This is a genomic window from Streptosporangium sp. LJ11 (genome assembly GCF_051918945.1).
Lineage (GTDB): Bacteria > Actinomycetota > Actinomycetes > Streptosporangiales > Streptosporangiaceae > Streptosporangium.
The window spans coordinates 115,344-172,005 of record NZ_JBPXMB010000023.1; the positions used below are offsets into that span (position 1 = coordinate 115,344).

The window sequence follows — 56,662 nt, forward strand, 5'->3', positions numbered from 1 at the left end:
CGGCCGCATGGTGTTTCAGCCATGTTTCGGATGCGGTGCGCCATAACCTGGGGTTGACCGTAAAAGGGCCCAGATGACCTCCGCCTAGGGGTTCGCAGAGACTTCGACACCCCCGTTCATGATCGGCGTCACGCCCACTCGATCCGGGCGGAAGCCGAGCCGCAGCCCCCGGCCACGGCCTCACCCGGGCAACGGATCGGCCCCGCCGCCGTTCACGCCGCGGTGGGCGGGCACTCCGGACGGCCGTCTCGGTCGATGTCCCGTGGTTCAGGCCTCCGGCCTGCTCGGGCGCGGTGGTTACGGGCTCCTTTCGAGCCGCGGCGACTTTCACGAGGCGGATCTCGTCGCGCGTGGCGGGGTCAGGTCAGGAGGCCCGTGGCGTACATGAGGGCCATTCCGGCGAGGATGCCGGCGATGCCGAGAGGGTGCAGCAGCCGTCCGGTCTCGTCACGTACCGATGGCGCGATCTGGAGGATCACCTGCACGATCGCGCCGACCCCCAGACCCAGCAGCAGCGCGGCGATCGCGGGTTGCACCGTGGCGGCGCCGAGCCAGGCGCCGAGGATGGCCGGGCCGCCGGCGACGAGGCCCAGCAGTGCCAGCCTCGGCGGTGAGACGCGTTCCTCGCTGACCGGGGCGACGATGGCGAGGCCCTCGGTGGTGTTGTGGATCGTGAAGCCGACGACGAGCGTCGCGCCGAGGGCGAGCGCGCCGACGGCGTAGGCCGAGCCGATCGCGAGTCCTTCGCCGAGGTTGTGCAGGCCGATGCCGACGGACACGAGCAGCGCCAGGCGGTGGCCGCCCGCCTGTCCCGGTCGTGCGGCCATCCAGGCGTGCACGCCGGACAGCAGCAGGTACGCGGCGACGGCGCCCATCGCCACGAGTCCGGCGCCGCCGAGCCCGCTCGCACCGGCGTTGGCGACCTCCATGCCTTCGAGTGCCGCGTCGATCGCCAGCCAGGCGAGCAGGCCGATGGTCAGTGCCATCAGGGCGCGGATCCAGGAGGGAGGTACGCGCCGCAGCCACGGCAGCCAGAGCATCCCGATGGCCACGGGGATCACCCCGACGTATGTCCCCAGGAGCGTCATCAGGCCGATGAATCCAGACGGGTCGGGGGTCGTGACGGCGACGGGGATGTCGTGGGTGACGACGCCTCCGGTGGAGGTGAGGAGCGTCACCTCGTAGGCCTCCGCGTCGACCCATGGGTAGGTGATCCGAACGTTGGCGGAGCCGAGGCGGCCGATCTCCGGCTCGCTCGTCCGAAAGTCGGTGAAGGCGTCGTTGACCGCGACCTGGACGAGAGCGACCGGATCGGCGCCCTGGTTACGCACGACCAGTTCGATGGAGCCCGCGCCGAGTATCGTCCGCTCCACCGTGAGCTCCTCGGCCGGAGGGCCGTTGCGCGAGGTCAGGCCGGGGCCGTCCAGAACGGCGAGCCCCGCGACGGCGACGGCGATGACGCACAACGGCAGGAGACCGAGCAGCCATGTGTTCAGGCGGGTGCCACTCGGATGACGTGCCCGGCGTTCCTCCACGTCACCGGTTCCTTTCGCAGCCGGTGGCAGCGGTGCCACCGCAACCGGCCTCGAAGAGGCCCATCCAGCCGAGCTCGGCGAACTCCGACTGGTGCGCGTGGAACATGAAGCGCCCTTGGCGCGGAAACGTCATCTCGAGAATTCCCCGCTGGCCCTGGCACAGCATCACGGTGTCGGTGTGCTCAGCCGGGCGCGGTGACGTGCCGGTCGGATACCAGTCGAAGAAGTTTCCATGGACGTGGAAGGAGTTGACGAGGTCGTACTCGAGGATGTTGACGAGATAGATCCTCACCAGCTCGCCGACGGTCACCTTCACCGGCTCTCCCATGTACGCGAAGGGGATGGTGTTGACCGCGTACAGCTCGTTCGAGCGATCGAAATTGGTGTCGAACCCGTTCATGACCATCACCAGTTCGTCGGCCTCGCTGCGCGAGCCCTTCGGGTCGATGACGAAGGCGCCGTACAGGCCTTTGGCGATGTGGGCGGCGAGCGGCGTCACGTGGCAGTGGTACAGATGCACGCCGAACGGCTCCGCGTCGAACTCGTACACCGTCCGCTCGCCCGGCTGGACCAGGCCGAGGCCTATTCCCGCGACCCCGTCGACCTCCGCCGCGTGCAGCCCGTGAAAGTGAAGCGTGTGCGCGTGTGCCGAGTAATTGACGAGGGTGATTCTCAGACGGTCGCCCTCATTCGCGCGAAGCGTGGGTCCGGGAATCCTGTCGTTATAGGTCCAGGCGGGGAACACGACTCCGGGAGCCACCTCGATCGGCTTCTCTCGCGCCACCAATGTCCATTCTCGAAGCGTCCTCCCACCGGACAGCGCAGACGTTCTCCCCCTGTCGAAATCACGGAGGAGCGTCGTCGGATGAAATCCGTTCTTTCCATTGTCCACCCGGGTTCCCGACCTGAAGCCGGCGTGCGCGGACCCCGCGGTTTGTGCCGGAACATGCTGGTGGTCGCCCGGATCGGGGGCCGGGATCGCCGGCCTCCCGGTCAGTTGCGCGGCGACAGCGGCCCCGACCGCGGGAGCCAATGCGGCAATTGCGCTACGTCGAGAGATGTCTGACATACGAAACACGGTAAATGGTCAAAGCTCGCGTTACAATACGCAAATTAAGTCCACGTTTGACCTAATATGCCAGAATAAGAGATTCATTGTTGACGATGATGGCGAATGTCAAGGCTCTCCGTAGTGGCCGACCCGCCACACAACCGGCCCCATGAAGACACCCTGGCCAATCTACATACCATAAATATCCGATTTAACGTGATTGTCCTACCTCGAAAGCGGCGAGGAATCCCAGCGGTGATGCCGGGCGTTTTCGAGAACGGAAAAATCGCGTGAAAGTAGCCGAAATCCCCTCAAAGCAGCTAACAAGACGTGGGACGCGGCACCACGGACCATGAGCTTTTTTCAACCTGACGGCCCTGGCTCACCTGCGCAAATCTTCGAAGAGGGCCGACTGATGATCTGAGTCGCGGTCAAGGGTGCTTCCATGAGCCTTCGGTGCCTCTATGCGCCGCAAGTGGTGAACGACAACCTTCACGCATCGCGTGAATACCCAAGCAACTCCATGGCCGTGACGTTATCGGGGCGGGACCAGAAGAGCTGGTGCAGTTCCTCTGGCAGCTCGTCCGAGTGTGTGCCTGTGTGTCCTCTCCGGAAGAAGCCGCCATCGACCCGGTGAAGCTCTGCGAAGGTGGGAACGCGGGCATCAGGCAGTGGCCGCAGGGTCGGCGCCAGCGTGGCCAGCACCTTCTCGACGGTCCGTCGCGGCTCGCGAATCAGCTCCTCGTAGCGGAGCATCACGCGATGGGGCGCGGGCGGACGTAGCCAGCTCAGTACGTTCCGGCCCCAACTGCCCGTTCCCACCTCGTCACGGCGGTCGATCATCGCGCGGAGCTCCGCCTCGACATCAGGCGCACCGGTCAGGTGGGCCCATGAGGTTATGGAGTCGCGGCCGTCTCGGACGAGACAGATCGCGCGGTCCTCTTCCCCGACACGCTGCCGGTGCGTCTTGACGAAATACAGCTTCTCGGAGGCGCGCATCTCCTCGATCGAGGCGGGACGCTCCTCGAAGCCGATCAGGTCAGGACCAAGCCGCGCGGCTACGCCGTCGACGTCGTAGACGGTGGAGGTGTACACGCCGTACAGCTGCTTGAGGACGATGCGGAGGAAGGTGTTGCCTGATCGGGGAAACGAAGCGACCCAGATGATCATGCTCTTAACGGTAACGACTTCGTACATTGCGTGCGCGTGGATTGGTCTGTTCATGGCCGCAGGCCTCCGAGGAGGCGGCCGACCGCTCCCACGCTCGGCTACGCGGACCCCCGGACGGCTTGAAAAGAGCCCGCAACCATCACGCCCGCGCAGGCCGGAGGCCTGAACCACAGGACATCACCTGAGACGGCCGTCCGGAGCACCCGCCCACCGCAGCGTGAACGGCGACGGCATCCACCACGGCGATGGAACCGGGACAGCCTGAACAGCCATGGAACCGACCAAAGCGCGAAACAACCGTGGAACCCACCAAGCGTGAGCAGCCATGGAACCGCCGCGGCGACAAGACCCACTGCAAAAGAAACCGATCCGGCACGGTCCAAACGAGACCGTGCCGAATCGTGGGAATCAGGCGGCCGTGGCCATCTTCCGCAGCCGGGCCAGGGCGTCACGCTCGATCCGGCGGGCGCGGTCGCGGCCGATGCCGTAGCGCTCGCCGACCTCGGTCAGCGTGTGCTCGCGGCCGTCCATCAGGCCGTAGCGCCAGCGGAGCATCTCGCGGGTCTGCCCCTCCAACCCGGTCAGCCACACCTCCAGGCGCTCGCGCTCCAGGATGTCCATCGCCTGCTGCTCGGGATCGGCCCACGTGTCGTCGGCGATCATGTCGCCGAGTTCGGTCTCGTCCTCGTCGCCCACGCCCAGCTGCAGGGAGACGGGGTCGGAGGCCCAGCGGCGGAGCTCACGGACCCGCTCGATGGGAAGTTCGAGCACCGTCGCCAGGTCGGCGTCGGTCGGCTCCTGGTCGAACTCGGCCAGCATGTCGCGGCGGACCCGCATCAGCCTGGTCATCTGCTCGCCCGCGTGGGTGGGCAGGCGCACCGGCCGGGCCTGCTCGTGGATGGCGCGCCCCACCGACTGCCTGATCCACCACGTGGCATATGTCGAGAACTTGTAACCGCGCCGATAGTCGAACTTCTCGACCGCGCGGACCAACCCCAGGTTTCCCTCCTGGACTAGATCGATCAGCGGCATTCCCCGCCCCGAATATTTGCGCGCGACGGCCACCACAAGACGTAGATTGGCCTGGATGAATTCATCCTTGGCCCTCCGCCCGGAAACGGCCAGTCGTTCGAGCTCCTCATCGGCCGCGTCCCCGATCCGCGGCTCCGTCAATCCACCCAACCCACCGTCCAGCAACTGCTCGGCGAAGAGACCCGCCTCGATCCGCTTGGCGAGTTCGACCTCTTCCTCCGCGGTGAGCAGGGGCACCCGTCCGATCTCTGCCAGGTAGGTCCCGAGCAGGTCTCGATCAGAGACATGCTGATCCTGCGTCCGATTCCCCGTCGGCCTTGCCATCCGATGGCACCTCGCTCCGCCTGCTTATGACGTGTCCACTCGCTCGTTTGACGCCCCGTGCGCGCAGACACATCGCTTGTCTTTTCAACGGACGTGCCAGGGCAAAGATTCCCTCAAAAAGTACGCCTGGAGAATGGTTTGGATTTCCTCCTCAAGGAGGAGGTTTCCTGACGTGCCGCCAAGGCCCGCAACTAACCCCCGCAAAGGGACTCAAACCAGGCGGCGGCCCCGCTTCCACACCTGCGTCACCAGCGGCACCCCCGGCCGGTAGGCGAGATGGACGTACGTGGGTGTGTCCAGAATCACCAGATCCCCGCTGCTTCCCACCCGCAGCGTGCCGACGTCCCCGCGTCGCAACGCCCTGGCCCCGCCGTGCGTGGCGGCCCTGATCGCCTCCAGCGGCGTCATCCCCATCTCGCGGACCGCCAGCGCCACGCAGAACGGCATGGAGGAGGTGAAGGAGGAACCCGGGTTGCAGTCGGTGGCCAGCGCGACCGTCACCCCGGCGTCCAGCAGGCGGCGGGCGTCCGGGTAGGGCGAGCGGGTGGAGAACTCCGCGCCGGGCAGCAGGGTGGCCACCACCCCCGACGACGACAGCGCCGAGACGTCGTCGTCGCTCAGGTGGGTGCAGTGGTCGGCGGAGGCCGCGCCCACCTCGGCGGCGATCCGCGCCCCCGGCCCCTCGCCCAGCTGGTTGGCGTGGATCCGCGGCAGCAGCCCCGCCTTCACCCCGGCGAGGAGGATCTCCCTGCTCTGGTCGGCGTCGAAGGCCCCGCGCTCGCAGAACACGTCGACCCACCGGGCGTGCGGCGCGCAGGCCTCCAGCATCTCCCCGGTGACGGTGCGGACGTACTCGTCGGCCGAGGAGGCGTCGGGGGGGACGACGTGCGCGCCGAGGTAGGTGGTCTCCTCGGTGAACCCCCGCGCGATCTCCAGTGACCGGCGCTCGTCGTCGACCGTGAGGCCGTAGCCGCTCTTGATCTCGACCGTGGTCGTCCCCTGGGCGAGCATCTCGGAGACCAGGGTGGCGGTGCGCGTCACGAGCTCGGCGTCGGAGGCGTCGCGGGTGGCCGACACCGTCGTACGGATGCCTCCCGCCGTGTACGGGCGGCCCGCCATGCGGGCGGCGAACTCGGCCGTGCGGTCACCCGCGAAGACGAGGTGGGCGTGACTGTCGACGAAGCCAGGGATCACGCAGCGCCCGTCCACGTCCACCCGCTCGTCGGCGCACGGAGCCGCGCCGGCGGGTCCCACCCACACCACCTCGCCGCCCTCGACGACGAGCGCCGCGTTCTCGATCTCCTCCCGCGCCGGGTCACCCGTGTAGAGCAGGCCGATGCGGTCGAAAAGGGTGCTCGTCACCGGCCGGTCCTCGCTCGTCATACCGACTTCTCCTCTCGCGCCTCGGCGATCGCCTCGGCGAGCATGGTGCCCACGTCGCCGAGGGCGTGCCTGCCGTCGACGACCACGTGGCGCCCGCCGGACACCACGGAGTGCACGTCGGCGGCCGTGGCGGCGAAGACCACGGTCTCGGCCAGGTGCGCCGGGGCGGATCCGGCCGTGCGGACCGAGTCGAGGCGCACCGACACCAGGTCCGCCCACGCGCCGGGAACGAGCATGCCCGCGCAGGCGAAGCCGAGCGAGTCGTGCCCCGCGGCCGTGGCGGCGTTCAGGAGCTCGGCGGCCGACCAGTGGCCGCGCTGCTCGGTGGCCAGCCGCTCGTCCAGCTCGACCGCGCGGGCCTCCTCGAACAGGTCGACGACCGCGTGGCTGTCCGAGCCGAGCGTGATGGGCGCGCCCGCCTCGAACAGCCTCCTGGCCGGTCCGATGCCGTCGGCGAGGTCGCGTTCGGTCGTCGGGCACATGCACACGCGCGTGCCGGAGGCGCCGAGCAGCGCGACGTCCACGTCCGACAGGTGCGTGGCGTGCACGGCGGTCGAGCGGGGGCCGAGCGCGCCGTGCGCCTCCAGCAGCTGGACCGGGGTCGCGGCGTAGGCCTCCACGCAGGCGGCGTTCTCCGCGCGCTGCTCGGAGACGTGGGCGTGCAGCGGGACTCCGTGGTGCCGGGAGAACTCGGCGACCACGGGGATCTGCTCGGCCCTGACCGCGCGGACCGAGTGCACGGCCACGCCGATCTCCACGTCCCGTTCGCCCCGGTAGCCGGCCGCGAGCGCCTCCGCCCGCGCGGCCCACCCGTCGATGTCCCTGTCGCCGAACCGCCGCTGCACACCGCTCAGCGGGGTGCCGACGCCGCCGGTCAGGTAGCAGGCGTCCAGCAGCGCGATGCGCAGCCCCGCCTCCCGCGCGGCCTGGACGAGCGCGTGTCCCATGGCGTTCGGGTCGTCGTACGGCCTGCCGTCCGGCCCGTGGTGCAGGTAGTGGAACTCTCCCACGCAGGTGATCCCGGCCAGCGCCATCTCGGCGAACGTGGCCCTGGCGAGCCTGAGGTAGGAGTCGGGGTCGAGCCTGCCCGCCAGGCCGTACATCTGCTCGCGCCAGGTCCAGAAGCTGCCCTTCTCGCGCTGCGTCACCCCGCGCAGGGCGCGGTGGAAGGCGTGGGAGTGCGCGTTGGCCAGCCCGGGGACGGTGAGCCCGGCCAGCCGGACGGCTCCGCCGGGCGGGGCCGCCACGCCGGTGACGATCTCGACGATCAGGGTGTCCTTGACCCTGACGAGTACCCCCGCGACGACCTCGCCCGGTGGCAGCCAGGCCAGCTCGCACCAGTAGCTCAGCTCCCGCACAGGTCCTCCACAACGGCGGCGAGGGCGGTGACCCCGGCATGGCAGTCGGCCCTGTCCGCGTGTTCCTCCGGAGAATGAGAGATGCCCGTTGGATTACGGACGAACACCATCGCGCTGGGCACACCCGCGGACGCCAGGATGCCCGCGTCGTGTCCGGCGCCGGTCGGCAGGACGGGCGCGCCCCCGGCTGCGGCCGCGACCCGCTCCCGCAGGACCGCGTCGAAGTCGACGACCGGGGTCCACGACTCGACGGTCACCTCGGCGCCGGAGAAGTCGATCAGCTCGTCGACCAGCGCCCTGACCGCGTTCTCGTCACCGCCCCTGGCGTCCAGCCAGGCGCTGACCAGGCCGGGGACGGCGTTGGCGTTGTTGGGCGACACGCGCGTCTTGCCGAAGGTGGCGACCACGCCGTTGCGCTCGGCGGCCTGGCGGGCGTGCAGGACGGTACGGGCGAAGGGCAGCATCGGGTCGTCGCGGTCGGCCAGGCGGGTGGTGCCCGCGTGGTTGGCCTGGCCGTGGAAGTCGAACCGCCAGCGGCCGTGCGGCCAGATGGCCGAGGCGACGCCGACCCGGGCGTCCCGGTGGACCAGGTCCTGCCCCTGCTCGACGTGGAGCTCGACGAAGACGCCGATGTGCCGCAGGGTCTCCTCGTCCCGGCCCAGCCCGCCGGGGTCGCGCCCGGCCCCGCGCAGCACCTCGGCCAGCGAGTCGCCCTCGTCGTCCTTCAGGGCGCGCGCCCTGTCCGGGTCGAGGATCCCGGTCAGCAGGCGCGAGCCGACGCACGGGACGCCGAACCGGGCGCCCTCCTCGTCGGTGAAGCAGGCGATTCCCAGAGGGCGCGCGGGCCGGAAGTCCCTGGCCCGCAGCAGGTCGAGGGCGGCGAAGGCCGACACGACGCCGAGCGGGCCGTCGAAGGCGCCGCCCTGCCGCACCGAGTCGAGGTGGCTGCCGGTGACCACGCCGGGCCGGGCCGACGGGTCACCCCACCAGGCCCACAGGTTGCCGTTGCGGTCCTCCCTCAGGTCGAGGCCGCGCCTGGCGGCCTCCTGCCCGAACCATCGCCGGAGTTCCAGATCCGCGGGCGACCACGCGTCTCGCAGGTAGCCGCGGGTCCGCTCGTCACGTCCGAGGTGCTCTATGGCACCCCACATCTCGTCGAACACCCTCCCATTATGTGAATGGGTCCATTCAATGGCGAGCCCGCCGCACCCTCAACCCGGTCGCATCCTCAACCCGGTCGCATCCTCAGCCCGGTCGCGCCCTCGGCCCGCCGCACCGCTCTCAGTTCGGAGGCCCGGCGGCGGGACGGACGGTGATCTCGGTGATGTGGGCGTCGGGGGACGCGGTCAGCGCCGTCAGCGCCACCCGGGCCACCGAGTCCGGGTCGAGGTAGTTCTCCGGCTGGTAGGGGCCGCCCTCGCTGGCCCGCACCTCGCGCTGCATGTCGGTGGCGACCCGCCCCGGGTAGATCGTGGTGACCTGGAGCTCGGGCTCCTCCAGGCGGAGCCCGTCGGCGAAGGCGCGCAGCGCGTGCTTGCTGGCCGAGTAGGAGATCCAGTTCGGGTTGGCCCGCTGTCCCGCCCCGGAGTTGATCAGCACCACGTGGCCGCGCGCCGCGCGGAGCGCGGGCAGCAGCAGCCGGGTCAGCTCGGCCACCGCGATCACGTTGATCTCCATCGTGCGCCGCCACACCTCGGCCGGGGTCTCCTCGACACGTCCCAGGGTCACCACGCCCGCGCTGTGCACCAGCACGTCGAGCCGGTCGATGCCGGCGACGTCGGCCTCCGTGACGGTGGTGAGCTCCACCGGCCAGGGCCGCGCGCCGGGCAGGGCGGGGATCATCCCGGCCAGCGCCTCGGTGTCGCGGCCGCCGAGCAGCAGGTCGTGCGTGGGAGCCAGGGCGCGGGCGATCGCGGCGCCCACCCCCCTGGAGGCGCCGGTGACCAGCGCGGTGGGACGTGCGGACATAACAATCACCCTATTTCGGATAAAACTTCTTTAAGGGGCCGCGCAGATAGGCGGCCGGCAGGGACCAGCGGGCAGACAGGACAGGCACAGATTCCATGAACATGGAGTTGTGACGCTCTGCGCCATCGGGAAGACCTGTGACCACACTGTCATCATGGCCAGAGCGTGGTCGACGACGCCGCACCTTCACCGACGACCCCAGCGGTCCTTCAGGTTCTGCCGCCCTGCCGCCTGCCACGATCGCAGCAGCGCAGGGTGCCGGGTCGGGGTGACGCCATTACTGCTTTGCGAGCCACTCGTCGAAGGTGGTCGGTGCGATGCGGGCGCCCTCGCCGGGCAGGAGGACGTCGCCCGCCATCTCCGGACCGAGCGGCGATGACCACGTCGGCATGAGCTTGACCGCGTGTCCGCGCGCGTCGTTGGTGCGCCGGGCCATGTCCACCAGGTCCTGCGGCTCAGGGCCGGCGACATCGCGGTAACGCCCCTGCGGTGCGCCCGTGGCGATCTCGGTGAGGATGTCGGCCACGTCCGCGGGCGCGATCGGCTGGACGAGCAGCGGTGGGATCGCGGCGACGCCCTCCTGCTCGGTCCAGCTCGTCACCGTCGCGGCGAAGTCGTGGAACTGCGTGACGGGAACGATCGTCCACGGCACCGGGCCCTCGGTCACGAGACGCTCCTGCTCACGCTTGCCGGCGTAGTGCGCGTTGCCTTCGATACGGTCGACGCCGACGATCGAGAGCAGCACGTGGTGACGGACACCGGCCCGTTCCTCGGCGGCGAGCAGGTTCCGGGTGGTGGTGCCGAAGTATGCCACCGCGTCGTCCCGGTCGGCTGCCGTGAAGCTCGTGGCGTCGATGACGACCTCGACGCCGGTCAGGGCGGCGTCGAGGCCGTCGCCGGTGATCAGGTCCACGCCGAGTGAGCGGCTGATGCGCACGACCTCGTGCCCGGCCTGTTCCAGGACGGCGACGGTGCGGGCCCCGATGTTCCCGGTGGCTCCGGCAACGGCGATTCGCATGGTCCTCATGGTGATCTCTCCTCTGTCTCGCGTGCTGCCGCCTACGCTATCTCGGACTTAAAAGATCCTCGATGTCTTAGATACTATCGGGCTTATGAAGCTGCCCGTGAGTACGGAATGGTTGTTGCACTGCGCCACGTCGCTGGCGCAGCTCGAGGTAGGGACCACCGCGTCGGCGGCACAGCTCGCCCAGTACTTCGACCTGCCGGCGGCCTATCTCGCCAAGCAGCTACAGGCACTGGTCAAGGCCGGCGTGCTGGCCGCGACGACAGGCCCGCGCGGTGGGTTCCGGCTGGCCCGGCCCGCTCGCGAGATCACGCTCCTACAGATCGTCGAGGCAGTCGACGGTGCGTCCTCGCCGTACGAGTGCCGCGAGATCCGCCAGCAGGGACGCGGAGCACTGTCCGCCGAGGAGTGCCAGAACCCCTGCATCCTCGCCGAGAAGATGGCCGAAGCCCACGAAGCCTGGCGGAACAGCCTCGCCACGACCTCACTCGCTGAGATCATCGCCACACTGCCCCCCTCGGCCCCACCCCGTACCCGCCTGCGCCTGACCGGAACGTCGTAGCGCATCCGCCGCTGCGACAGCCGGGCGCGGAATCGGCCCCACAGCGGCTCGGCCAGTCATGGTGGCAGCGCAGGCACAGGCCTCCCCGATGGTCACAGAGCGTCACAACTCCATGTTCATGGAACCCGTGCCTGTCCTGTCCGTCCATTGGTCGCCTATACGCGCGGTCTCCAATCCGGGCGGAACATCTCCGGCCCGGGACGCTCCAGCGTCACCGCGAGAACATTCTCACGCGGATAACCGGCGTCGTCCGGCCGGACCCTGACCGCGCCGGCCGCCGCCTCCACGATCACGCATCGGTACCACTCCCCGTCCTCCAGGAACCACCAGGGCCGCATCAGCACCTCCAGCCCGGACCGGTGGACCACCTCCAGCGCCGCCTCCTCCGAGGAGGGCTCCCCCATCGGGTAACCGAACACGGTCAGGGGCTCCCAGCCCTCGCCCGCCGGGCGGATGAAGCCCACGAGGGCGCCGTCGTCGTCACGTCTGATCTCTCGCACGGTTGACACCATACTCAAACTTGAATACAAATTTGAATATGTCCTCCACCCGGATCCTGCTGCTCGGCGTGCTGCTCGACGGCCCGCTGCACGGCTACGAGGTACGGCGCCGCCTCGAACTCTGGGGCGCCGACAACTGGGCCAACGTGGCCTACGGCTCGATCTACCACGGCCTGGCCAAGATGGCCGACGAGGGACTGCTGGAGATCGTCGAGCAGGGCAGGGGAGGCAAGACGGTCTACGGCGTCACCGAGGCGGGGCGGGCCGACTTCCACCAGCAGCTGATGAACAGCTGGTGGTTCGTGAAGCCGATCGTCGACCCCTTCCAGGTCGCCCTCACCTTCATGGACCGCCTCCCCCCCGCCGACCTGGTCAACGCCATGGAGGCGAGGGCCGAGCAGCTGCGGGCCTCCATCTCGATGATGCGGCGCGCGCTGGGCGGCAAGCAGGGCTACGGAGCCCCCCGGCACATCGACGAGTGCCTCCAGCTCAACATCCGCCAGTTCCAGGCGCAGCTCGACTGGATCGAGGCGTCCGTCGCCGACGTCAGGGCCGGAAAGCTGCCCTGAGATCCGCCCCGGCCCGGCCCGCGCGCCGGGACGCCGGTCCCCCGAAAGCCTGCGGACGCTCGCCGGGCGGGAAATCCGGTTGAGCCCCCGCCGTTCCCCGAACCTTTCCGTACCCCCTACGACGGAGAATCATGATCATCGAAGCGCACGACCTGCGCAAGACCTTCACCACCAGGCGCGGCCGGGACAGCCCCCGGGAGGTCGAGGCCGTCAAAGGCGTCGATCTCTCCGTCGCCGAGGGCGAGATCTTCGCCTTCCTCGGCCCGAACGGCGCGGGAAAGACCACCACGATCCGGATGCTCGCCACCCTCGTCGCCCCGACCTCCGGCACCGCCCGGGTGGCGGGCCACGACGTGGTCACCGAGGCGGCCAGGGTGCGGGAGAAGATCGGTTACGTCGGCCAGGGCGGCGGAGTGGACGAGAACTCCCCCGGCCGCGAGGGCCTGATCCTCGCCGCCAGGATCGGCGGCATGTCCCGCGCGCGGGCGAAGGCGCGCAGCGAGGAGTTGCTGGCCGCGTTCGACCTGGCCGAGCTGGCCGACCGTCCCGTACGGACGCTGTCGGGCGGCCAGAAGCGCAGGTTCGCCCTCGCCGTCGGTCTGGTCAACCACCCGCCGCTGTTCTTCCTCGACGAGCCCACCACCGGCCTCGACCCGCAGAACCGCGCCAACCTGTGGGACGAGGTGCGCTCCCTGCGCGAGCGGGGCACCAGCGTGCTGCTGACCACCCACTACCTGGAGGAGGCCGACGCGCTCTGCGACCGGCTGGTCATCATCGACCACGGCCGCGTCGTCGCGGAGGGCACCCCCGCCGAGCTCAAGAAGGAGGTCGCGGGCGACGTCGTCACGCTCCGCCTCGACCGGGCCGGCGAGGCGCGGGCGCTCCTCGACGCCGAGCCGTACGTCAGGGAGGTCCGCGAGGAGGAGGACGTCCTGCGCGCCTACCTCGACGACGGGGAGCACAACCTGCCCGCCCTGCTCCGCGCCCTGGAGGCCGGAGGGCTGCCGATCCGGTCGATCTCCCTGGACCGGGCCACGCTCGACGACGTGTTCCTGCGCCACACCGGCCGTTCCCTGCGCGACGCGAACTGAACGACGACAAGGACCTCCCGTGCTCCGACACACGATGTTGTTCCTGGGCTACGAGCTCAGGGCCACCCTGCGCAACCCCGTCTGGCCGCTGTTCGGCCTGATGCAGCCCGTCCTGTACCTGCTCCTCTTCGCGCCGCTGGTGGCCAACACCACCGCGGGCGGCACCATGGGCGACACGCTGCGGATGTTCACGCCCGGCGTGATGATGATGATCGCCCTGTTCGGCTCGCTCTTCGTGGGCTTCGGCATGATCAACGAGATCCGCAACGGCTACCTGGAACGGCTCGCGGTCAGCGCCGTATGGCGACCCGCGATCGTGCTGGGCCGCACCCTGCGCGACATGATCGTGCTGGTCGTCCAGGCCCTGCTGGTGATCGCGCTGGCCACTCTGATGGGCATGCGGGCCAGCCTGCCGGGGCTGGCGCTCATGCTGGTGCTGATGGCCGCCACCGGGCTGCTCGCCTCCGGCCTGTCGTACGGCATGGCACTGGCGCTGCGCGACGAGAACGGCATGTCGCAGATCATGCAGTTCTTCGCGATGCCGCTGATCCTGCTCACCGGCATCATGCTGCCCATGTCACTGGCCCCCGACTGGATGCGGGCGGTCGCGCAGTTCAACCCGCTCTACCACGCGGTCGAGGCCGGCCGGGCGCTGTTCGACGGCGACTTCTCCGACGGCTCGATCCCGCTGGCCTTCGGCCTCATCCTGGTCCTGTCCGCGGTCAGCCTGCGCTGGTCGGTCGGCTCGATGAGGCGGCTCGCCGGATAGGCCCGGCCCGATCCCGCGACGGCGCCTCCCACGGAGCGCGGCGGGGCTCTCGCGCCGTCAGTCGAGCTGCTCGGTGAAGACCCCGGCCTGGTCGGTCATCCGCTCGTACTCCTCCAGCCGGGCCTGCGTGCGCAGCGGTGCCGCGTCGGCCATGGCCTCCACCAGCACCATGGCCAGGGCCAGCGGCGCCGCGTGCGAGTCGAAGACCAGCCGCTCGCCGACGGGGGCGGCCAGCACCACGTCGGCCTCGAAGGGCACGTCCCGCCGGTCGGTGATCACCGCCGTACGCAGGCCGAGGTCGCGGGCGCCCCGCAGGGCCTGCACCGCCTCGGCCGGGTAGCGGGGCAGGACCACCGCGACCAGCCAGCCGGCCCCCGCCCGGCGCGCGGCGTGCAGCCCGTCGGCCAGCTCCGAGCCGCCGTGGGTCAGCAGGCGGACGTCGGGGTGGATCCGGCGCGCGAAGTAGGCGAACGTGGTCGCCAGCCCGCTCGACACCCGCAGGCCCAGCACCGGCAGGGGCTCGCATCCGGCCAGGTTGGCACCCAGCTCCGCGAGGTCGGAGGGATCGCTCAGCGTGTCGCGCACGCTCCGCAGGTTGTCGATCTCCACGTCGATCGCGGTCTGCAGGTCGTTGGCCCGAGACGGTTTCCTGCCGCCCACGACGAGGGGCCGCAGCGCCTGCCTGAGCTCGGGGTATCCCGCGAACCCGAGGACCACCGCGAACCTCGTCACCGACGGCTGGCTCACCCCGGCCCGGTCGGCCAGCTCCACGCTGGACAGGAAGACGGCCTCGGACAGGTGGTCGCCCAGGTAGCGCGCGATCCGCCGCTGGACGGGCGACAGCCGCCGCCCCTCCAGAAGCCGATCGAGTCCGTCGCCCACGCCCCCTCCAACCGCTCGAAGGCCCACGAGCATTCCCTCCCCCCGTCCCGCCCCGATGTCGTTCATACACCCGGCCGGGAGGAAGCGAGCGGCGCCCGGAGGATTCACTCCCCGGAATCGGGGCGCGGCACGGGGCACGGGGGCCGGGACACGGACCGACGCACGCGGATCGGGACACGGATCGGGACACGGATCGACGCACGTACGGCCCGGTCACGACCCGCGTATCCCGGTCACGACCCGCGCCCGGTCAGGACTCGCGCATCGGGATGCGCACGCCTCGCTCCTCGGCCACGGTGACGGCCTCGTCGTACCCGGCGTCGACGTGCCGGATGACCCCCGTGCCCGGGTCGTTGGTGAGGACCCGGTTGAGCTTCTCGGCGCCGAGCCTGGTGCCGTCGGCCACGGTGACCTGCCCGGCGTGGATGGAACGGCCGATGCCGACGCCGCCGCCGTGGTGGATGGAGACCCACGCGGCGCCGGAGGCGACGTTGAGCATGGCGTTCAGCAGCGGCCAGTCGGCGATCGCGTCGGAGCCGTCGGCCATGCCCTCGGTCTCCCGGTAGGGGCTCGCGACACTGCCGCAGTCGAGGTGGTCGCGGCCGATCACCAGCGGGGCCTCGATCTCTCCCGAGGCCACCATGTCGTTGAACCGCTCCCCGGCCAGGTGACGCTCGCCGTACCCGAGCCAGCAGATGCGGGCGGGCAGTCCCTGGAAGTGGACCTTCTCCCCGGCCAGCCGGATCCACCTGGCGAGCGGCTCGTTGTCGGGGAACAGCTCCAGGATCGCGCGGTCGGTCTTGGCGATGTCGGAGGCGGCGCCGGACAGCGCGGCCCAGCGGAACGGGCCCTTGCCCTCGGAGAACAGCGGCCGGATGTAGGCGGGCACGAAACCGGGGAAGTCGAACGCGCGGGTGTAGCCCGCGAGCTGCGCCTCGCCCCGGATGGAGTTGCCGTAGTCGAAGACCTCGGCTCCGGCGTCCTGGAAACCGACCATGGCCTCCACGTGGGCGGCCATGGCCTGGCGGGCCCTGCGGGTGAAGCCCGCCGGGTCCTTCTCCCGCTCGTCGGCCATGTCCTCGAAGGCCACGCCGATCGGCAGGTACATCAGCGGGTCGTGGGCGGACGTCTGGTCGGTGACGACGTCGATCTCGGCGCCCCTGCGGAGCAGTTCGGGCACGACCTCGGCCGCGTTGCCCTCGACCCCGATGCTCAGCGGCCTGCGCTGGTCGCGGGCCTCGTACGCCAGGCGCAGCGCCTCGTCGAGGTCGGCGGCGCGGACGTCCAGATAGCGGTGCTCGATCCGCCGGTCGATCGACCTGGGGTCGCAGTCGACGCAGATCGCCACGCCGCCGTTCATGGTCACGGCCAGCGGCTGGGCACCGCCCATGCCGCCGAGCCCGGCGGTCAGGGTGATCGTCCTGGCGAGGCTCCCGCCGAACCGCTTGGCGGCCACGGCCCCGAAGGTCTCGTAGGTGCCCTGCAGGATGCCCTGGGTGCCGATGTAGATCCAGGAGCCGGCCGTCATCTGCCCGTACATGGTCAGCCCGGCGGCCTCCAGGCGCCGGAACTCCTCCCAGTTGGCCCAGTCGGGCACCAGGTTGGAGTTGGCGATGAGCACCCGGGGGGCCCACTCGTGGGTGCGGAACACCCCGACGGGGCGGCCCGACTGCACCAGCAGTGTCTCGTCGCCCTCCAGGGTGGTCAGGGTACGGGTGATCGCGTCGAAGGAGCGCCAGTCGCGGGCGGCCTTGCCCGAGCCGCCGTAGACGACGAGCTGTTCCGGATGCTCGGCGACCTCGGGATCGAGATTGTTCTGGATCATGCGGAGCGCCGCCTCCTGCGGCCACCCCTTGGCGGTGAGCGTGGTACCGCGCGGCGCGCGCACGATCCGGCTGCCGGACATGCCCGACCTCCCCCTCAGGAATGAATGAATGTATTCATATTTGGTCACCCGGAGGCTACAGGTCAACCCGGAAAAGGGGGTGCCGCGGGCAGCACGCCCGCGACACCCCCGGTGGTGGCCGTAACGATCGTCACGCCCCCATCCTCGTCCCGCACGGACGGGACCGGGTGATCGAATGCGGCGAGCGCCCGATGGGCGCTCCGATGCGAAGGAGAGGCTTCGCACAGGCGGGGATTCCCGATTCACCGGACAGCGAATCAGCCCCCCGGCCCAGTGTCCGAATTATTCCTTTATGAGCGATATGAATTTACACAACCGAGCCAGTGGCCGCAGGACCAGGTGGGCGCCGGGAACCGCGGCCGGCGGTGCCGGCCGACGGCCGGCACCGGGGCGCGACCCTAGGTGGGCAGCAGGAACTGGGTGGTGGCCAGCTCGCGGTAGAGGGCGTCGTCGGCGAGCAGCTCGTCGTGGGTGCCCACGGCCCGCACCCGCCCCGCCTCCATCACCACGATCCGGTCGGCCCCCGCCACGGTGGAGAGGCGATGGGCGATCACCAGCACGGTCGTCTCCGCCGCCACCTCCGCGATCACCTCGCGGAGCCGCAGCTCGTTGACCGCGTCGAGCTGGGAGGTGGCCTCGTCGAGCAGCAGGAGCCGGGGGCTGCGCAGCAGGGCGCGGGCGATGGCGACCCGCTGGCGCTCGCCGCCGGAGAGCATGATCCCCCGATGGCCGACCCGGGTCTCCAGCCCCTCGGGAAGCCGGGAGACCAAATCCTCCAACCGGGTGCGGGCGAGGACCCGCCAGATGTCGGCCTCGTCCACACCCGGCGCGGCGAAGACGAGGTTCTCCCTGAGCGTCCCGTCCAGCACCGGCGCGTCCTGCTCGACGTAGCCGAGACAGGCGCGCAGCTCGGCGAGCGGCCAGTCCGCGATGTCGCGGCCGTCGATCGTGATCGTCCCCGCCTGCTGCTCGTAGAACCGCTCCAGCAGGGCGAAGACCGTGGACTTGCCCGCCCCCGAGGGCCCCACCAGGGCGGTCAGCCCGCCCGCGAGCACCTCGAAGGAGACGTCGTCGTGGACGACCGGCCTGTCGTCGCCGTAGCGGAAGGCGACGCCCTCGAAGACGACCCCGGCCGGGACCCTGCCGACCTCGTACACCGCGCCGTCCGCCGCCTCGGCGGGCAGTTCCTCGATCTCGCGGATCCGCTTCACCGCGGCCAGGCCGTTCTGCACCTGGGTGAAACCGTTGACCAGCTGGCCGATGGGGGCGACCAGGTAGAACAGGTACAGCAGGAAGGCGATCAGCGAGGAGACCTCCAGCGAGCCCGAGGAGACCCGCGCACCGCCCACGCCGAGCACGGCCACGAAGGCCAGCTGCGCGGACACCCACGCCGAGACACCGGCGATCGAGGTCAGCCACGCGACGGCGATCCCGCGGTCGCGCGCCTCGCGGGCCGCCTCGCCCACTGCGGCGATCTCCCGCTCCTCGGCGCCGCTGGCCTTGACCGTGCGGAACGCCTGGAGCACCCGGTCGAGGACCGCGCCCATCTCGCCGACCGCGACCTGCGCCTGCATCGAGGCGCGCTGGATGCGGGGCATGATCAGGCTGACGAACCCGCCGACCACGACCAGCACTCCCAGCGTGATGAGCAGCAGCACCCCGTCGATGACCGCCATCATCACCACGGCGCCCACGAGCATGAACAGCGAGCTGACCGTCTCGACCACACCGTTGGTGAACACCGCCCGCAGCAGCGTGGTGTCGGAGGTCACCCGGGACATCAGGTCACCCGGCTTGAGCCGGTCGACCTCGGACACCCGCAGCCGCAGCATCCGGTCGACCAGGGTACGGCGGGCGGAGAAGACGATGCCCTCGCCCATCCGCTCCAGCACGTAACTGCCCAGCGCGCCGATGGCCGCGCCCAGGAGCACGGCGGCGGTCAGGCCGAGCACCGGGCCGAGCAGGGAGCGCTGCTCGCCGAAGGCGTCGATGACCGTCTTGGCCAGGAGCGGCATCGCCAGCCCGGCCAGCGAGCCGACGAGGCTGAGCACCCCGCCCAGCAGCAGCGCTCTGCGGTGGGGCCTTATGTACGCGACCAGCAACCGCCAGGACGCGGTCTCGGGCCGCGCGTCCCCCGGCCCCGTGTCGTCCCTGTCCCCCGGCCCCGTGTCCCCCGGCACTGTTTCGTCCGGCAATGTGACCCCCGGCAATGTCTTCCTCTCCGAAGCGACGTGGACGGCCTCCGGCCGCTTTTCCTGTCTACCGCGCATGAGTCCGTCTCGAGCGTCTCGCCCTGTTTCGTTGGCAAAAGTCGATGCCGTCAACATAAGTTGACGGCATCGGCGTTGTCAATCCAGGTTGACCTCAAGGGGCGCACGAAGTGCGGGTGACGGGGAGTCCGCGCGGTCGCGGGAGGGTCGGGGGCGCCTCGGGGCGGTCCGCCACATGCCGGTGTCCCGCCGATGCGGAGTCGGCTCCGAGGAGCCCATCGGCGGGACACCGGTGGCCGGTATGGCCGTGCGGGGGTCAGCGGCGGCGGGCGCCGTACTCCTTGCGCATCTCCGCGACGGTGTCCAGGATCTCGTCCTGGGTCTTCAGAAGCTTCGCCTCGGCCTCCTCGGTCCTGGCCTCGGCCACCTTCCGGCGGTTGCCCGTCCGGCCGGCGAGCTTCAGCTTGGCCCTGGCCTTCATTTCACGCAGGTTGAGCTTCTCCATGAGACCCATGATCAGCACCCTTCGGCAGAGAGGACCGTCAACTGCCCGGCGGGCGGCCGAGTATGCGTCACAGGAGTTTTCCCGTCCCTCTCGGGTCCCCGGCCTCACCACCGGCCCGCCTCCGGCGGCCCTCCGGATCCGGCGGGCCGGTTCTCCGAGTTCGGCGGACTTCTAGAGAGGAACCCACCCCAGCGGAGAGGCCCGCCTGAGCCTGGCTGCGGCGATCAGCTTGGGCACGCGTGAGGCGTCGCCGGACGTCACCCTCGCCGGCCCGCTTCCGGTGGCGGCGGTCGCGACCACGAGGGCGTCGACCACACATTCGTGTCCGTCCAGACCCGTGTCCTCAAGCAGCAGGGCGGCGAGGTCGGCGACCGCCTCAGAGGCGGGAATCACCGTCAGGCGTGACCGCTGCCAGGCCAGGCGCCTACCCACCTGGCCGGTACGGCGCACCTCGGCCAGGGTCACGGTGCTGATCGCGGGAACGAACCCCTCCTGCCGGGCGACCGCGATACGCGCCACGATCCTGGGATCGTCCTCGGCGAGAAGCGAGAACGGCTGAGCGTCGAGAACGAACAGTGGGGTGGGAAACGCGACCTCCGGCGGCGCGTTCCGCCCTCTCACTCTCCGTGCCACGCGCGCCTGGCTTCTTCCAGATCCGCCTCCGACAGAGGAGCGACCCTGGTCTCGTGGTTCTCCACGATCTCCTGAGCCTTCAACAGCGCGAGCCCGTACTCGACCGACTGATCGACGAAGTGTGAGAAGCCCCGGGGACCCGTCCTGGACTCCACCTCCTCTGCGACGGATCGGCGCAGGGTGACCGACTTCTTGATCGTTGGATCCACGGGCCGAGGCATGGCCATACGCCAACTATGCCACTGCTGGTGGCATAGTTGGCGTCCTTTTCCGCTTCCTCAGTCGGGGTCGGGGACGTCGTCGTATTCGACGTCGCCCTCCTCGGCGCGGCGCAGGCCGATGTCCTCCACCCAGGCGCAGGCGAACCGGCGGATCTCCATGATCTGCTCGCCGTCCACGCCGTAGGCCTCAAAGTCCTCGTCGGCGATCAGGTCGACGAACTCCAGCCGCATCACCAGCTCGGCGAGCGAGAACTCCTCGTTGTGCAGGCGGGCGAGGTGTTCGAGCTCGCGGAAGCCGTACAGGTGGGAGACCGAGGCGATGTCGATGACGTCGCGGGCGAGGCTGCGCTCGTGCAGGGCCCGCATCTTCAGGCCGACCGCGTCGTCCAGGGAGACGACGGAGACGTCGCCGACGATCACGGGCTGCCGCTGGAACGCCTCCCTGAGCAGGTCGAACTCGCAGCTCTGCTCGGTCACCGGGTCGCTGACCACGAGGCGGCCCATCCGGGGCGTCACCTCCGTCAGGGTGACCTCCAGCCCGGCCTCCCTGAACGCCTCGGCCATTCCCTCGGCGACCTCGGGCAGCGGCGTCTCCGCGGCGGTGGCGAAGTCGAGGTCGTTGCTCGGGCGTTCGGTGAGGCCGTGCGCGTTCATCGCGTAACCGCCCGCCAGGACCAGCCCGAACCGGGTGCAGGCGGGCAGCGCGGCCTCCAGCATCCGCTGCTGGAAGGGAGGCAGGATCATCGTTCCCACCCCGGCGTCACGGCGCCCGCCCCGGTGTCACGACCCGCCGCGGTTTCCCGTACGGCGTCACGCCCGCCCCCGGACCCCGCCCCGGTGTCACGGCCCGCTCCGGCGTCAGGCCGCCACCCCAGGGCGGCGATCTTGGTTTCCCAGGCCCTCCGGTAACTCGGCCCGATGCCCCGGCGCAGGGTCGGCCAGTCGGCCACGAGGAGCTCGGCGTTCAGATACGACTCGGCGTCGGACCGGCCACCGCCGGTGATGACCGTACGGTAGAGGCTCATTCGCAGCAGCGGGTTCACCAGGTCGAACTCGGTGAGCCCGGACCAGCCGAGATGCACGGGCAGGGCGACCGTCCCCGTCGCCGGACCGCGCAGGTCGGCCAGCGATTCGGGGACGCGCTGCTCCACGCCGTCCCATCGGGACGGAAGCGTACTCACGTCCCCCAGTATGCCCGCCATTCGCCCGAGGTCCACGGGGCGCGCGGGCTCAGAGGCGGGAACGGCGGCGGGTGGAGGGGAGGTCGTGGCGGCCGGAGAGGAACTCCTGGAAGGCGATCTTGCCGCGGATCACCGGGCGGCGCCAGCGCTCCTCGCGGCCCTCGGCCCTGGCCATCTTGCGGGGCTGCGGGCGCCGGGAGTCCGGCGCGAAGAACCAGTGTGCCCAGGGCGATCCCGGGCGGGCCAGCCGTACCGCGCCGGGCACCAGGAGGATCGGGACGAACAGTCCGGCGAGACCCGTCCAGATCTTGCCCTTGAGCAGCGTGATCACGGCGAGCGCGAGGTTGGTCACGATGAAACCGACCGTTAGCAACGTGCCGCGGGGTTCGCTGTCGTAGTCCTCCCAGCCGAGGGGGCGCAGGCCGAGCAGGAGCAGGGCGGTGATCGCGACGGCGATGAACACGGCGTCGACCGACGCGCGCCCCTCCTCCTCCCAGTAGACGTCGTGCAGGTGCAGGATCAGCGCGAACTCGTCCAGGATCAGGGCGGCTCCGGTGCCGAAGACGGCGGCCGTCACCGCGTACCAGCCCTCGGAGACGCCCGAGACGACGAGACCGGACACCCCGCCGAGCAGGGTCAGCACCACCCCGAAGACCACGTGGTGGATATGCATCTCACCCACGTTGACGTTGCCGAACCAGCCGATCTTGGCCCGGATGAGCCGGACGTTGATCCTGGTGAGCAGGAAGACGACGATCAGCGCGACGAAGAAACAGAACAGCGGCAGCCGTCCTGTGTCCATGATTCGCTCTCGGAACAAATCCCCCACCGTCCCCCCAGGCTATGCGAGGGAGGCCTCCCGTCAGGCACGGGAGGCACGACGGCACGGCGGTTTTCCCGGGCGTCCGCGCGGAGCACGGGCGCCCGCACGAGGTACAGGCGACCGTTGCGAGGCCTGGGCGTCCGCGCGAAACGCGGGCGCCCGCGCGTGGCACGCCGCGCGTCAGGTGAGGAACCCGCGCAGCAGCGCCGCGGTCCCCTCGAGGTGCTCGGCCACGGCGCGGCTCGCGCCCTCCGGGTCCCCGGCCAGGATGGCCGTCACGATCGCCTCGTGCTGGACCGCGGCGTGCTCGATGTTGCGCTGGAGCACCGGGATGGCGTTGAGCAGGTCGGCGACCCGGAGCCTGGCGTCGGCGCAGGCCCCGGCGAGCAGGGCGGAGCCGGTCAGCTCGGCGATGGCGAGGTGGAAGGCCGTGTCGAGGCGGCGGTAGTCGTCGGGCCCCGCCGAGTTGACCTCGCGCAGCCTCTCCCGCAGGGCCTCGCGCCGCTCCCCGGTCAGCGGGGCGGTGGCGAGCACCTGGGCCGCGCCGCACTCGACCGCCATCCTGAAGGTGAGCGCGTCGGACAGGTCGTCGGTGCCCATGTCGGCCACGGCCCTGCGCAGGTCGTCCCGGTGCGGGCGGGGCGGGACGTAGGTGAGGAAGGCTCCGCCGTACCGGCCGCGGCGCACCTCCAGGTAGCCCGCGTCCTGCAGCTCGCGGATGGCCTCGCGCAGGGTGACCCTGCTGATGCCGAGCTGGGCGGCGAGCTCCCGCTCGGGCGGCAGTTTCTCGGCCACCAGCCCCAGTTTGATGACCTGGAGCAGGCGCTCCACGGTCTCCTCGAACGCGTTGCCCGCGCGCACCGGCCGCAGCACGGCGGTCAATCGCGACACCTCGTCCAATTATCCCCTCCGGCCCTTGACAAGGCTCCCCCCGCTACACGTCAATGGTCTGACACTAGCCCAATAGGACCCCGACGAGGAGGGCATGTGGACGTCACCGAGCTCCACGACGAGGTGCGGGCAGGGCGGATCGACACCGTGCTGCTGGCGGTCGTCGACATGCAGGGGCGTCTTCAGGGGAAACGCCTGTCGGGGCGCTACTTCCTGGAGGAGGTGCTGCGGCACGCCTCCGAGGGCTGCAACTACCTGCTCGCGGTGGACGTCGACATGAACACGGTCGACGGGTACGCCATGTCGTCGTGGGAGCACGGATACGGCGATTTTGTTATGAAGCCCGACATGTCCACTCTGCGCCGCGTGCCGTGGCAGGAGGGGACGGCCCTGGTGATGGCCGACCTGGTCTGGGAGGACGGCTCCGACGTGACCGCCTCGCCGCGCCAGATCCTGCGCCGGCAGCTCGCCCGGCTGGACGAGCGGGGCTGGGGCGCCTTCGTCGGGACCGAGCTGGAGTTCGTCGTCTTCGACGACACCTACGAGGACGCCTGGCGCCGCGGCTACCGCGACCTGACGCCCGCCAACCTCTACAACGTCGACTACTCCCTCCTGGGCACCGCCCGGGTCGAGCCGCTGCTGCGCAGGATCAGGCTCGGCATGGAGGGCGCGGGCATGTACGTCGAGTCGGCCAAGGGCGAGTGCAACCTCGGCCAGCACGAGATCGCCTTCCGCTTCGGCGAGGCCCTGTCCAGCTGCGACAACCACTCGATCTACAAGAACGGCGCCAAGGAGATCGCCTCCCAGGAGGGCATGGCGATCACCTTCATGGCCAAGCCGAACCAGCGCGAGGGCAACTCCTGCCACATCCACATCTCGCTGCGGGACGCGGACGGGGAGCCGGTCATGGCCGGTTCCGGGTCACACGGCCTGTCGGCCGTGGGACGGCACTTCATCGCCGGGCAGATCGCGCTGATGCGCGAGCTGACCCTGCTGTACGCGCCGAACATCAACTCCTACAAGCGGTACGTGCCGGGCAGCTTCGCCCCCACCGCGGTCAAGTGGGGCGTGGACAACAGGACGTGCGCGCTGCGCCTGGTCGGCCACGGCCCCTCGCTGCGGATCGAGAACCGGGTGCCCGGCGGCGACGTCAACCCCTATCTCGCGGTCTCGGGGCTGATCGCGGCCGGCCTGCACGGCATCGAGAACGAGCTGCCGCTCGAGGACGCGTTCACGGGGAACGCCTACTCGTCCGGCGCGGAGACCGTGCCGAGCACGCTGCGGCACGCGCTGGAGCTCTGGGAGGGCTCCGGGTTCGCGACGGCCGCCTTCGGCGAGGACGTCGTGGCGCACTACGCGAACAACGCCCGGGTCGAGCTGGCCGCCTTCGACGCGGCGGTGACCGACTGGGAGCTTTTCCGGGGATTCGAACGGATGTGAACATGAAGATCATCAACCCGGCGACGGAAGAGGTCGTCGCCGAGGTCGGGATGGCGGACGCCGCCGAGACCGACCGGGCCGTGGAGCGTGCCAGGCGGGCGTTCGCGACCTGGCGGAACGTCGGCCCGGGAGACCGGGCCCGGCTGCTGCGCCGTTTCGCCTCGCTGGTGCGCGAGCACGCGGAGGAACTGGCCCTGCTGGAGGTCGCCAACTCCGGGCACACGATCGGCAACGCCCGCTGGGAGGCGGGCAACGTCGCCGACGTGCTCGACTTCTACGCGGGGGCGCCCGAGCGCAACCACGGCCTGCAGATCCCGGTGCCCGGCGGGCTGGACGTCACCTTCAGGGAGCCGCTGGGCGTCGTCGGCGTGATCGTGCCGTGGAACTTCCCGATGGTCATCATGACCTGGGGGCTGGCCCCGGCGCTGGCCGCGGGCAACACGGTGATCGTCAAGCCCGCCGAGTGGACGCCGCTCACCGCGCTGCGGGTGGCCGAGCTGGCCCTGGCCGCCGGCCTGCCCGAAGGGGTGTTCCAGGTCCTGCCCGGGTCCGGGGAGGTGGCGGGCGCCCGGCTGGTCGAGCACCCCGGCGTGGCGAAGATCGTGTTCACCGGCTCGACCGAGGTGGGCAAGGAGATCGCCGCCACCTGCGCCGGGCAGGTCAAGCGCCTCACCCTGGAGCTGGGCGGCAAGAGCGCCAACGTGGTCTTCGCCGACGCCGACCTGGAGAGGGCGGCGGCGACCGCGCCGTACGCGGTGTTCGACAACGCGGGCCAGGACTGCTGCGCGCGCTCCCGGATCCTGGTCGAGCGCTCGGTCCACGACGAGTTCCTGGCCCGGTTCGGGGAGGCGGTGCTGAACGTCAGGGTCGGCGACCCCCGCGACGAGGCCACCGAGATGGGCCCGCTGATCAGCGCCGAGCACCGGGACCGGGTGGCCTCCTTCGTCACCGAACCGCCCCACCTTCAGGGCGCGTGCCCGCCGGGGCCGGGGTTCTGGTTCCCCGCGACGGTCCTGACGCCCCGGTCGGCGGACGACCGGGCGTTCACCGAGGAGATCTTCGGGCCGGTGGTGTCGGTGGTGCCGTTCGACGACGAGGCGGACGCCGTGCGGATCGCCAACGACACCCCGTACGGCCTGAGCGGGTCCATCTGGACCCGCGACGTCGGCCGGGCGCTGCGGGTGGCCAGGGCGGTCGAGGCGGGCAACCTCAGCGTCAACTCCCATTCGAGCGTCCGCTACTGGACCCCGTTCGGCGGTTTCAAGCAGTCGGGCCTCGGCCGCGAGCTGGGCCCCGACGCCCTGTCAGCGTTCACCGAGATCAAGAACGTCTTCATTTCCGAGGAGTAGTAGCGATGCTGCGTTTGCAGGACCGGGTCGCCGTCATCACCGGCGCCGGAAGCGGGATCGGCCTGGCCACCGCGCGTCGGTTCGCCGAGGAGGGCGCCCGCGTCGTGTGCGTGGACCTGGACGAGACGACCGGTCCGGCGGCCGCCGACGAGGTCGGCGGGCTGTTCGTGCGGGCCGACGTGACCAGCGAGGACGACGTCGCCCGCGCGTTCCGGACCGCGTTCGACACCTACGGCAGCGTGGACGTCGCGTTCAACAACGCGGGCATCTCGCCGCCGGACGACGACTCGATCCTGGAGACCGGCATCGACGCCTGGCGCCGGGTCCAGGAGGTCAACCTCACCTCGGTCTACCTGTGCTGCAAGCACGTCATCCCGTACATGCGGCGGCAGGGCAAGGGGTCGATCATCAACACCGCGTCGTTCGTGGCCGTGATGGGGTCGGCGACCAGCCAGATCTCCTACACCGCGTCCAAGGGCGGGGTGCTGGCCATGTCGCGCGAGCTGGGCGTGCAGTTCGCCCGCGAGGGCATCCGGGTGAACGCCCTGTGCCCGGGGCCGGTGAACACGCCGCTGCTGCAGGAGCTGTTCGCCAAGGACCCCGAGCGGGCGCAGCGCCGCCTGGTGCACATCCCGGTGGGCCGGTTCGCCGAGGCGTCCGAGATCGCCGCCGCGGTGGCGTTCCTCGCCTCGGACGACGCCAGCTTCATCACCGGCTCGGAGTTCCTGGTGGACGGCGGCATCTCCGGCGCGTACGTCACCCCGTTCTGACGCCCGTCACCGGCGTCCCCGGCACGTCCACGCCGTACGCCACCCCGTTCCGACGCCCGTCACCGGAATCCCGGCACGCCCGTGCCGTCCGCCACCCCGTGACGGCGTCGGTCACCGGCGTCCCGGCACGCCCGTGCTGCCCCGCGGCGTGAGCCGGGCCGTCTCGGTCCGGACTCCGGTGACGTGCTCACCGGCGATCAACGCCAGCAGGCTCCGCGCGGCCTGCGCCCCGGAGTGGGGGATGTCCCGGCCGAGAGCGGTCAGGGCCGGTCGCACCACCTGGGAGAGGGGCGAGTCGTCCCAGGCCACGAGGGACAGGTCCGCGGGCACCTCCAGCCGCATCTCCTGCGCGACCGAAAGCCCGGCGACGGCCATGATGTCGTTGTCGTAGACGATCGCCGTCGGCCGGTTCGCGCCGCTGACCAGCCGCCGCGTGGCCCGCGCGCCCTCCTCGCCGGTGTAGTCCGTGTGCACGATGGAGTGACCGGCCAGGCCGAGCTCGTCGCACGCGGCGGTGAAGGCCTGATCGCGCAGGACGGTGTGCACCAGCGCGGGCAGCCCGGCGACCCTGGCGATCCGGCGGTGGCCGAGTGCGGCGAGATACTCCACCGTCTCCCGCATGGCCGCGCCGTCGTCGGACCAGACGGCGGCGAGCGAGCCCGTCTCCGACGGATGGCCGATCACCACGGCCGGCAGGTCCAGCTCCTCGATCTCGGGGATGCGCGGGTCGTCGAAGTGCAGGTCGACCAGGATGACGCCGTCGACGCGGCCCTCTCCCCACCACCTGCGGTGAACCTCCGCCTCCTGCGCGTGGCCGGTCACCACCTGCAGGAGCAGGGCGTAGGAGCGGGCCGACAGCTCGCCCTCGATGCCGCTGATCAGCTCCATGAAGAACGGCTCCATCCCCAGGAACCGCGCCGGGCGGCACACGGTCAGGCCGACGGCGCGGGCCCGTGCCCCGTTCAGCGCGCGCGCCGCGCTGTTGGGCTGCCAGCCGATCTCCCTGGCGATGGCCTTGATGGTGTTCCTTCTCGCCTCCGACACGCCCGGCCGGTCGTTCAGCGCGTAGGAGACCGCGACCTTGGACACCCCCGCGCGACGAGCGATGTCGGCGATCGTCGGTCGCTTCACGAGACCCCCACCTGAACCGGTTATTCGACGCTTTTCCGCTGCGCACCCTACTACGCTCGTCTCACCCTCCGACGCTCTCCACGGCGGCCGGTGACCCGCGGTGATCGCCGGACCACGGCGGAACGCCCATGCCCGCGGCGACACCGGCGGCGGCGGCTTCGCCACCTCCCCGGCGGCGGATCCGCTTAACCACTTAACCCCCGCCACCCGCCGCGGCTCCGCCCGCACCCCGGCGGCGCCCCGCCCGTACCCCGGCGGCACCGGGGCTCGTCGGGGCCGGTAACGTGCGGGAGGGCGCCGGGATGGGCACACGGTGCCGGGACCTCGGTGCAAGCACGGCGAAACAGGAGACCATGTCCCGTCCCGTCATCGGCATCACCTGCTACGTCGAACCCGCGCGGTTCACCGTCTGGGAGACGACCACCGCGCTCCTGCCGTACGACTACGTCGACCACGTGGCCCGCGCGGGCGGGCAGCCGGTGATCCTGCCCCCGGCGGGCGACCCCGCGACGCTGGCGGGACGCCTGGACGGGCTGATCCTGGCCGGCGGCGGGGACGTCGGCCCGGAGCGGTACGGACAGGAGCCGCACGAGCGGACCGGCTACGTACGGCCGTTCCGCGACGACGCGGAGCTGGGGCTGGTCCGGGCGGCGCTGGAGCGGGGCCTGCCCTTCCTGGGCGTCTGCCGGGGCATGCAGGTCCTGAACGTCTCGCTGGGCGGCACCCTGCACCAGCACCTGCCCGACGTGGTCGGTCACCCGGGGCACGCCCCGGCTCCCGGCCGCTACGGCAGGATGCCGGTGTGGCTCGCCCCCGGCAGCCGGACCTCGAAGATCTTCGGGGCCGAGACCGTGGACGTGGCCCACTACCACCACCAGGCCCTCGACCGGCCGGCCGCGGGCCTCACCGTGACCGCCCACGCCGAGGACGGCACGATCGAGGCCGTGGAAGTGGACGACCACCCCTTCGCCGTCGCCGTCCAGTGGCACCCCGAGACCGACGACGAGTCGGCCCTGTTCGAGGCGCTGGTACGCCACGCCATCCCCTGACCGGCGCGGATCGGGGCGGCGAGGGGATTTCGCTCGGCCGGTTCGGGCGGTTAGGCTGGCCGCTGACACCGATGAACCCCGTGCGGGAGAGCGTCCTGACACCCAGGCCAGGACCCCTGAAGGAGCAAGCCCTCCCCGCGAACCTCTCAAGGCAAAGGACCGTGCGGGTAGGTGCCCTCTGGAAAGCAGGTCCCACGGCCTCGCCGAAGGTGAAAGTCCGGTAAAACCCGGATGAAACTCTCAGGCACCGACGACAGAGGGGGAGGATGCTCTCATCTGTCCCTTGTCTGAGGTGCGCACATGTCCCGACCTACGCCGCTGCGCGGCGTGCACGAGTCCCTCGGCGCGACGCTGACCGACTTCGCGGGCTGGCTGATGCCGCTCCGCTACGGCAGCGAGTCGGCCGAGCACAACGCGGTCCGCCAGGCGGCCGGCCTGTTCGACCTCTCCCACATGGGCGAGATCTTCGTGACCGGGCCGCAGGCCGCGGAAGCCCTCGATTACGCGCTGGTCGGCCACCTGTCCGCGCTGGAGCCCGGCCGCGCCCGCTACACGATGATCGTCGACGCCGAGGGCGGCGTGCTGGACGACCTGATCGTCTACCGGCTCGCCCCCGCCGAGTTCATGGTCGTCGCCAACGCCTCCAACTACCCGCGGGTGGCCGCCGAGCTGACCGACCGCGCCAAGGGCTTCGACGCCGCGGTGGACGACCGCTCAGAGCGGTACGCGCTGGTCGCGGTCCAGGGCCCGCGCTCCGCGGAGATCCTGGGCGCGCTCACCGACGCCGACCTCGACGGGCTCAAGTACTACGCCGGCCTGCCCGCCGTCGTCGCGGGCCGCGAGGCCCTCGTCGCCCGTACGGGCTACACCGGCGAGGACGGCTTCGAGCTGTTCGTCGCGGCCGAGGACGCGGAGCCGGTCTGGGCCGCGCTCACCGAGGCGGGCGCGCCGCACGGCCTGATCCCCGCGGGCCTGTCCGCCCGCGACACCCTCCGCCTGGAGGCCGGGATGCCGCTCTACGGCAACGAGCTGTCGGCCGGGCTGACCCCGTTCGACGCCGGGCTGGGCCGTGTGGTGAGGTTTGACAAGCCGGGCGACTTCGTCGGCCGGGCCGCCCTCGAATCACGCAAGGACGTCCCGCCGTCCCGCCGCCTGGTCGGTCTGATCGCGACCGGCCGCAGGGTGCCCCGGCACGGGTACCCGGTGGTGGTCGTCGGCGACGGCACGGTCGTCGGCGAGGTCACCAGCGGGGCGCCCTCCCAGTCACTGGGCAGGCCCATCGCCATGGCCTACGTGGACAACGGCCTGTCGTCAGGACTGGCCGTGGACATCAGGGGCGGCCACGAGCCGGTCGAGGTCGTCGCACTGCCTTTCTACAGGAGGAAAAAATGAGCAGCATTCCCGAGGAACTGCACTACACCAAGGAACACGAGTGGATCTCCGGCATCGATGACGGCCTGACCCTCACCGTCGGCATCACCGCCTACGCCGCCCAGGCGCTGGGCGACGTGGTCTTCGTGCAGATCCTCCCCGAGGTCGGTTCGACGATCACCGCCGGCGACGCGGTCGGCGAGGTCGAGTCGACCAAGTCGGTGAGCGACATCTTCGCACCGGTCTCCGGCGAGGTCGTCGAGGTCAACCAGGCCGTCGTGGACGACCCCTCGCTGGTCAACAGTGACTCCTACGGCGACGGCTGGCTGTTCCGCGTACGCCTCGAGGGCTCCGCCGACGACCTGCTGTCGCCGGAGGAGTACGCCGCGCTCACCTCGGGTGAGTCCTAAGCCTCTCCCCCCTCGCGTCACGGCCACGCGCGTCCGGAGGGCGCGCGTGGCCGTCCACGCTGGAAGGATTCAGATGACGATCAGCGTCTTCGATCTCTTCAAGATCGGAATCGGCCCGTCCAGCTCGCACACCGGCGGCCCGATGGCCGCCGCCCACAAGTTCGCCCGCGGCCTCCACCAGGACGGGCTGCTGGAGAAGACCGCCCGGGTGAGCGCCGTCCTGTACGGCTCGCTGGGCCTGACCGGCAAGGGCCACGGCAGCGACAAGGCCGTGCTGCTCGGCCTGTCCGGCGAGAAGCCCGAGCTGGTCGACGTCGACACGGTCGACGAGCGGCTCGCCGCCATGCGCGAGTCCGGCACCCTCTGCCTGTACGGCTCCCGCGAGATCCCCTTCGTCATCGGCGAGGACCTCGTCTTCGAACGCAAGATCTCGCTCCCCGGCCACCCCAACGGCATGCGCTTCACCGCGCTGTCCGAGTCCGGCGAGACGATCCGCGAGAAGGTCTACTACTCGGTGGGCGGCGGCTTCGTCGTCGACGAGAACGCCACCGGTGCCGACCGGATCAAACCCGACGACACCGTCCTGCCGTACCCCTTCACCACGGCAGCGGAGCTGCTCGCCCAGTGCGCGGAGACCGGGCTGTCGATCTCCGGGCTGATGCTGGAGAACGAGCGGGCGTTCGGCCGCACCGAGGCCGAGATCCGCGCCCAGCTGCTCGTGCTGTGGCAGGTCATGAGCGAGTGCGTGCGGCGCGGCATCGGCAAGGAGGGCGTGCTGCCCGGCGGCCTGAAGGTCCGCCGCCGCGCCCACCAGCTCCACCGGCAGCTGCGGAGCGAGTCGCCGGAGAAGGACTCGCTGCAGACGATGGACTGGGTCTCGCTGTTCGCCCTCGCGGTCAACGAGGAGAACGCCGCCGGAGGCCGCATCGTCACCGCGCCCACCAACGGCGCCGCGGGCATCATCCCGGCCGTGCTCACCTACTACGACCGCTTCACGAAGGACTCCGACGACGAGGGCGTGATCCGCTTCCTGCTGACCGCGGGGGCGATCGGCGTGCTGTTCAAGGAGAACGCCTCCATCTCCGGCGCCGAGGTCGGCTGCCAGGGCGAGGTCGGCTCGGCCTGCTCGATGGCCGCCGCCGGGCTCACCGAGGTGATGGGCGGCACCCCGGAGCAGGTCGAGAACGCCGCCGAGATCGGCATCGAGCACAACCTGGGGCTGACCTGCGACCCGATCGGCGGCCTGGTGCAGATCCCGTGCATCGAGCGCAACGCGGTCGCCTCGATCAAGGCCATCGCCGCCGCCAGGATCGCGATGCGCGGCGACGGCCGCCACTTCGTCTCGCTGGACAAGGCGATCAAGACGATGCGCGACACCGGCCGCGACATGCTCGACAAGTACAAGGAGACCAGCCGGGGAGGGCTCGCGGTCAACGTCATCGAGTGCTGACCTCAATCCCTATCAAATTTCGCATCACGTGCAAGACCCCCCGAGCCCACGCCTATGCTGGGTGGCCATGTGCGCGGGACTCGGGAGGTCGCGGTGGTAACGGGAACGCACCCGGCAAGCCGTTCCCGTCGCTCCCAGCGCCCCGCGAACCCCTCCCGCCCCCTGCGGGTGCTCCGCTTCCTCGGGTCGCACTGGCTCTTCATCACCGCCCTGCTGGCGGGCGGCGGCCTGCGGCTGCTCGCCATGCTCGGCTACCGGCCCGCCCTGTGGTTCTGGGCCGACTCCTTCGTCTACCTGAACGCGGGGCTCGACCCCCGCCCCCTGGAGTCCCGCCCGGCGGGCTACGCGCTGTTCCTGTGGATCCTCAAGCCGCTGTCGAGCATCCCCGCGGTGGTCGCGGTGCAGCACCTGCTCGGACTGGCCGTGGCCGTCTGCGTCTACCTGCTGCTGCGCAGGCTGGGCGGGTTGCCGGGGTGGGGCGCGACGCTCGCCACGCTGCCGGTGCTGCTGGACGCCTACCAGCTCCAGCTCGAACACCTCGTCATGGCGGACCTGCTCTTCCAGTTCCTGGCGGTGCTGGCGGTCACGCTGCTGCTGTGGCGGCGGCGCCCCGCGGTGTGGGTCGCGGCACTGGCCGGAGCGCTGCTGGCCGCGGCGACCGTCACCCGCACGATCGGGCTGCCGCTGATCGCCGTGGCACTGGCCTGCATGCTGATCCGCCGGGCCGGATGGCGGGCGGTCGTCGCCGCGACGCTGGCCGCCGCGATCGGCCTGGGCTCGTACGCGGCCTGGTTCAGAGCCGAGCACGGCAGCTACGGGCTGACCAGGGGGAACGCCTTCCTCTGGGCGCGGACGATGACCTTCGCCGACTGTTCCAGGATCCACCCGGCCGGTCCCGAGGCGGCCCTGTGCCCCGTCGAGCCGCTCGGGCGGCGCGCGGCCCCGCCGGTCTACATCTGGGACGGCGGGTCGCCGCTGAACAAGGTCAAGGGCAGCTGGGCGGAGCGCGACGCGCTCGCGGGCGCCTTCGCCACCCAGGCGATCATGGCCCAGCCGTTCGACTTCCTGCGGGCGGGCCTGGCGGACGCGGCCCACATCTTCGACTGGAACCGGCGCGTCTACCCGGCTCCCGGGCCGCAGAGCGCCTACGTCTTCCCCGACACCGTACGGCCCTTCTCCTCGGGGGCGGCCTCGCAGGGAAAGACCGCCGAGCAGCTGACCGTGGCCTACCAGGGCTCGTCGGGGGCGCCGGTGATGGTCGAGCCGTACGCGGGCTGGCTGCGCGGCTACCAGGAGTACGCCTTCGTGCGGGGCCCGTACCTCGCGGTGATCCTGCTGGTCGGCCTGGTCGGGGTGCTGATGCGGCTGCGGCGGTTCGGCGACGCGGTGCTGCTGCCCTGGGCGGCGGGGACCATGCTGCTGGTCCTGCCGCCCTTCATCGCGGCCTTCGACCACCGCTACGTCATCCCCGCCCTCCCGCTGGCCTGCCTCGCCGCCGGACTGGCCTTCGGGGTCAGGCACGAGGAGAACGAACCCGAGGCGGTGAACGGGAAACCGGACGAGGACCCGCCGTACGAGGGCCCCGGCGACGAGGACCCGTCGTACCGCACGACGGCCGAGCGGCCGGTGTACGCGAGCCCCGTCGGGGAGTCGGGGTACGGGCCGGGGTCGTACGACGAGCAGGCGCACCGGGATGGCGCGTACGGAAGCACCGCGTACGGGGGCACGACGGAGCCGCCGGTGTACGGCGCGACGGGCGAGCGATCCGCGTACGGCGTCACCGGCGAACGGCCGGCGTACGGCGTGACGGGCGAATGGCCGGTGTCCGGAGGGACGGGCGGGCGGCCGGGGTCCGGAGGAACGGCCGAGCGAGCGGCGTACGGCGCGACGGGCGAGCGGCCGGTGTCCGGAGGGTCAGCGGCGGCGGACGTGCAGGCGAACCACCACGCCGAGTTCTACCTCCCCGAGCGCTCGTCGGACCTTCCCCACCGCGTCCCTGTTCAGCCGGGCCACGAGTTTGCCGACATCGGTCGCGGGCGCGCAGCCCACCCCGATGCGCAGCCGCTCGTGCCGTATGTACCTGACGCGGACACGGGTGAGCCCTTCGACTTCTTTAAGAGCAACCCCGAGCATGGCGGTCCCCGTCCCGGACCGCCTGCCCCACCGTCCCCATCCCAGGGTGTGTAGCAGCCACCGCACCGCCAGGAGTGCCAGCGCCACCAGCAGCAGCGCCACCAGCCAGCCCAGCCACGGATGCGCGGCCAGCCAGCCGGGGAACCCCTTGCGCACGAGCCTGGCCCCGGGCGAATGGCCGGGAATGTCACCGCGTCCTCGCAGGAAGGCGTAGAGTCCCGCGCACACCAGCACCGCCCCGGTGACGGCCAGACCGATCCGGTTGCCCAGATAGGGCCTCATCGCGCCTTCTTCCTGCGCAGCCGTACGACGACGTCACCCGCGCACATCGCGCCCAGCCCGGACAGCCGGTCACCCACCGCCGCGCCCACCCGGCGCAGCACGGGCCCGGTCCGCTCGGCGTCGGTGAACACGGTGACCTCGACGATCCGCGACGTGAGCCGGACCCGGGCCCCGTTCACCTCGTCCACCGCCTCGGCGGCCTCCCGCAGCGTGCGGCGGAGCCCGGACCTGGTGATGCCGATCACCATGTGCGGGTCTCCCGACTCCAGCGGCACCAGCCGGGCCCGGCCCGGCAGCACGGCGAGCGCGAGCATCACCAGGCCCACCGCCATGGCGAGCGTCGACGCGGCGAACGTGGCGGGATCCGACCAGTTCCACGCGCCGGCCCCGTTGACGAGCCGCCGGTAGGGCACCCGCGCGACCGGCGACTCCATGAGCAGGCCCACCGTCACCGAGGCCGAGACCACCAGCACGGCGGACACCGTCAGGGCCGCGGGAACACCGGCGGGGGTCCTTCCCGGCCGCAGCAACCGCACCGACCTGCGCCGGACGTCCTGGAACTGCTCGGCCGCCGCCTTGCCTCCCGAGCCGCCGGTGGTGGTCCCCGCGCCGCCGGTGCCTCCCGAGCCCGCCAGGATGTCCTGGAGAGTAGTCGTCATCTAATAACTCCCGTGGATACTCCGGCCTTCAGGCCGGGGAGGAAGCGGGAGCGGGAAAGGGCTGTGGCGCCTGAGCGTGCCTGGACCCGCGCGACCCACTCCAGCCGATACTCAACTGATCTTGTTATATTGTGTGAGGAATGGCGCAGACCGTGAAGCGGGCGTTCAAGTTCCGCTTCTACCCGACCCCCGAGCAAGCCGAAGAGCTTGCCCGGACGTTCGGCTGTGTCCGCCTCGTCTACAACAAAGCCCTCGAACACCGCACCCGCGCCTACACGATCGAAGGCCGGAAAGTCTCCTACGTGCAGTCGTCGGCCACGCTCACCGAGTGGAAGAAAACCGACGACCTCCTCTTCTTGAACGAGGTGTCGTCGGTCCCGCTCCAGCAGGCCCTCAGGCACCTTCAAACAGCGTTCACGAACTTCTTCGCCAAGCGGGCGAAGTATCCGGCGTTCAAGTCCCGCAAGAAGTCCCGGCTGAGCGCCGAGTACACGCGATCTGCGTTCAAGTACCGGGGCGGTCAGATCACCCTCGCGAAGATGAACGCGCCTCTGAATGTCGTGTGGTCGCGTCCGCTGCCCGAGAGTGCGGAGCCGTCCACGGTAACCGTGTCGAAGGACGCGGCAGGGCGCTGGTTCGTGTCGATCCTGTGCGAAGACCGCATCGCCCCGCTTCCTGCGGCCGCGAACGTGGTCGGGGTGGACGCGGGCATCACGGCGTTGGCCACGCTCTCCACTGGAGAGAAGATCACCAATCCGAGGCACGAGCGGGCCGATCGCCGCAAGCTCGCCAAGGCTCAGCGCAACCTCGCCCGTAAGAAGAAGGGTTCTGCGAACCGGGCCAAGGCGAAGCTCGCGGTCGCCCGCGTCTATGCCCGTATCGCGGATCGGCGCCGCGATCATCTGCACAAGGTCACCACACGGCTTGTTCGCGAGAACCAAGTGATCGCCGTGGAAGACCTCACCGTGCGGAACATGGTGAAGAACCGCAGCTTGGCCCGCGCCATCTCCGACGCCTCCTGGCGTCAAATGCGGGAAATGCTGGAGTACAAAGCGCAGTGGTACGAGCGGGAACTGCTGGTCGTTGACCGCTGGTTTCCCTCGTCGAAGCTGTGTTCGGCATGCGGCACGATCCATCGGTCCATGCCGCTGGGCATCCGAGACTGGGTGTGTGCCTGCGGCACCGTTCACGACCGGGACGTCAACGCCGCGAAGAACATCTTGGCCGCCGGGCTGGCGGACAGGTAAAACGCCTGTGGAGCTGATGTAAGACCTCAAGGAGAGTCCTCTTTGGCGGGCAGTTGGCAGTGAAGCAGGAACCCTCACGGGCGACCGTGAGAATCCCCTCCCTTCGGGGAGGGGAGGATGTCAAGTGTGCGCGTTCGGGCAGGGCCGAGCCAGGAATCAACCACCCACTTGCGCGATCTTGAGGCCCTCCTGGCGGGAGCATTGACCACCCGTCCAGCAACATGAATATTGCTCATATTCGTGGGGGCCGGGTTATCCTGCGAACATGGACGACCGCCAGCGCTACGACCGGGCCACAGCGCACCTGGAACCCCCCTTCGCCGTCCTCGACCTGCCCGCCCTGCGCGCCAACGCCGAGGGAATGGTCCGCCGGGCCGGGGGCAAACCGATCAGGGTCGCCAGCAAGTCCATCAGGTCCCGGGCCGTGCTCGAACGCGTCCTCGCCATGGACGGCTTCACCGGCATCATGGCCTTCACCCTCCCCGAGGCCCTCTGGCTCGTCTCCACCGGGATGCGGGACGTGCTCGTGGCGTACCCCACCGTCGACCGCGCCGCGCTCGCCGAGCTGGCCGCCGGCCCGGTCGCGGCACGGGAGATCACGATCACGGTGGACCACGCCGAGCACCTGGACCTCATCGAGTCCGCCGTCTCCGGAGTCCACGACCGCCACGAGATCCGGCTCTGCCTGGACGTCGACGCGGGCTACCTCGCCTTCGGCGGCCGGTTCAGGGCGGGGGTCCGCCGCTCCCCCATCCGCGAGATCGGCCAGGCCGCCGACCTGGCCACCGAGATCGCGAAACGGCCCGGATTCCGGCTCGTGGGCCTGATGGCGTACGAGGCGCAGATCGCCGGAGTCGGCGACGACCCTCCGGGCAACCCCGTCCTGACCCGGGCCGTCCGCCTGATGCAGGCCCGGTCCCGGCGCGAGCTGATCACGCGCAGGGGCCGGATCGTCCAGGCCGTCCGCCAGATCACCGACCTGGAGTTCGTCAACGGCGGCGGCACCGGCAGCATCGAGAAGACCGCCAAGGAGAGGGCCGTCACCGAGATCGCCGCCGGATCCGGATTCTTCCACCCCCGCCTGTTCGACTTCTACCGGGGATTCACCGGCCGGCCCGCCGCCCTGTTCGCCCTGCCCGTCGTACGCCGCCCCGCCCCGGGCGTCGTCACCGTCCTCGGCGGCGGCTACCCCGCCTCCGGCGCTCCCGGCGACAGCCGCCTGCCCCAGCCCTACCTGCCGTGCGGGCTGCGCTACGACGCCGACGAGGGAGCCGGAGAGGTGCAGACCCCCCTCGTCGGGCAGGCCGCCGAGGACCTGCGCGCCGGCGACCGGGTCTGGTTCCGGCACGCCAAGGCGGGTGAGCTCTGCGAGCGCTTCGCGAGCCTGCACCTGATCGACGGGGACGAGGTCGTGGACGAGGTCCCCACCTACCGGGGCGAGGGCCGTACCTTCCTCTGACCCGCCGCCCCTGTCTCCTCCCCGGATCCACGGCTGGAACTCCGGCAGAGCGGCGTCCCTTCCGGACCCGGCCCCGTCCGGAACACGGGAGCGGACCCCGGCACGAGGAACGGGCACCCGCCGCTCCAGCGGCGGGTGCCCGTTCCTGCCACACCTCTGCCCCTCCCCCGGGCACTACGGCCCCCGGCGCTCCGCGCCCGGAGAGACCGCGCTCCCGAGGAACCTCAGGGGGATCTCAGAAGCCCAGGTCGAGCTCTTCCCACCTGCTGCACCTGTGGGTCGACCAGCTCCGGTACTTGACCTGACAGGTCTTGACCCGCACCTCGCTGACGTCGTGCGCCGTGACGCGGAAGCGCTTGGTGTCGTCGTAGCTGCACAGCCTGTCGCGCTTGGCGACGTCCCAGTCCTCGTCCTCGGACGAGACGACCTGGACCTCGACGTAGGCGCAGCGACCGCCCTGGCGGAACGTGCGCCTGTCACCGTCGTACAGCTCGCCCCGCAGCCTGAACGTGTTGTCGTCCTCCTCGTCGCCCCTGACCGAGTACTCGGCCTCCAGCGTGGCCAGGCCGTTCCTGGACTCCTGCTCGAAGCTGTCGTCGACGTCACGCGCCGAGGACGCCGAGGACGCCGAGGACACAGCCGACGCGGACGAGGCGGACGCCGGTGTCGCGGCGAAGGCGGCCGGAGCCACCGTCAGCACGAGACCCGTGGTCGCCACCACCGCGATCGCGGCGCGAATGATGTTTTTCATGGATTTACCCCTCCCTTTCACCTACCCGCGATGTTCCGCGAGCGGGAAAAAGGTCACATGAGTAAACCCCTACTCAATTCGGGGCCGCCGACCGGTCGTCGGCGACACCGGAACCCCCGGTCAGCGACGCCGGCGCCGCCACAACACGACCACCGCGCCGAGCGCCAGCACCGCCCCCACCCCGATCAGGATCGGCGCCAGGTCCGGCCGGTCGTCCGCCCACAGATCCTCGGGCTCGCCGGCGAGCCTGACCGGCTTCGGTCCCGTCACGCCCACCATGTCACCGACCTGGGTGACGAGATGCTCCGCGTTCGCCCTGACCTTGGCCACACCGCGTGCCGCGACCCGCTTGGGGCTCACCCGGTCCGCGATGGCGTCCACCGTCTGAGCCAACTCCGCGCGCGTGCGCTCGATCTGCCGCTCCAACTCCGCGGGATCGGTGTCCGCCATGGCGCTCCTCCCCTACTCCTTGACATTGATCAGTCTGTCAGGTCCTGCCCACCCACGGCACTTCGGACAGGCCGGTAAGTTGACCGGGGAACCATTCCTCGGAGGAACACCATGAAACTCGAGCCGGGCGACGCCGCCCCGGACTTCACGCTTCCCGCCGCCGACGGCACCACCGTGTCGCTGGAGACACACCGCGGTCGGCGCGTCATCCTCTACTTCTACCCCGCCGCGATGACCCCGGGCTGCACCAAGCAGGCCTGCGACTTCCGCGACAGCCTCGCCTCGCTGGCCGCGGCCGGATTCGCCGTGCTCGGCGTCTCGAAGGACAGCCCGGCCAAGCTCGCCAAGTTCGCCGAGCACGACGCCCTGACCTTCCCGCTCCTGTCCGACCCCTCCCTCGAGGTCCACAAGGCCTACGACGCGTACGGGGAGAAGATGATGTACGGCAAGACGACCGTCGGGGTCATCCGCTCCACCTTCGTCATCGACGCCAACGGAAAGATCGAGAAGGCTCTCTACAACGTGAAGGCGACCGGTCACGTGGCCCGCCTCCGCCGCGAACTCGGCATCGACTAAAATGAACCTTTTTCAACTTGTTGTCGCAGGTCAACAGGCGGTGAGCGGATGACCGAGGCTGCATGGCCTGCAGGGATGCGGGCCATGCGGCGCTCAGATGGCACCCGAGGGAGTTGCTCCGTCGCTGTTCTGGAGCCTGTGCAGGGCAGGATGGAAAAGGCTCCTTGGTAGAGGGCCGACTACGCGGTCAGCGCACCAGGCCCGGTACCACCTTCACCCCGTCCTCGCGGAGCGTGAACAGTTCCCTGCTTTTGCCCGTCCGTATGTCCACCGCGTAAACCACCGATGGCCTGTCCGGTGATTCCGGTGCGGCCAGCGTGGTCACCTCCGTGGTGTTCAGCCAGCCACCGAGCCGTAAGGGGTAGAGCCCTTCTGAGATGCCGGATATCGGGATGCGGGTTTCCCGGCCGCCGCTTACCGCGTCGAAAACGACGATTGAGCCGTCCCGCCGCACCATCGGCTGCCGGTCCCGATCGACGGTCTGCCCCAGCCGGGCGAGCGTCCGCCCGTCAGACGCGAGAGCGCTGTAGTCGTACGTGAAGTCCCGGATGGTGATCGGGTCATGGCCGAGCACCCACACTTGGCTGGTCATGTCGTACGGCTTGGCGAGCACGACGGGTCCAGACCCGTCCGACACGCTCACCGGCCACCACCCGCGCTTGAGGTCGGTCACCGTCCCCCGCTGCACGTCCACCAGCTTGTTCGGCTTTCGCCGCCCGCCCCACCCCGACACGACGAACCGCAGCCCGCCGGGAGACAGCCGCAGGGCGTACTCAACCGCGAAGTCCTCTGCGGGCTGCTTCAGCGGCGCCTTCCACGTCCTGCCGCTCGCCAGGTCGCGCACCACGATCGCGCGATGTTCCGAGCTGTAGTAGGCGATCCTGCGGCCGTCCGCCGTGACCTCCAGCGGCCCCTTCTCGAACGCCTCGGCCAGCTCGTAGGTGTCGCCCCCGCCGGTCACGATCCGCCAGGCGCGCCTGGCGCACGGATCTCCGGTCATCGGGCAGCTCTGCCTGTACGCCTGCTCGACCGGCCCGACCCCCTTGGCGGGCAGCGGGAGCACCGTCGTTTCTGGCGGGGTAAGCACCACCGGGGGGGCAAGGTGCATCTGCGGGAGCAGCGTGGCGCCACCGCCCGCGATCAGGCAGGTCACGGCGGCGGCCGCCATGACCAGGCGGGTCGTGCGCCTCCTGCGCGCCCCCCGCACCGCCCGGGCCGCCAGGTCGACGGCGGGCGCCTGCTCGGCCAGCGCGTGCAGGTCCTCACGTAGTGTGTTCACCGGTACACCTCCTGAGGGGTGATCGCGCGCAGTTTCGACAGCGCGTAGTGCGTCTGGCTCTTGACGGTGCCGATCGAGACGCCCATGAGCTGCGCGGTCTCGTGCTCGGAGCGGTCCTCGTAGAAGCGCAGCACGATCACCGCCCGCTGCTTCGGAGTGAGCTGGGCCAGCGTGTGCAGCAGGGCCAGGCGGCGCACGGTCGCCTCGTCGTGCGGTTGCCGGGACTCGGCGAGTTCCGGCGCTTCGGCTCCGAGGAGCTCGACGTGCTTGCGCCGGCGCCAGGAGATGCTCTGGTTCACCAGGGCCTTGCGGGCGTAGGCCTCGGGGTTGCCGCCTTTGGCGAGCTTGGTCCAGTGGGAGGCGAGGCGGGTGAGGACTGTCTGCAACAGGTCCTCGGCGAGGTGGGGGTTCCCGGTGAGCAGGTACGCCGTCCGCATCAGCGATTGCTGGCGAGCGTGCACGAACTCGTGGAACCCCTCGTAGCGGTCCATGTAGAGAAATAACTCCGCCGAAGGGCTTCAGGTTGGAACGTCAGCGTAACGACGGGCACGCGAGCCGGTCGGCTATGAGGTGATCGCGGTTGTCTTCGCCGGTGGGACGGGGCACTGAGTCTTTTTCATCCCCTGGCAGCGGACTGCTGGACACAGCATGATCGCAAGACCGGTGTTCGCCTAACGACATAGAGAAACCCCTGGTAGACGGGTTGATCACCACAACCATCACCGTCACAACCAGGGGTTTCGGATGCTGTTCTATCGTGCTGCCGTCGATGTGTCGCGTTCAACGCTGAACTACGTCGCCGGCCTGATCCGCCGGCACCGCAAGGCGATCGGGTCGGCCTGGCGGCGGCTCAACCCCGGACAACAGGCCCTGCTGGTACTGGTCTACCTGCGCAAGGGCGAGACGTTCGTCGAACTCGGCGCGGGGTTCGCAGTGTCGACGGCGACCGCGTGGCGATATGTGCAGGAGACGGTGGCGTTGCTGTCGGCGCGCTCGCCCGAGCTCGGCCAGGCGCTGCGCAAGGCCCAGCGGAACGGGCTGCACTACCTGGTGCTGGACGGCACGCTGATCCGCACCGACCGCATCAAGGCCGATCGACCGTACTTCTCCGGCAAGCACCGCGTGCATGGAATGAACGTCCAGGTCATCGCCTCGCCGGACGGGACGATCCTGTGGACCTCTGGAGCCCTGCCGGGCAAGGCGCATGATCTGAGCGCCGCCCGCATCTGGGGCATCCTGCGCGCGCTGGAGCAGGCCGGAATCATCACCCTGGCCGACAAGGCGTATCAGGGAGCCGAGGGCCCGGTCGCCACCCCGTACAAGGGCAAGAACAAGCCCGCGTCACAGAAACAGGCCAACCGCTCCCACGCCAAGCTCCGCGGACCCGGCGAACGCGCCAACGCCCAGCTGAAGAGCTGGAAAATCCTCCGGAAACTACGCTGCAGCCCCGCCAAGGCCGGCCACCTGTGCAAGGCCATCGCCGTCCTTCAAAACCACCGCGTCGCACAAACCGCCAGAGGATGAAAAAGGTTCCCTGACACATGGCGAGGAAGACGGAGCCCTTTTCATCGTGATCATACTGGTCACGGTGGGCGTCGGGGACCCAGAGATCGATGAGGGCGAGGCTCCAGGTAAGACAGCAGTCGGTCAAGATCCGATGCCCCGACCGGGAGTCTCGCCGTGCTGTCTTACCCCGCCACGATCCCGCTGTCCAGCCGAACCCTGAACCACCTTGCCGAGCGCATCCGCAACCACCGCCACCAGCGTCGATCCCGGTGGCGGCGCCTCGACCCCGGCCGACAGGCCCTGCTCACCCTCGCTCACCTGCGCAACGGCGACACCTACACGCGCCTGGCAGCCGGGTTCGGCATCGGCGTCGCCACCGCCTGACGCTACGTCCGTGAAGCCGTCGACCTGCTCGCCGCAGCCGCGGACGACCTGGCCACCGTCATGGACCGTATCCTCAAGCTGGCGTACGCGATCCTCGACGGCACACTGATCCCGATCGACCGTGTAGCCGACCAGAAGCCCTACTACTCCGGAAAACATAAGCGGCACGGCATGAACGTGCAGGTCATCGCGGACGCAGTAGGTCGCCTGGTCTGGGCCTCGCCAGCGCTGCCCGGCGCCACCCACGACCTCAGCGCCGCCCGCGTCACGGCATCATCGACGCGCTGACCAGCGCCGACGTGATGACCTTCGCAGACAAGGGCTACCAGGCAGCCGGTGGGAGCGTGCGCACGCCGTTCAAGCGCCACCGGTACCGGCCGAAACTGTCCCGCCGGCAGAAGGCCGTCAACCGCGCACACGCCCGCGTCCGGGCTCGCGGCGAACGGGCCATCGCCACGCTCAAGACATGGAAGATCCTGGCCAAGCTGCGCTGTTGCCCCCACCGCACGACCGCGGTCGTGCAGGCCGTCCTCGTCCTGCACCGCGTCGAGACCAGCCGCTACTCAGGATGAAGACGGCTCAGTGATTCCTTGGCGGCGCTGTTCGAGGTGAACCGGCCCCTGCTCGCGGCAACGTACCGGATGCCGGGGCTCACAAAGTAAGGCCGAAGACCCGATGCAAGAAGCTGGTCAAAGCGGGCGATTTCAGGTCAGCTGCACCATCCGACGAGTGTGAAAGCATGCGACGATGCCAAACGATGCTCTTCACGGCGGTCCCGTCCAGGTCGCTGCCCGTCTCGTGGCCACTGCCGCAGCCCCGCTCGACCCCGCATCGGCGGACGCCCCCCAGGTGCTGCACTGGCCCGGGCGCAGGCTGCTGGTGCAGCGCGGGGACACCGAGCTGGCCGTCCGCGACCTGGACGGGGAGGGGACAGAGGTCCGCTTCCCCGCGCCCTGGCCTCGCCGGTACGGCTCGGTGACAGTCTCGCCCACGGGTGATGTTGCCGTGTTCGCCGGCGTGCACGCGTTGCGAGCCGTGGATTCGACCGGTGCCGTGCGGTGGGAGATCCGGCATGGTTGTTGGTCCCCCGCCGGGTGCACCGGGGCCCATGCCTCGTTCTCCGAGTACGCCGACGACTACCACCACGGCCACGCGGACGTCGGCTCGGCGGCAATCTCCGCGGACGGCAAGCTCCTGTGGGCACACGTCCGCAACCGCGAGGGGCGCGACGTCAACGAGGAATGGCTGATCCTCGACCCCGCCGACGGCACGGTACTGACCCGGGCCGACACGATGACCGTGGGATCGGGCTCCCTCCACTTCCCCCATCCGAACCCGGCCTACATGGGGCTGACGGTCGGCGAGGGCGAGGAGAACTCGCCCGTGTTGTGGGGACACTGGGACGGCGCGAACCTCACCGTCCAGCGGTTCATCGAGGAGGTCCTCCTCGCCGTGAGTCCGTCCGGGAAGCACTTCCTGACCACGGACCTGGGGCAGTGGACCCTCTACCTGCACCGGGCGGAGGATGGCATCGAACTGCGGCATCTGGACGCCGACGAAGCCGTGCCCTTTCCCGCAAGCTCGGACGACGACCGCGTTCGGTGGGACTACGAGGCGGCGGCGTTCCCCTACGACGACACCGCCGTGGTCGGCACCGAGGACTCCGCGGAGGACCCCCGCCACTGGTTTGTCGACCCGCACACGATGGCCCTGCGCGGCCGGATCGCCTACCCCTTCCCTGTCTCGGGACCTCCCCGATCGGCGGGGCAGGGCGCCTGGTACACGGTCTCCAAGGACCAGACCACTCTCCACCTGTGGAACCTGCCGCACCGGGAATGAGTCAAAGGCCTCCACGCCACGGCCCTGGCACTCGGCGAACGCACCGCCGCCACGCTCAAGACATGGGAGATCCTGGCCAAGCTGCGCTGCTGCCCACGCCGCGCGACCGCGATCGTGCAGGTCGTCCTCGTCCTGCACGTCACCGAGACCGCCCGTCAGCCAGGATGAAAATGGCTCAATCCTTTTTTCGCCATTTAATACGACGTGAGCATGCCCCAAGAATTGTCAGTCCCATTGCCTGGGCTTGGGGCGTGCCCATCAAATACAAATACACCCCAGAAATGCCGGCGGAGGCCGCAGCCGACTCCCTCAGCATCGCCGACGTCCTCCGCCGCCTCGACATCACCATCGCGGGCGGCAATTACACCCACGTCAGCCGCCGGCTGAAGCGCTTCGGAATCGACACGTCGCACTTCCTCGGCCAAGCGCCTCGGCGAGGACAGTCCTCGCCGAGGCGACGCGGCCCGGAACAGGTCCTGACCGTACGACCAGAGAGTAGCTCTCGCCCACATCCGAGGCAGCTCAGGCGCAGCATGATCGCGATCGGGGTGCCGTACCGCTGCACGGGATGTAGGATCGGGAACGTCTGGCAGGGCCAGGCATTGATACTGCACGTTGACCACATCAATGGCAACTGGCTGGACAATAGAAAAGAAAATCTGCGCTTTCTCTGCCCGAACTGCCATTCACAGACAGAGAATTTCGCAGGAAAATCAAGGGGCCGTAGTCCAACGGCAGAGACACACGGTTTAGGTCCGTGACAGTTCGGGTTCGAATCCCGACGGCCCTACAAAAAATTCAATCAAAATCATACGGTCGATATAATATTCATAGACACCGGCGTAACGATATCGGCCCAGGATTCATTCTTCATAGAATACTGTCGAAGCGAAAAACGCTTCGCGTCGAGATCCGCGGTCATACGCAGGGCCATTCAGTTGCTACGCGAGTCCGTCCTCGGAGAGGAGCGCGCCGCCGCGTCCGTCGAGACCGGTGACACGGGTTCGCCTGGCCGCGCCGTGCGGGGCGACTCCGGCGAGTCGCCCGCGTAGGGTCCGGCCTCGTCCGGAATGGCGCGATGTCCACCCCTGGACGGGAAAACCTCCGGGAATCCGCGCGGGTGAGCGGGTGAGGTCACCGAAACATCCGAGCGAGCGGGCAGCGCTGTCCGGCGTGGCGGCTATCCGGCGTGGTGCGGGAGAAACGTCAGGTCGCGCGGTCCGTCCTCGGGGCCGCGCGACCCGGCGTCGTTGTGATCGATCACCACAAACTATCTCCCTTTACTCACCCCAGAGGGCGCTCCCGGAAACCATGGTGCCCCAGATACCGTAAAGGCCGCGTAAGCCGTGCCATATGTGCGGCTCGATGTGCGACCTGAGTCGTACACCGGACTCCCCCTTGAGGGGGAAGGGCGCTGATCTGCGCATACGTATCGTGGTGATGTGTTCGGCAGACTACGCGCCTGGAGCGGGCGCCATCCCAGGATCACGGACTCCCTGTGGCTGGCTCCGTTCCTGCTGGTCTCGCTGCTCAACGTCTGGACCGTCGGGATCGACCTGGCGGCCTGGGGGGCGGAGAGGCTTGGGCCGTGGGGGTTCGCGGGGCTGACGCTGCTGTTGTTCGTGCCGCTGTTCTGGCTGCGCGAGCGTCCCGTCGCGGTCTTCGCGATCATCTCGCTGGCCTCCTTCCTCCAGTGGCTTCTCGGGGTGCAACCCCTGGTCTTCAACATCTCCGTGCTCGTCGCCATGTACGGCGTGGCGTCGCGGCGCCCGCTGCGCTGGGCGGTGGGGGCGGGTCTGGTGGTGGAGCTGGGGTTGTTCCTGGTGTTCGGGCGGGTGCCTCAGGGCCTTGACCCGAGTGCGTTCGCCACGGCCTCGGCGTTCGCGGTCGCGGTCTGGATGGCGGGGATCTACGCGAACACCCGCCGCCGTTACCTGGAGGGTCTGGAGGAGCGGGCCGAGCGGGCCGAGCGGGAGCGCGATCAGCAGGCCAGGCTGGCGGCGGCGGCGGAGCGGGCCCGGATCGCCCGTGAGCTGCACGACGTGGTCGCGCACAACGTGAGTGTGATCATCGTTCAGGCCGACGGGGCGGGGTACGCGATCGACAGCGATCCCGAGCAGGCGCGCAGGGCGATGCAGGCGGTCTCGGCCACGGGCCGCAGGGCGCTGGCGGAGATGCGGCGGATGGTGGGCGTGTTGCGGGCCGACGGTGTCCAGGAGGAGTACGCTCCGCAGCCGAGCCTGTCGCAGCTGGACGGTCTGGTGGCGCAGGTGCGGGAGTCGGGGTTGCCGGTGGAGTTGCGGGTGTCCGGCGTTCCCCGGGAGCTTCCCGAGGGGGAGCAGCTCACGGTTTACCGGATCGTGCAGGAGGCCCTCACCAACACCCTCAAGCATGGCGGTCCGGACAGCAGGGCCACGGTCGAGATGGAGTACGGCGTGCGGGAGCTGCTCTTGCGGGTGACCGACGACGGTCGCGGGGCCGCGACGCCGGAGCGTGAGGGCGGGCACGGCCTGGTCGGCATGCGGGAGCGAGTCGCGCTGTTCGGCGGGAGCGTGGAGGCACGGCCCGTTCCGGGTGGCGGGTTCCGGGTGGTGGCGCGGTTGCCGATCGGCGACACCGGGGCGGGTCGGGCGGCTTGACGGAGCGCGCGGTGGGTGACCAGGTGATCCGGGTGATGCTGGTCGACGATCAGGAGTTGTTGCGCACCGGTTTCCGGATGGTTCTCGGCGCCCATCCCGGGATCGAGGTCGTCGCGGAGGCGGGTAACGGGGCGGCCGCGGTGGAGACGGTGCGGACGGTCGCCGTCGACGTGGTGCTGATGGACGTGCGGATGCCGGTCATGGACGGGGTGGAGGCGACGCGGCTGATCCGTTCTGCGGCCGGCGGGCCTCGGGTGCTGATCCTGACCACGTTCGATCTGGACGAGTACGCGTTCGCGGCGTTGAAGGCGGGTGCGTCGGGGTTCCTGCTGAAGGATGTGCCGCCCGCCGATCTGGTGAGCGCGATCCAGTCGGTGCACAGCGGGGACGCGGTGGTGGCTCCGAGCACGACGCGGCGGTTGCTGGAGCGTTTCGCGGTGCATCTTCCCTCGGCGGGGGCGGCCGAGCCCGCGGTGCTGTCCGGGTTGACCGCTCGGGAGCGGGAGGTGCTGGTGCTGGTGGCCAGGGGGTTGTCGAACATGGAGATCGCCGGTCGGCTGGAGCTGGCGGAGGCGACGGTCAAGACGCACCTGGGCCGGATACTGGCCAAGCTGAGTCTGAGGGATCGGGCACAGGTCGTCGTGTACGCCTATGAATCAGGGATCGTGACTCCGCATTCGGCCGACTAGCATGATCTCATGACGCATCCTGACGGCCGGCTTCGCGCGTCGCACGCCGACCGGGACGTGGTTATCGAGCAGCTGCGCGTGGCCGCCGGAGACGGGCGGCTCACCCTGGAGGAGCTGGAGGAGCGGATCGAGCGGACTCAGGCCGCCAGGACGTACGACGACCTGAGAGCCCTTACCGCCGACCTGCCGCGGACCGACGGGACACTCGCCGTGCCGGGCGATGTCGGCGGGGTCCTGGAGTTGCGGACGAAGAGCGGGCAGGTCCGCCAGAAGGACTACTGGGTGGTGCCCGCGCGCATCGTGGCGAGCTGCACCTCGGGCAACGTGAAGATCGACTTCACCGAGGCGGTGTGCTCGCATCGCGAGGTGCTGCTGGAGGCGACCTGCGGGATGGGCGGCATCCTGGTGATCGTGCCGCGCGGGTGGACGGTGCGGATCGAATCGGTGACGACGAACATGGGCACGATCAGCAACAAGGCCACCGACCCGGGCCGTCCGGACGCGCCGGTGCTGCGCGTCACCGGCAAGGTCGGCATGGGCAGCCTCAAGATCAAATACCCGCGAAGGTAGCGCCGCCTCGGCCGAATGGCCGAGGCCCGTGCTACGGCGGAGGTCGTGCCCGTCCTTCTCCGGACCCCCTCCCCGCACCCCAAGTCAGGCCTAACGCCTGATGGATCCCTCTTTCCCCGTCAATAACGTTTGGTCCGTCATAACGCCATACGTTGTTGAAGGAGAGCTGCCGTGACCATCACCGGAGAGGTCGGCGCGTGGGACGCGCGGGGAAGCGCGGCGCCGGCCGTGACGGCCAGAGGTCTCACCAAGGTGTACGGCCGGGGGGACACCGCCGTGCACGCGCTGCGAGGGGTGGACGTCTCCTTCTCGACGGGCGCCTTCACCGCGATCATGGGCCCTTCGGGGTCGGGGAAGTCCACGCTGATGCACTGCCTGGCCGGGCTGGACACGGTGAGCGGCGGTCAGGTGCGCATCGGGGACGTGGAGCTGACAGGGCTCAACGACAGGCAGCTCACCATGCTCCGCCGCGAGCGGATCGGCTTCGTCTTCCAGGCGTTCAACCTGCTGCCGACGCTGACGGCCGAGCAGAACATCCGGCTCCCGCTGGAGATCTCCGGGCGGCTCGCCGACCCCGCGCTGTTCGACCTGGTCGTGGAGACCGTGGGCCTGCGCGACCGGCTGGGTCACCGGCCGTCGGAGCTGTCGGGCGGCCAGCAGCAGCGCGTCGCGGTCGCCCGCGCCCTGATCAGCAGGCCTCAGGTCATCTTCGCCGACGAGCCCACCGGCAACCTGGACTCGCGCAGCGGCGCCGAGGTGCTGTCCTTCCTGAGGACGTCGGTGCGCGAGCTCGACCAGACGATCGTGATGGTCACCCATGACCCGGTGGCGGCCTCGTACGCCGACCGCGTGGTCTTCCTGCGGGACGGCCTGGTGGTCAGCGAGCTGACCGGGCCGACGCCGCAGTCGGTGCTGGACACGCTGATGAAGCTGGAGGCGTGAGGTGCTGAGGACGACGCTGGCCGGGTTGCGGGCGCATCGGCTGCGACTGGTACTGACGTCGCTGGCGATCGCGCTGGGGGTGGGCTTCATCGCGGGGACGTTCGTGCTGACCGACACCATCGAGGCGGGTTTCACCCAGAGGTTCGCGGCGGCGGCCGACCGGATCGACGTCGCCGTGACCCCCCTGGCCGGGGGGAACGGCGACGAGACGCCGGCCGTCTCCGAGGCGACCCTGGAGAAGGTGCGCGCCGTGGACGGCGTGGCCGACGCCCAGGGGTTGGTGCGGGGCACGTCCGCCCTGCTCGGCAAGGACGGCAAGGCGGCCGGTGACTTCCCCACCGCGGGGATCTCCCTGCCCGAGGGCGACCTGAACCGTACCTCGATCGTGAGCGGTGCGGCCCCGAGGACCGCGACGCAGGCCGTGCTCGACGAGGACACCGCCAGGACCAGGGGCTTCAGGCTCGGTGACGTCATCGCGGTGCTCGACACGAAGAACGTCCGGCACGAGTTCACGCTGGTGGGCCTGTTCGACATCGGCCTGGACCAGGAGCTCGGATACTTCGGCGCGGTCGGCTACACCACGGACACGGCCAGGAAGATGACCGGGCAGAAGGGGTACCGGGAGGTCGACGTCGCCGCCGCCGAGGGCGTCACCCAGGAGGCGCTGCGCGGCTCGGTCGCCGCGGCCGTGGGCGCGGGTCACGAGGTCAGGACCGGTGAGCGGTACGCGGCGGACCTGGCCAGGTCCAACGGCGCCAACGGCGACTTCCTGATGCTGGGCCTGCTGCTGTTCGGCGTGGTGGCGATGTTCGTGGCCGCGCTGGTCATCTACAACACCTTCAACATCCTGGTGGCCCAGCGGACCCGCGAGATGGCGCTGCTGCGGTGCATCGGGGCGACGCGCGGGCAGGTCTTCGGGTCGATCGTGCTGGAGTCGGCCGTGGTCGGCCTGCTGTCGTCGGTGCTCGGCCTGCTGCTCGGCTACGGCCTGGGCGCGGGGGCGCTCGCCGTGCTCGCGATGTTCGACGCGCCGATGCCCTTGGACGCCGCCGTCACCCTGGCGCCGCGCACCATCGTTTTGGGCCTGGTCATCGGCCTGACGGTCACGGTCGTCGCGGCGCTGCTGCCCGCGCGGGCGGCGACGCGGGTGGCGCCGATCGCGGCGCTGCGCTCGCAGGCCGAGGAGCAGACCTTCAGGACCGGCCTGGTACGGATGATCTTCGCGGGGTTGTTCCTGGTCGCGGGCGTGGGCACCGCGGTGGCCGGGATGTCCATGAAGCCCGGCGAGACCGCCCTCGTGGTGGTCATGGCCGGTTGCTCGCTCGTCTTCCTCGCGGTGCTGGTCCTCGGGCCGGTGATCGTCAGGCCGCTGTCCGCGTTCGCGGGGTGGGTGCCCGCCAGGATCTTCGGCGTGCCCGGCAGGCTGGCCGTGGACAACTCCCGGCGCAACCCGAAGCGGTCGGCGACCACCACCGTGGCGCTCACCGTGGGCGTGACGCTCATGACGGTCATCTCCGTCGTCACCGGCACCGTGCGGGTGACGTACACCCAGCAGCTCGACGAGCAGTTCCCCTTCGACTACATGGTGCAGACCCAGGAGCGCGACTCGGGCCTGCCCCGCGCGATCGCCGAGAACCTCCGGACCAGTCCCGAGCTGGCCTCGGTCATCGCCTTCCGCGAGACCACCGCCAGGCTCGCGACCGGGACCGCGAAGTACGACGTGGGGACCTTCACCCCGGCCCCGGGCTTCAACCCGCCGCTCGACGCGGGCTCGCTCGACCGGCTCGGGCCGGGGACCGCGCTCGTCGCCGAGCGCGTCGCCGAACGGCTCAAGCTGGGGGTCGGCGACCGGATCACCGTACGGACGGCGAAGGCGGGCGCGGTCGGCCTGACGATCGTGGGTCTCTCCGACATCGACGCGAGCCTCGCCAGCCTGACGGTGCCGGAGCGGGACTTCGACCGCTACTTCGGTGAGGTCGGCGACAACCGGGTGATGATCAAGCATCGGGACGGCGTGAACCCGGACCGGGCGCTCGCGGCGGTCGAGGCGGCGACGGAGCCTTACCCGACGGCGAAGGTCGCCAGCTCGACGGCGATGCGGGGTCAGTTCGACGAGGCGCTCGACATGATGCTGATGATCATCACGGGGCTGCTCGGCCTGGCGGTGCTCATCTCCCTGCTGGGCATCGCCAACACGCTCTCCCTGTCGGTCCACGAGCGCACCCGCGAGTCCGCGCTGCTGCGGGCGCTCGGCCTGACCCGGCCCCAGCTGCGGCGGATGCTCTCGGTCGAGGCGCTGGTCCTGGGCCTCATCGGCGCGCTGGTCGGCGTGGTGCTGGGCGTCGCGTTCGGCTGGGCCGCCGCGCAGACGATGACCGACAACGTCATCTTCCAGCTGCCGGTGCCGCAGATCCTGTCGTTCGTGGTCCTGTCCGGCCTGGCCGGGGTGGTCGCCGCGGTCCTGCCCGCCCGGCGCGCGGCCCGCGCCTCGGTCGTCGGCGCGCTCGCGAGCGGCTGACCCCGGCCGGGCCCCGCCCCGCAGCGGGACCGGGAGGGGCGAGCGGCTCGCATCCCGGACCGGAGGGGCCGGGTGGCACCGCACCCGGCCCGCCGGGGCCCGGCCCGACCGCACCCGGGCCGGGCCGGCCGGGACGTCTCGCTATCGGGGGCGGCGTCCCGGCCACTGCTCGGCCACGGTCTCGGGGTTGAGCAGCGGCCGGATGACGATCTCGCCGGTGGCTCTGTCGATGACCACGCACCCGGAGCCGACGGTGTCGGGCAGCACGCTGGGATCGTCGGACTCGGGCTCGTTCGACCAGGCGACATAGCCCTCGTTGAAGGCGTAGATCCTGATCTCGACGGCGGAGCCGGGGCCGCGGACCCCGTTGAAGTACTCCTCCGCCACCGCCCTCGCCTGGTCCGGGTTCACCCTGTTCTCCTCGTCTCGCTCGTCTTGCTCGTCTCGCGGAAACCCGTCAGCGCGGGGGAGGGCGCCGGGATCGGGAAAGGCACCGGGGAAGGCGTCACAGCCGCCGCCCCTCCCTGTCGATCACGACGCAGAACACGCCGGTCACCGACTCGTACGGCGGCTCCACCGCCATGTGACCCCGCTGCGCGTCGATCCAGATCACCTCGCCGTCGAAGTTCACCGCGTTCCACGCGTGGCTGCCCCCGGCCGGCCAGCGGTTGATGATGACCGCGGAGGAGCCGTGCCCCCCGGCCAGCAGCGCCTGCGCGATCGGGAGGTAGGAGTGACGGCCCTGCCCGACGTACTGGAAACGCTGCCCCAGCCACCGCTCCGCCCTGGCCACTCCCCCGGCCTCGCCGCTGAGCAGCGGCTTGCCCACCCGGTCGTACTCGGGCCTGCGCGGCGCGGCCACCGCGGGGGTGCCGTACCAGGTGGAGAGCACCGACAGGGCGCAGTCGATCGCGTTGGTCGCCCGGAACGGGTCGTCCGCCGGGCCCGTCCCGTTGATCAGCCTGATCCACATGCCGCGCGGGTCGGGGAAGCGGCGCGGGGTGCCCTGCTCGGTGAGGGGGACGGCCCGCAGCATGTCCTCCTCGGTCTGCGGATCGGGCCTGGCCAACCCGCCCGCCACCCCGTACGGCCTGCACTGGTCCAGCCGCGCCGGACCCCAGCGCATCCGCTCCCGCTCCCGCTCGCGCGGCGCCGGTGCCACGACCGGCACCTGGACCTCCAGCTCGAAGTCCCGCCACCGCTGCCCGTCCACCGTCACCACGGGGTTGTAGACCCCCGCGGGCAAACTCCACTCGTTCACGGCTCCCCCGTCACCATCCCCTGGGAGCCAGATAGTAGGGCGGCCCTCTCCGCGACAGGGAAGAGTTGACCATTTACAGCCCGGCGACCGCCCTGGGACGGGGCGGCGGAGAAGCCGCCGCATGACGGGGACAGTGGTTTGGGGCCGTTCAGCGGTACGGGCCTCGCACTGGGCGGAAGGTCAAAAACGCGGGAATCTGGCTCAGATCTTCCCCCTTTCTCCTGATATTCAGGGTTATTATCTGCCCAGTTCCCCGCGATCAAGCGGGGCCCCGATCGGAACGAAGGTGGCGAGGTGTCCGAGCGCGGCGAGGATGGGGACGGGGCGATGCCGAACAAGGGTCGGCTTCCCGCGGAGATCGACACGACGAAGCCCAGCATCGCGAGGGTCTACGACTGGTTTCTGGGCGGGAAGGACAATTTCGCCATCGACCGGCAGGTCGCCGAGGCGGCCCTGAAGATCTCCCCGGGAGCCCAGGAGGCCGGGCAGCAGAACCGGGCCTTCCTGCAGCGGGTCGTGCACCACATGGTGGCCGAGGCGGGGATCAGGCAGTTCATCGACATCGGATCGGGCCTGCCCACTCAGGGCAACGTGCACCAGGTGGCGCAGGAGGTCGATCCGGCGGCCCGGGTGGTCTACGTGGACAACGACCCCATGGTGCTGGTCCACGGGCGGGCGCTGCTCGCCGCCGACAACAGCACGACGGTCATCCAGGCGGACGCACGCGACCCGCGGTCGATCCTGGAGAACGCCCAGGTCAAGGAGTTCATCGACTTCAGCGAGCCGGTGGGGCTGCTGATGCTGAGCATCCTGCACCATCTGAACGACCACGACGATCCCGCGGGGGTGGCGGCCACGCTGCGCGCCCCGCTGGTGTCCGGCAGCTTCGTGGCGATCTCGCACTTCTGCAATCCCGGCGAGGTGCACCCGGCGGCGTCCCAGCAGGCCACGACGATCGAGAAGCTCTTCAACGAGAACCTCGGCACCGGCCGCTGGCGCACCATGGACGAGATCACGGAGTACTTCGGCGACTTCGAGCTGGTCGAACCGGGCCTCGTCCCGCTCCCCGAGTGGCGTGACGAGCCGAGCTTCTTCGTCAAGAACGCCCTTCTGTACCACACCTACTACGGCGGCCTGGCCCGCAAGCCCTAGACGAACCTCGGCCAAGCGCCGATCCGCGGCACGGCCGCGCCGTTCACCCGGGACGGCCGCCAGGTCCGCCGGCGGCCGTCCCGCACAGGCGGGAACACGATTCCCCCGCATCGGTCGCAGACCGCGCGGGGGACGAAATCACGGCCCGGGTCAGGCGACCTCGACGGTGATGGTGTGCCAGCCGGTGGCGCCGTCCGGGGCGATGGGGACGCGGTCGCCGGTCTGGGTGTAACCGGTGGCGTCGGTGGCGCGGACCTCGATGGTGTGGCTGCCGGGGGTTGCGTCCCAGTCGTCGAGGACCCACTGGCGCCAGGTGTCGGCGGTGGGGGCCTCGGCGAGGCGCGCCCGGCGCCACTGGCCCCGGTCGACGCGGACCTCTACCGCGTCCACGCCCTTGTGCTGGGCCCAGGCGACGCCCGCGACGACGGTCTTCCCCGCCGGGACGGTCGCGCCGTCCCTGGGCAGGTCGATGCGCGACTCGGTCTTGATCGGGCCCTTGGCCGACCACCCCCTGGGCGTCCAGTAGGCCTCGTCCTGGTCGAAACGGGTGACCTTGATGTCGGTGACCCACTTGGTGGCCGAGACGTAGCCGTAGAGGCCGGGGACGACCTGGCGGACCGGGAAGCCGTGGTCCACGGGGAGCGGCCTGCCGTTCATGCCGAAGGCCAGCAGGGCGTCGCGGCCGTCCATGACGACGTCGACCGGGGTTCCGGCGGTCCAGCCGTCGGCGGAGGTGCTGAGCAGCATGTCCGCGTCCTTCCGGACCCCCGCGTCGCGCAGCACCCCGGCCAGGCTGACGCCCAGCCAGCGGGCGTTGCCGATGTAGGGGCCGCCGACCTCGTTGGAGACGCAGCACAGCGTGACGTCGGCCTCGACCACGGCGCGTTTCATCAGGTCGGCGAAGGTGAGCTCCACGGGCCTGTCGACCATGCCGTGGATGGTGAGGGTCCAGTCGCGCGGGTCGACCTGGGGAACCACCAGGGCGGTGTCGACCCGGTAGAAGTCGTTGTTGGGGGTGACGAACGGCGACAGTCCCTTGATCCTCAGGTCGACCCCGGCGGGCAGCGCGGGGAGGGGTTTCACGGGCGGGGGCAGCGTGACGGAGCCGCGCGCCGCGCTCACCTCGGCCCGCCCCGAGAACGCGCGCCCGGCCAGTCCCGCCACCCCGGCGAGGGCCACGCCGCCGACCGCGCCGGTCAGCAGGCCCCGGCGGTCGAAGGCGCGCAGGTCGTTCCCCGCCCGCATGACGGACGGCGTCGACGGCTCGAGGTGCTCCCCTGCCTCCGGCGGGGACTCGGGCGTGACCGGTCGCAGTTGTGCCGGCCCGGTGCCGAGCGCGGCCCCCGCCGCACCCACGGCACCGGACACACCTCCATACGAGACGGCCGGGTCATCGGCGGGTACGAGGGCCCGGCGGACGAGCCATCGCAGGGCGAGCATGGCGGCGCCGACCCCGGCCAGCGTCGGGACGACGTCCATCGGCCCGGAGCCGGGACGGGTCAGCACGGCGGCGACGCCGATGAGGCCGAACACGGCCAGCCCCGCCGTCCCGTACCGGAGGTCGCGGACGGCGGCCCTTCCCAGCGCGGCGGCGACGGCGGCCAGGATCAGCAGGATCCCGGCGAGCAACACGGTCTTGTCGCTCTCGCCGAAGGTGCGGATCGCCCATTCCTTCAGCGGGGCCGGGGTGAGGTCGACAACGGAGTTGCCGACCGCGACGACAGGGAAGGCCGCGGGTTTCACCAGACCTGCGGCGAACAGTGACACC

52 protein-coding genes, 1 tRNA gene, 2 pseudogenes and 2 riboswitches (1 of these 57 running past the window's edge) are annotated in these 56,662 nt (G+C 70.3%); of the genes and pseudogenes, 26 read left to right on the plus strand and 29 right to left on the minus strand.

The genetic code is table 11. The features are described 5' to 3' along the window. Positions 1-359 precede the first annotated feature (359 nt). The 9 genes from ACTOQ3_RS30695 to ACTOQ3_RS30735 form a co-directional block, all read right to left on the minus strand. The gene (locus ACTOQ3_RS30695) at positions 360-1,535 is read right to left on the minus strand and encodes a ZIP family metal transporter (RefSeq protein ID WP_440086916.1); all 1,176 of its coding nucleotides are present in this window, start codon (positions 1,533-1,535) and stop codon (positions 360-362) included. A 1-nt stretch (position 1,536) separates the two neighbouring features. Then, positions 1,537-2,604, minus strand: a complete 1,068-nt coding sequence (locus ACTOQ3_RS30700; RefSeq protein WP_440086917.1) for a multicopper oxidase domain-containing protein — start codon at positions 2,602-2,604, stop codon at positions 1,537-1,539. A gap of 474 nt (positions 2,605-3,078) precedes the next feature. Beyond that, positions 3,079-3,756, minus strand: a complete 678-nt coding sequence (locus tag ACTOQ3_RS30705) for a sulfotransferase domain-containing protein (protein ID WP_440086918.1) — start codon at positions 3,754-3,756, stop codon at positions 3,079-3,081. 408 nt (positions 3,757-4,164) lie between these two features. Further along, positions 4,165-5,112, minus strand: coding sequence for a sigma-70 family RNA polymerase sigma factor (locus ACTOQ3_RS30710; protein ID WP_362680216.1), 948 nt, complete (start codon positions 5,110-5,112; stop codon positions 4,165-4,167). Positions 5,113-5,322: 210 nt separating this feature from the next. Further along, the gene (gene hutI / locus ACTOQ3_RS30715) at positions 5,323-6,495 is read right to left on the minus strand and encodes an imidazolonepropionase (RefSeq protein ID WP_440086919.1); all 1,173 of its coding nucleotides are present in this window, start codon (positions 6,493-6,495) and stop codon (positions 5,323-5,325) included. After that, the gene (locus ACTOQ3_RS30720) at positions 6,492-7,853 is read right to left on the minus strand and encodes a formimidoylglutamate deiminase (RefSeq protein ID WP_440086920.1); all 1,362 of its coding nucleotides are present in this window, start codon (positions 7,851-7,853) and stop codon (positions 6,492-6,494) included. Before ACTOQ3_RS30720 ends, hutI begins: the two co-directional genes overlap by 4 nt. Beyond that, positions 7,841-9,004: an allantoate amidohydrolase gene (locus ACTOQ3_RS30725; protein WP_440086985.1), complete on the minus strand. Its 1,164-nt coding sequence runs from the start codon at positions 9,002-9,004 to the stop codon at positions 7,841-7,843. Before ACTOQ3_RS30725 ends, ACTOQ3_RS30720 begins: the two co-directional genes overlap by 13 nt. A 130-nt stretch (positions 9,005-9,134) precedes the next feature. Next, complete coding sequence (locus ACTOQ3_RS30730) at positions 9,135-9,821, minus strand: SDR family oxidoreductase (protein ID WP_440086921.1); 687 nt, start codon at positions 9,819-9,821, stop codon at positions 9,135-9,137. Between the two features lie 277 nt (positions 9,822-10,098). Then, positions 10,099-10,839: an SDR family oxidoreductase gene (locus ACTOQ3_RS30735; protein ID WP_440086922.1), complete on the minus strand. Its 741-nt coding sequence runs from the start codon at positions 10,837-10,839 to the stop codon at positions 10,099-10,101. A gap of 106 nt (positions 10,840-10,945) precedes the next feature. Here ACTOQ3_RS30735 and ACTOQ3_RS30740 point away from each other — a divergent pair, with 106 nt between their 5' ends. After that, entirely contained in the window at positions 10,946-11,407 is a 462-nt protein-coding gene (locus ACTOQ3_RS30740) for an RrF2 family transcriptional regulator (protein WP_440086924.1), read from the plus strand. Positions 11,408-11,562: 155 nt separating this feature from the next. On the opposite strand, the gene ACTOQ3_RS30745 is transcribed toward ACTOQ3_RS30740, so the two are convergent. Next, the gene (locus ACTOQ3_RS30745; RefSeq protein WP_440086925.1) at positions 11,563-11,907 is read right to left on the minus strand and encodes a hypothetical protein; all 345 of its coding nucleotides are present in this window, start codon (positions 11,905-11,907) and stop codon (positions 11,563-11,565) included. Positions 11,908-11,945: 38 nt separating this feature from the next. Here ACTOQ3_RS30745 and ACTOQ3_RS30750 point away from each other — a divergent pair, with 38 nt between their 5' ends. The 3 genes from ACTOQ3_RS30750 (at position 11,946) to ACTOQ3_RS30760 (ending at position 14,336) form a co-directional block, all read left to right on the plus strand. Further along, positions 11,946-12,476, plus strand: coding sequence for a PadR family transcriptional regulator (locus ACTOQ3_RS30750; protein ID WP_440086926.1), 531 nt, complete (start codon positions 11,946-11,948; stop codon positions 12,474-12,476). A gap of 131 nt (positions 12,477-12,607) precedes the next feature. Further along, positions 12,608-13,567: an ATP-binding cassette domain-containing protein gene (locus ACTOQ3_RS30755; protein WP_440086928.1), complete on the plus strand. Its 960-nt coding sequence runs from the start codon at positions 12,608-12,610 to the stop codon at positions 13,565-13,567. Between the two features lie 19 nt (positions 13,568-13,586). Next, on the plus strand, positions 13,587-14,336 hold the full coding sequence (locus tag ACTOQ3_RS30760; RefSeq protein ID WP_440086929.1) for an ABC transporter permease: 750 nt from the start codon (positions 13,587-13,589) through the stop codon (positions 14,334-14,336). 57 nt (positions 14,337-14,393) lie between these two features. On the opposite strand, the gene ACTOQ3_RS30765 is transcribed toward ACTOQ3_RS30760, so the two are convergent. The 10 genes from ACTOQ3_RS30765 to ACTOQ3_RS30810 form a co-directional block, all read right to left on the minus strand. Further along, positions 14,394-15,218 carry a MurR/RpiR family transcriptional regulator gene (locus ACTOQ3_RS30765; RefSeq protein ID WP_440071244.1) on the minus strand — a complete coding sequence of 275 codons (825 nt, stop codon included), beginning with the start codon at positions 15,216-15,218 and terminating at the stop codon, positions 14,394-14,396. A gap of 250 nt (positions 15,219-15,468) precedes the next feature. After that, on the minus strand, positions 15,469-17,124 hold the full coding sequence (hutU, locus tag ACTOQ3_RS30770; RefSeq protein WP_440086930.1) for a urocanate hydratase: 1,656 nt from the start codon (positions 17,122-17,124) through the stop codon (positions 15,469-15,471). A 398-nt stretch (positions 17,125-17,522) separates the two neighbouring features. After that, positions 17,523-19,304 (minus strand): ABC transporter ATP-binding protein, encoded by a 1,782-nt coding sequence (locus tag ACTOQ3_RS30775; RefSeq protein ID WP_440086931.1) that lies wholly within the window; start codon positions 19,302-19,304, stop codon positions 17,523-17,525. A 346-nt stretch (positions 19,305-19,650) separates the two neighbouring features. Next, positions 19,651-19,839 carry a hypothetical protein gene (locus tag ACTOQ3_RS30780; protein WP_440086932.1) on the minus strand — a complete coding sequence of 63 codons (189 nt, stop codon included), beginning with the start codon at positions 19,837-19,839 and terminating at the stop codon, positions 19,651-19,653. Positions 19,840-20,010: 171 nt separating this feature from the next. Further along, the gene (locus tag ACTOQ3_RS30785) at positions 20,011-20,460 is read right to left on the minus strand and encodes a hypothetical protein (RefSeq protein WP_440086933.1); all 450 of its coding nucleotides are present in this window, start codon (positions 20,458-20,460) and stop codon (positions 20,011-20,013) included. After that, on the minus strand, positions 20,457-20,681 hold the full coding sequence (locus ACTOQ3_RS30790; RefSeq protein WP_440086934.1) for a hypothetical protein: 225 nt from the start codon (positions 20,679-20,681) through the stop codon (positions 20,457-20,459). The genes ACTOQ3_RS30785 and ACTOQ3_RS30790 overlap by 4 nt, the downstream gene beginning before the upstream one ends. A gap of 69 nt (positions 20,682-20,750) precedes the next feature. Further along, positions 20,751-21,437: a nucleotidyl transferase AbiEii/AbiGii toxin family protein gene (locus tag ACTOQ3_RS30795; RefSeq protein WP_362840868.1), complete on the minus strand. Its 687-nt coding sequence runs from the start codon at positions 21,435-21,437 to the stop codon at positions 20,751-20,753. Next, positions 21,434-21,874, minus strand: coding sequence for a hypothetical protein (locus ACTOQ3_RS30800; protein ID WP_440086935.1), 441 nt, complete (start codon positions 21,872-21,874; stop codon positions 21,434-21,436). Before ACTOQ3_RS30800 ends, ACTOQ3_RS30795 begins: the two co-directional genes overlap by 4 nt. Positions 21,875-21,923: 49 nt before the next feature. Continuing rightward, entirely contained in the window at positions 21,924-22,676 is a 753-nt protein-coding gene (locus ACTOQ3_RS30805) for a hypothetical protein (RefSeq protein WP_440086936.1), read from the minus strand. Between the two features lie 201 nt (positions 22,677-22,877). Further along, positions 22,878-23,597: a FadR/GntR family transcriptional regulator gene (locus ACTOQ3_RS30810; RefSeq protein ID WP_440086937.1), complete on the minus strand. Its 720-nt coding sequence runs from the start codon at positions 23,595-23,597 to the stop codon at positions 22,878-22,880. An 87-nt stretch (positions 23,598-23,684) separates the two neighbouring features. Here ACTOQ3_RS30810 and ACTOQ3_RS30815 point away from each other — a divergent pair, with 87 nt between their 5' ends. Genes ACTOQ3_RS30815 through ACTOQ3_RS30825 form a run of 3 tightly spaced genes read left to right on the plus strand, consistent with a single transcriptional unit; the run spans position 23,685 to position 27,147 of the window. Then, positions 23,685-25,028 carry a glutamine synthetase family protein gene (locus tag ACTOQ3_RS30815; protein WP_440086938.1) on the plus strand — a complete coding sequence of 448 codons (1,344 nt, stop codon included), beginning with the start codon at positions 23,685-23,687 and terminating at the stop codon, positions 25,026-25,028. A 2-nt stretch (positions 25,029-25,030) separates the two neighbouring features. Then, complete coding sequence (locus ACTOQ3_RS30820; RefSeq protein WP_440086939.1) at positions 25,031-26,377, plus strand: aldehyde dehydrogenase family protein; 1,347 nt, start codon at positions 25,031-25,033, stop codon at positions 26,375-26,377. A 5-nt stretch (positions 26,378-26,382) separates the two neighbouring features. Further along, positions 26,383-27,147, plus strand: a complete 765-nt coding sequence (locus ACTOQ3_RS30825) for a 3-oxoacyl-ACP reductase (protein WP_440086940.1) — start codon at positions 26,383-26,385, stop codon at positions 27,145-27,147. A gap of 111 nt (positions 27,148-27,258) precedes the next feature. Here the strand turns inward: ACTOQ3_RS30825 and ACTOQ3_RS30830 are convergent, their stop codons facing one another. Then, positions 27,259-28,278, minus strand: coding sequence for a LacI family DNA-binding transcriptional regulator (locus ACTOQ3_RS30830; RefSeq protein WP_440086941.1), 1,020 nt, complete (start codon positions 28,276-28,278; stop codon positions 27,259-27,261). A gap of 353 nt (positions 28,279-28,631) precedes the next feature. Between ACTOQ3_RS30830 and ACTOQ3_RS30835 the strand changes: the two genes are divergently transcribed. From ACTOQ3_RS30835 to ACTOQ3_RS30855, 5 genes are all read left to right on the plus strand, one after another. Continuing rightward, positions 28,632-29,327 carry a gamma-glutamyl-gamma-aminobutyrate hydrolase family protein gene (locus ACTOQ3_RS30835; protein ID WP_440086942.1) on the plus strand — a complete coding sequence of 232 codons (696 nt, stop codon included), beginning with the start codon at positions 28,632-28,634 and terminating at the stop codon, positions 29,325-29,327. A 73-nt stretch (positions 29,328-29,400) separates the two neighbouring features. Beyond that, positions 29,401-29,499: riboswitch (glycine riboswitch) on the plus strand. Then, a riboswitch (glycine riboswitch) is annotated at positions 29,500-29,594 on the plus strand. It abuts the riboswitch before it with no gap. A gap of 33 nt (positions 29,595-29,627) precedes the next feature. Then, positions 29,628-30,719 (plus strand): glycine cleavage system aminomethyltransferase GcvT, encoded by a 1,092-nt coding sequence (gene gcvT, locus ACTOQ3_RS30840; protein ID WP_440086943.1) that lies wholly within the window; start codon positions 29,628-29,630, stop codon positions 30,717-30,719. Then, positions 30,716-31,108, plus strand: coding sequence for a glycine cleavage system protein GcvH (gene gcvH, locus ACTOQ3_RS30845; protein WP_440086944.1), 393 nt, complete (start codon positions 30,716-30,718; stop codon positions 31,106-31,108). The genes gcvT and gcvH overlap by 4 nt, the downstream gene beginning before the upstream one ends. 73 nt (positions 31,109-31,181) lie before the next feature. Next, positions 31,182-32,558, plus strand: coding sequence for an L-serine ammonia-lyase (locus ACTOQ3_RS30850; RefSeq protein WP_440086945.1), 1,377 nt, complete (start codon positions 31,182-31,184; stop codon positions 32,556-32,558). 93 nt (positions 32,559-32,651) lie between these two features. Continuing rightward, entirely contained in the window at positions 32,652-34,745 is a 2,094-nt protein-coding gene (locus ACTOQ3_RS30855; RefSeq protein ID WP_440086946.1) for a hypothetical protein, read from the plus strand. A 224-nt stretch (positions 34,746-34,969) separates the two neighbouring features. Here the strand turns inward: ACTOQ3_RS30855 and ACTOQ3_RS30860 are convergent, their stop codons facing one another. Continuing rightward, positions 34,970-35,632 (minus strand): DUF6286 domain-containing protein, encoded by a 663-nt coding sequence (locus ACTOQ3_RS30860; RefSeq protein ID WP_440086947.1) that lies wholly within the window; start codon positions 35,630-35,632, stop codon positions 34,970-34,972. A 140-nt stretch (positions 35,633-35,772) separates the two neighbouring features. Here ACTOQ3_RS30860 and ACTOQ3_RS30865 point away from each other — a divergent pair, with 140 nt between their 5' ends. Together ACTOQ3_RS30865 and ACTOQ3_RS30870 are read left to right on the plus strand one after the other, a co-directional pair. Next, complete coding sequence (locus ACTOQ3_RS30865; protein WP_440086948.1) at positions 35,773-36,879, plus strand: RNA-guided endonuclease InsQ/TnpB family protein; 1,107 nt, start codon at positions 35,773-35,775, stop codon at positions 36,877-36,879. A 265-nt stretch (positions 36,880-37,144) separates the two neighbouring features. Beyond that, positions 37,145-38,338, plus strand: coding sequence for an amino acid deaminase/aldolase (locus ACTOQ3_RS30870; protein WP_440086949.1), 1,194 nt, complete (start codon positions 37,145-37,147; stop codon positions 38,336-38,338). 235 nt (positions 38,339-38,573) lie between these two features. On the opposite strand, the gene ACTOQ3_RS30875 is transcribed toward ACTOQ3_RS30870, so the two are convergent. Next, on the minus strand, positions 38,574-39,089 hold the full coding sequence (locus ACTOQ3_RS30875; RefSeq protein ID WP_440086950.1) for a hypothetical protein: 516 nt from the start codon (positions 39,087-39,089) through the stop codon (positions 38,574-38,576). A gap of 120 nt (positions 39,090-39,209) precedes the next feature. Continuing rightward, the gene (locus ACTOQ3_RS30880) at positions 39,210-39,539 is read right to left on the minus strand and encodes a DUF3618 domain-containing protein (protein ID WP_440086951.1); all 330 of its coding nucleotides are present in this window, start codon (positions 39,537-39,539) and stop codon (positions 39,210-39,212) included. Between the two features lie 111 nt (positions 39,540-39,650). On the opposite strand from ACTOQ3_RS30880, the gene bcp reads away from it, so the two are divergent. Further along, complete coding sequence (gene bcp / locus ACTOQ3_RS30885) at positions 39,651-40,115, plus strand: thioredoxin-dependent thiol peroxidase (RefSeq protein WP_440086953.1); 465 nt, start codon at positions 39,651-39,653, stop codon at positions 40,113-40,115. A gap of 187 nt (positions 40,116-40,302) precedes the next feature. Here bcp and ACTOQ3_RS30890 read toward each other — a convergent pair whose 3' ends face one another. Further along, positions 40,303-41,394 carry a hypothetical protein gene (locus ACTOQ3_RS30890; RefSeq protein ID WP_440086954.1) on the minus strand — a complete coding sequence of 364 codons (1,092 nt, stop codon included), beginning with the start codon at positions 41,392-41,394 and terminating at the stop codon, positions 40,303-40,305. After that, complete coding sequence (locus ACTOQ3_RS30895) at positions 41,391-41,885, minus strand: SigE family RNA polymerase sigma factor (RefSeq protein ID WP_440086955.1); 495 nt, start codon at positions 41,883-41,885, stop codon at positions 41,391-41,393. Before ACTOQ3_RS30895 ends, ACTOQ3_RS30890 begins: the two co-directional genes overlap by 4 nt. A gap of 253 nt (positions 41,886-42,138) precedes the next feature. Here ACTOQ3_RS30895 and ACTOQ3_RS30900 point away from each other — a divergent pair, with 253 nt between their 5' ends. The 10 genes and pseudogenes from ACTOQ3_RS30900 to ACTOQ3_RS30945 all read left to right on the plus strand — a co-directional run bounded on the left by ACTOQ3_RS30900 (position 42,139) and on the right by ACTOQ3_RS30945 (position 52,481). Next, positions 42,139-42,918 carry a transposase family protein gene (locus ACTOQ3_RS30900; RefSeq protein ID WP_440086956.1) on the plus strand — a complete coding sequence of 260 codons (780 nt, stop codon included), beginning with the start codon at positions 42,139-42,141 and terminating at the stop codon, positions 42,916-42,918. Between the two features lie 156 nt (positions 42,919-43,074). Further along, positions 43,075-43,856, plus strand: a pseudogene (locus tag ACTOQ3_RS30905) (transposase family protein). A 226-nt stretch (positions 43,857-44,082) separates the two neighbouring features. Beyond that, positions 44,083-45,123, plus strand: a complete 1,041-nt coding sequence (locus ACTOQ3_RS30910) for a hypothetical protein (RefSeq protein WP_440086957.1) — start codon at positions 44,083-44,085, stop codon at positions 45,121-45,123. Beyond that, positions 45,124-45,291: pseudogene (locus tag ACTOQ3_RS30915) on the plus strand (IS5/IS1182 family transposase); the annotation flags it as partial. It abuts the gene before it with no gap. A 549-nt stretch (positions 45,292-45,840) separates the two neighbouring features. Further along, a tRNA-Leu gene (locus ACTOQ3_RS30920) sits at positions 45,841-45,913 on the plus strand. Positions 45,914-46,565: 652 nt separating this feature from the next. Next, positions 46,566-47,762, plus strand: coding sequence for a sensor histidine kinase (locus tag ACTOQ3_RS30925; RefSeq protein ID WP_440086958.1), 1,197 nt, complete (start codon positions 46,566-46,568; stop codon positions 47,760-47,762). Positions 47,763-47,785: 23 nt separating this feature from the next. Next, positions 47,786-48,451, plus strand: a complete 666-nt coding sequence (locus ACTOQ3_RS30930; protein ID WP_440086986.1) for a response regulator — start codon at positions 47,786-47,788, stop codon at positions 48,449-48,451. Positions 48,452-48,460: 9 nt separating this feature from the next. Then, a complete protein-coding gene (locus ACTOQ3_RS30935; RefSeq protein WP_440086959.1) occupies positions 48,461-49,021 on the plus strand; it encodes a DUF1707 SHOCT-like domain-containing protein in 561 nt (186 codons plus the stop codon). 171 nt (positions 49,022-49,192) lie between these two features. Further along, on the plus strand, positions 49,193-49,963 hold the full coding sequence (locus ACTOQ3_RS30940; protein ID WP_440086961.1) for an ABC transporter ATP-binding protein: 771 nt from the start codon (positions 49,193-49,195) through the stop codon (positions 49,961-49,963). 1 nt (position 49,964) lies between these two features. After that, positions 49,965-52,481 carry an ABC transporter permease gene (locus ACTOQ3_RS30945; RefSeq protein WP_440086962.1) on the plus strand — a complete coding sequence of 839 codons (2,517 nt, stop codon included), beginning with the start codon at positions 49,965-49,967 and terminating at the stop codon, positions 52,479-52,481. 141 nt (positions 52,482-52,622) lie between these two features. Here ACTOQ3_RS30945 and ACTOQ3_RS30950 read toward each other — a convergent pair whose 3' ends face one another. Both ACTOQ3_RS30950 and ACTOQ3_RS30955 read right to left on the minus strand, forming a co-directional pair. Next, positions 52,623-52,892: a hypothetical protein gene (locus ACTOQ3_RS30950; protein ID WP_344919251.1), complete on the minus strand. Its 270-nt coding sequence runs from the start codon at positions 52,890-52,892 to the stop codon at positions 52,623-52,625. Positions 52,893-52,986: 94 nt separating this feature from the next. Continuing rightward, complete coding sequence (locus tag ACTOQ3_RS30955) at positions 52,987-53,742, minus strand: toxin glutamine deamidase domain-containing protein (RefSeq protein ID WP_440086963.1); 756 nt, start codon at positions 53,740-53,742, stop codon at positions 52,987-52,989. Positions 53,743-54,069: 327 nt separating this feature from the next. Between ACTOQ3_RS30955 and ACTOQ3_RS30960 the strand changes: the two genes are divergently transcribed. Beyond that, positions 54,070-54,894: an SAM-dependent methyltransferase gene (locus tag ACTOQ3_RS30960; protein WP_440086964.1), complete on the plus strand. Its 825-nt coding sequence runs from the start codon at positions 54,070-54,072 to the stop codon at positions 54,892-54,894. Between the two features lie 150 nt (positions 54,895-55,044). Here the strand turns inward: ACTOQ3_RS30960 and ACTOQ3_RS30965 are convergent, their stop codons facing one another. After that, positions 55,045-56,662, minus strand: partial view of a molybdopterin-dependent oxidoreductase gene (locus tag ACTOQ3_RS30965; protein ID WP_440086965.1) — the 3' portion only. The gene runs 74 nt beyond the window's last position; only the last 1,618 of its 1,692 coding nucleotides appear in the window; its start codon lies off the right edge, out of view — the gene reads right to left on this strand; its stop codon occupies positions 55,045-55,047.

Excerpts from the sequence above, each read along its gene's own strand:
- ACTOQ3_RS30780 (WP_440086932.1), bottom strand. The coding sequence starts at position 19,839 with ATGGAGAAGCTCAACCTGCGTGAAATGAAGGCCAGGGCCAAGCTGAAG.
- hutU (WP_440086930.1), bottom strand. The coding sequence starts at position 17,124 with ATGTCCGGCAGCCGGATCGTGCGCGCGCCGCGCGGTACCACGCTCACC.
- ACTOQ3_RS30895 (WP_440086955.1), bottom strand. The coding sequence starts at position 41,885 with ATGGACCGCTACGAGGGGTTCCACGAGTTCGTGCACGCTCGCCAGCAA.
- bcp (WP_440086953.1), top strand. The coding sequence starts at position 39,651 with ATGAAACTCGAGCCGGGCGACGCCGCCCCGGACTTCACGCTTCCCGCC.
- ACTOQ3_RS30935 (WP_440086959.1), top strand. The coding sequence starts at position 48,461 with ATGACGCATCCTGACGGCCGGCTTCGCGCGTCGCACGCCGACCGGGAC.
- ACTOQ3_RS30730 (WP_440086921.1), bottom strand. The coding sequence starts at position 9,821 with ATGTCCGCACGTCCCACCGCGCTGGTCACCGGCGCCTCCAGGGGGGTG.
- ACTOQ3_RS30960 (WP_440086964.1), top strand. The coding sequence starts at position 54,070 with ATGCCGAACAAGGGTCGGCTTCCCGCGGAGATCGACACGACGAAGCCC.
- ACTOQ3_RS30900 (WP_440086956.1), top strand. The coding sequence starts at position 42,139 with ATGCTGTTCTATCGTGCTGCCGTCGATGTGTCGCGTTCAACGCTGAAC.
- ACTOQ3_RS30860 (WP_440086947.1), bottom strand. The coding sequence starts at position 35,632 with ATGACGACTACTCTCCAGGACATCCTGGCGGGCTCGGGAGGCACCGGC.
- ACTOQ3_RS30870 (WP_440086949.1), top strand. The coding sequence starts at position 37,145 with ATGGACGACCGCCAGCGCTACGACCGGGCCACAGCGCACCTGGAACCC.
- ACTOQ3_RS30755 (WP_440086928.1), top strand. The coding sequence starts at position 12,608 with ATGATCATCGAAGCGCACGACCTGCGCAAGACCTTCACCACCAGGCGC.
- ACTOQ3_RS30705 (WP_440086918.1), bottom strand. The coding sequence starts at position 3,756 with ATGATCATCTGGGTCGCTTCGTTTCCCCGATCAGGCAACACCTTCCTC.
- ACTOQ3_RS30805 (WP_440086936.1), bottom strand. The coding sequence starts at position 22,676 with ATGGACACAGGACGGCTGCCGCTGTTCTGTTTCTTCGTCGCGCTGATC.
- ACTOQ3_RS30725 (WP_440086985.1), bottom strand. The coding sequence starts at position 9,004 with ATGTGGGGTGCCATAGAGCACCTCGGACGTGACGAGCGGACCCGCGGC.
- ACTOQ3_RS30795 (WP_362840868.1), bottom strand. The coding sequence starts at position 21,437 with ATGATCCTGCCTCCCTTCCAGCAGCGGATGCTGGAGGCCGCGCTGCCC.
- hutI (WP_440086919.1), bottom strand. The coding sequence starts at position 6,495 with ATGACGAGCGAGGACCGGCCGGTGACGAGCACCCTTTTCGACCGCATC.
- ACTOQ3_RS30835 (WP_440086942.1), top strand. The coding sequence starts at position 28,632 with ATGTCCCGTCCCGTCATCGGCATCACCTGCTACGTCGAACCCGCGCGG.
- gcvH (WP_440086944.1), top strand. The coding sequence starts at position 30,716 with ATGAGCAGCATTCCCGAGGAACTGCACTACACCAAGGAACACGAGTGG.
- ACTOQ3_RS30820 (WP_440086939.1), top strand. The coding sequence starts at position 25,031 with ATGAAGATCATCAACCCGGCGACGGAAGAGGTCGTCGCCGAGGTCGGG.
- ACTOQ3_RS30735 (WP_440086922.1), bottom strand. The coding sequence starts at position 10,839 with ATGCGAATCGCCGTTGCCGGAGCCACCGGGAACATCGGGGCCCGCACC.
- ACTOQ3_RS30825 (WP_440086940.1), top strand. The coding sequence starts at position 26,383 with ATGCTGCGTTTGCAGGACCGGGTCGCCGTCATCACCGGCGCCGGAAGC.
- ACTOQ3_RS30880 (WP_440086951.1), bottom strand. The coding sequence starts at position 39,539 with ATGGCGGACACCGATCCCGCGGAGTTGGAGCGGCAGATCGAGCGCACG.
- ACTOQ3_RS30750 (WP_440086926.1), top strand. The coding sequence starts at position 11,946 with ATGTCCTCCACCCGGATCCTGCTGCTCGGCGTGCTGCTCGACGGCCCG.
- ACTOQ3_RS30700 (WP_440086917.1), bottom strand. The coding sequence starts at position 2,604 with ATGTCAGACATCTCTCGACGTAGCGCAATTGCCGCATTGGCTCCCGCG.
- ACTOQ3_RS30710 (WP_362680216.1), bottom strand. The coding sequence starts at position 5,112 with ATGGCAAGGCCGACGGGGAATCGGACGCAGGATCAGCATGTCTCTGAT.
- ACTOQ3_RS30875 (WP_440086950.1), bottom strand. The coding sequence starts at position 39,089 with ATGAAAAACATCATTCGCGCCGCGATCGCGGTGGTGGCGACCACGGGT.
- ACTOQ3_RS30850 (WP_440086945.1), top strand. The coding sequence starts at position 31,182 with ATGACGATCAGCGTCTTCGATCTCTTCAAGATCGGAATCGGCCCGTCC.
- ACTOQ3_RS30865 (WP_440086948.1), top strand. The coding sequence starts at position 35,773 with ATGGCGCAGACCGTGAAGCGGGCGTTCAAGTTCCGCTTCTACCCGACC.
- gcvT (WP_440086943.1), top strand. The coding sequence starts at position 29,628 with ATGTCCCGACCTACGCCGCTGCGCGGCGTGCACGAGTCCCTCGGCGCG.